Origin of the sequence: Gemelliphila asaccharolytica (genome assembly GCF_001553005.1) — a bacterium.
Classification (GTDB): Bacteria; Bacillota; Bacilli; order Staphylococcales; family Gemellaceae; genus Gemelliphila; species Gemelliphila asaccharolytica.
This window is the reverse complement of record NZ_KQ959856.1, coordinates 1-53514: the sequence shown is the minus strand read 5'-3', so window position 1 is coordinate 53514 and position 53514 is coordinate 1. Positions and strand designations below refer to the sequence as shown.

The window sequence follows — 53514 nt, the reverse complement described above, 5'->3', positions numbered from 1 at the left end:
GAGCTAGTTTAGTTCTAACTCTGGTATTAGATCCAACTTTATGGGGTCACCTTAAAAAGTTAATTTAACTCTTTTTAGATGCTTTTTCATAAAGCTCGTTTTTTATTTCATTTGCTATTTGAGAAATTTTTCTAAACCTGTGATTTAATCCTGATTTAGAAATTTTATCATCTCCCATTTTTTCTGCCAAATCTTTTAATGGTAATTCTTGATACTTTAATCTTAATTCTGCAACTATTCTAAGTTTTTCACTTAAATTCTCCAATCCTATACTCTTTTGGATTATATTTATTTCCTCTACCTGCTTTGTAGAGGCATTAACTGTTTTGTTCATGTTTGCTAAATCGCAATTTTGCATACGATTGACAGAATTATTTATGTCTCTTACTATTCTTTCGTCTTCAAATTGAAATAACGCTTGAAAAGCTCCTACAATATTTATAAAATTAGATATTTTTTCTGATTCTTTTATATATACTATAAAACCTTTTTTCCTTTCTAAAACTCTAGCATTAAGATCATATGAATTTATCAAATCTTTAAGTTCAATAGCGTGATTTATATCATTTGTAATTATTTCTAAATGATAACTTGAAGTTTTAGGATTATTAACACTTCCTCCTGCCAAAAACGCTCCTCTTATATAACTTCTTTTTTTCTCATCAGTATCTATTAAATTTTTATCTATTTTTTCCTTTAATGTATAATCCTCATTAATTATAAATAAGCTACCTAAAATGTCTTTGACATTATCAGTTAATCTACATATGTATACATTATTTTTTTTTAATTTCATTTTTTTTCTAACTGATATGTGTATATTTTCATCATAAAAAAATTTTATTAATGAGAATATTCTTCTTGCTATAGAAGCATTTTCTGTCTGCATACTTATACTAAGTCGCCCATTATTTATGGTTAATATTCCAGTCATTTTCACAAGAGCCGATAGTTCTGATAAAAACTTTTCTTCATTAGTTATGTTTATCATTGTTAATTCTTTTTTCATCTCTGATGCAAATGTCAAACTATCCCCTCCTTTTTAACTTATACATTGTATCATTTTTTTAAGAAATTAACAATTAATTACATATTCTAAATTGCTTCTATAACTATTCCTACCGCTTTTTCTCCAGCATGAGTAGATATTGCAGGAGTAGTTATAATTATATCTTCTTCTTTTATATTATAATCAAACTCTCTTAGTATTTCATCTTTTATCATGTTGACATATTCATAAGACAATACATTTGCCAAACTTATTTTTTTTATTTTTCTGTTTTCTAAATCGCATTTTATTGTTTTTATAAGTGATGCTACTAACTTTCTTTTTCCTCTAGCTTTTTCTACTAGTTTTAATTCTCCATTTTCTAATTTTGTCAAAATTTTTAAATTGAATAGGTTTCCTATAAGTCCAGCAGTCTTTCTAAGCCTTCCTCCCTTTACTAAATTATCTAGCGTATCAATGGTTACATAAGTAAATATATCTTGCCTTTTTTCTAAAACCCTACCATAAATATCTGAAATATCTATCCCCTTATTTATCATATCGTAACAATATTTGATTAAATATTTAATTCCTACAGAAGCAGTCATTGAGTCAATTACATAAACTCCTTCAAACTCCTTAGAAGCCGATAAAGCTGTTTTACATGTCCCACTTAAAGAGTCAGATATATGAATTGAAATAATCTCGTATCCTAGAGAAGTCCATTTTTCATATTTTTCTAAAAAAAGTCCTAATGAAGGCTGACTTGTAAAAAAATTTTTCGCTTCTCTCATTTTATAAATATATTCCTCATTAGATATATCTTTATACTCTACTCCATCAACTGTTACAGTAATTGGTAAAACTTCTATATTAAATTTTTCTATTTCTTCTTTATTTAAATCACTTGCTGAATCAGTTATTATCTTAATTTTTTTCATTTTTCCTCTGCTTATTAATGTTTTTTTTAGTTATTTTTTATAATAATATATTTATAAAAATAACATATACTATTTTATAACATTATATATTTAAATTCAATAGTTTAATAGAAATATTATTTTTAAAATTTATTTTAATAAATACCAATAAGAAAATATTAATTTATTCACCTTGTTGTTACAATAAATTATATAAAGAATTTTGATTTAAAGTATTTTTTGACTTATAATATAGTCAAATTTATAAAATTTGTTAAGGAGTAATATGTCTGAAAAATTTATCACAATAAAAGAAAATATAAAAATAGAAAATACAATTAAAAAATCTAAATTCATCTCTATTTTGAAAAAAATAAATTCTGAAGAAGAAGCAAAAAATTTTATCAATGAATATAAAAAAAAATACTATGATGCAACTCACGTTTGTTCTGCCTTTGTTTTTGGAGAAAAAAATCAAATTCTTAGATCAAATGATGATGGAGAACCCTCTGGTACGGCAGGAAAACCAATGTTAGAAATACTAATAAAAAATAATATAAAAAATGTCTGTGCTATAGTTATAAGATATTTTGGAGGTATTAAACTCGGTACAGGAGGTTTGGTAAGAGCATATAGCGGCGGAATTATCGAAGCTTTAAAACTTTCAACTTTAGTAGAAAGAAAAAAAGCATTTATTTATAATTTTGAAATACCTTATTCACTAAATGGAAAAATAGAATATGAATTAAAAAAAACTAATTTTATTTTAAAAGATACTATATTTACTGATAAAATAAATTATGTTATTTATGTCATAGCAGAAGAGGAAAAAATCTTTTTAAATTGGTTAATAGAAAAAACAAATAATAATTTTCAAATTATATCTTGCAAGGAAAAAGAATTAGAATTTGATATAAAATAAAAAAAGGATTATTTTTTAAAAATCCTTTTTTTATTTTATACTATTTACTATATTAACAAAAGAAATTATTATTCCTGAAAAAATAGTTAATTTAGCAGTATACACCATATAAGGTGCCATTTTTTCTTTTGTGTCATTTTTTAAAAAACCTTTTATTATCTTTATAGATAAAGGAAGAGTTATAAATATTAGAAGATTATATAAAGAACCATATTTTGTGAAAATTAATAATATATTAAATAAATATATTAATATAAAGGATATACCTAAAACAATTACTGATATTTTTTTTCCAAACAAAATAGTAAAAGTTTTTCTCCCTGATATTTTATCATTTATATTATCTCTTATATTATTAGCAAGAAGAATATTACCTACTAAAATAAACATAGGTATAGATATAATCGTACTCATTATATTTATAAAACCTGTCTGTAAATAAAAAGAAACTGATACCATTATACTTCCCATAAATAACCTGCCGTTATCTCTCCAAAAGGTGTATAAGCAATTGGATATTTACCGCCAGTATATATGTAACCAAATACCATTGATAATATGCCAATAGCCAAAAGATATAAAGAAGTTTTTAATGATAATATTATTCCTAGAAATAAAGCTATTATATATAATAACTTAGCAAAATTAAGAACTTCTTTCTCTGATAACTTTTTTCTTAATATAGATGCTGATATCCCTTGAGAATCAATTTTATCAAGTCCTCTTTTATAATCGTAATATTCATTAAATAAATTAGTTGCAGATTGTATTAACAAGCAGATTACCAAAAATAAAATAAAATTATCTATTTTAAAATTAATTTTATAAAATAATGAAAAACTTGTACCTACAAATATAGGTGCAAAAGTAGCTGGAAAACTATGTGGTCTTGCACACATAAAAAGTTCCTTAAATTTATTCAAATCACTTACCTCTTTTAATTCATTTTTCCTTTATTATACTTTTTTAGAAAATAAAATAAAAATAAACTGACTTATTTTAATAAAAAATTTTAAAAGTCAGTAAAAAATTCATATATTTTATAATATATTTAATTTATGAAAAAGAGTATCCTACTCCCCTAATTGTTTTTAAGTAATTTTCGCATCCTACTTTTTTAAGTTCTTTCCTCAAGCCCGATATGTAAACTTCTATAGCATTCATTGTAGTTTCGCTATCTACGCCCCAAACTCTTTCAAATATTTCTTCTTTTTTTAGAACAATATTATTATTTAATACAAAAAAGTAAAGCAAGTCAAAATACTTTCCTTTTATTGTTGAAATCTCTTTGTCAATAAAATGAACTTTTTTATTATTTATTTCTATTGATAAATTTTTATAACTAATAATATTGGTATTTTTTTGATTTGTATATCTTTTAACAAGATTATCAATTATATTTAAAAAATTCTCTTTTGTATTATGCTTCACAAAGTACTCTGCAAATGAATAATCTGCAATTTCTATTCGTTCTTCTATAGTTGTAGTAAATGTTAAAATAACCGTGGGTATTTGAATGCCACATTCTTTTAATTCTTTTAAAAATTTATTTATATTTTTTTTTGGCAATATACTATCTACAACTATTAAATCATAATTTCCATTTTTTATCTTTTCTAATCCCTCCGCACTATCATAATAAATACAAGTTTCATATTTTTGCGAAAGAAAACTAGAAAGTCTAGCCGCTAATAATTTATCATCCTCAATTATGATTGCTTCCATTTTTCCCTCCTTAATTTTTTCTTTTTATTTTACAATTTTTATATTAAAAATACAACTAAAACGTTTCATTTTAATAATATTTTAAAATTATGTTTAAAATTTTAACATATTTCTTAATACTTTCAAAATAATAAATTTCACTCTTTCTATTGAAAAAACAAATTAAAACATCTTTTATAATACTACTTTAACTTAAATAAGATAATTATGAAGCCGATCATTTATAACATAAAATTATAAAAATAAGTAAACGAAAAAATAAAATAATTTTTTGCTATTTTTATGTTAATATGTCTTAAATAAAGAGAAAAAATATTCAAAAAATTTAATAACTTCCCATCTTTTAAAAAATGAATTTTGTTTTTTTAATATTTTTTTAAGCATTAAAACTAAAATAAAAATACATTTTATTATATATTTTTTATATTATCTTCATTCTTGTCTTTTTTTAATTCAACTACTCCATAATTAAACTCAGCACCACTTTTTCTAATTCTTTTAAAATTAAATTTTTGAAAAATATTATCCAATATGTGAGCTTTTATTATTATTTTTTTTCTTGCAACTCTCTTTGCTTCAGTTAAAAATTCTTCTGTCATTCCACTTTTTTTTACTATTTTTTCTAAAGAATTTAGATTATCAGAATTTTTTATTTTTTTACAAAACATAAAATCTGCATAAATTATGTCATATTCATTATCCGGGCTTTGTCTTAAATATTCTAAATTATCTATATTAATTAATTTTATTTTCTTAATAGCATTTATAATTTTTTCATCTTCAATTTCTAAATTTTTCATGCCATCTTTTACTATTTCGAAAACTATTTTATTTTTTTCTAATGCTGTTAATTCATGACCAAAATAACTAAGTACTATACTATCTCGGCAAAGTCCCATAGTAGCATCTAATATACTTTGCTTTTTTTCTCCTATAATGTCTAGGATAGGTTCTTTTTTATTTTTAATCCTTAACATAGCAGTATCTAAATGAAAAAAGAATTTATTATTTTCACTTAAAAATATTAATTTATTTTTATAAACTAAAAATAAATTCTTATAAAATTTTAAAAACCTACTTATTGTGTTTTTTTCTCTAACTATATATTTAACTCCAAATTTTTTAGCAAAATTCTTTGCTTTATTTTCTAGTTCTTTGTCTTTTTTTACACTCGTTGTAATTATAAAATTATCTTTTTTACTCTTTATTATTCTGTTATCTGTGACAATAAAATCTACATTTCTATCATTTAAAGTTGAATACAAATCTTCACTTAACATCTCTTCATAACAAAGACCTATTGAATTTTTATATTCTCCTTTGGTTAAATATTTATCATAGTACCCTTTTCCATATCCTATCCTATATCCTTTTAAATCATAAGATAACCCGGGAACTATAACAACATCTACAGATCCACAGTAGTAATTATTTCCTTTTGGTTCTAAAAGTGAAAAATTACCTTTCTCTAATTCATCTAAAGAAAATATTTCTATTAACTTCATTTTGTCATTTACTATTTTTGGAACAAATATTCTTTTATTAAAAAGATATTTTTTTATTAGTATTTTAGTATTAACTTCACTTTTAAAATTAACATAAATAAATACCTTTTTCGCTTCATTAAATATATCTAATTTTTCTAAATTTTTTATTAATTTTTCATCTGATAATTTTCTTTTACCTACTAAAATATTATCTCTTTTTTTTATTAATTTTTCTCTTATTTCTTTTTTCATAATCAGCACAAAAATAATAGGAAATGATTTCACTTCCTATTATAAATCTTATAAATTTATTTTATCCCAGATATAAAAAGATTTTTCAATCTACTTATAACTGAATTTAATATTAAATTATTTATAGAATCATCATTTTTAAAACTATATATTTTAATAGATAAATTAGACAAGTCTAAATCATTATTTTTTAAATTATATTTTAATTCTTTTAATGATGATACACAATTAATATTTTTTTTACCACATTTCTCAATGTTGTAAACTATACATAGACCACATTCTTTAGAATCTAGATGATTCTTTAAATCAGAAGTATCAGTAGTTTTCAATTTCATACCTAAACCTTCTAATTCAGATTCAAAATTATCTTTATTAAATTCTAATAATATATTTTCTAGATTAGAGAATGCAGTTCTTAATTCATCAATACACATAATTACTCCTTATATATTGAATTGAAAAATAATCAATTGTTGATAATTTATTATATTACAAATCTGAAAATTATTCAAGAATATAATTTTTTTTATTATTAATATTTATAACGCTTATTAATTTAACTTCTAAAAATAACAAAAACTGTTTCATTGTAATATAACAATATATATGGTATCATAAAATTTTGTGTGTTATAACCTAAGTTGAAATTTTATTTTATTAAATAAACTTATCATTATTTGTGATAAGGTTCATTTTTATTTATTTTAAAAGTTCTATAAATTTGTTCCAATAAAACTACTCTCATTAACTGATGAGGAAATGTCATTTCACTAAATGACAAACTAAAATTACTTCTATTTCTTACCTCTTTATTTATCCCATAACTTCCGCCTATTAAAAAAACTATATTACTTACTCCTTCTATAGATAATTTATTTATCTTATTAGCCAAGTTTTCACTAGACATTTTTTCTCCTTTTATTTCCAAAGTAATTAGATAGTCATTATCTTTTATTTTAGCTAATAGTCTTTCTCCTTCTTTTTTCATAGCTATTTCTTTATTACTATCATTTTCATATTTTATTTTTTCATCACTAACTTCTATTATTTCTATCTTACAATATCCAGAAAGTCTTTTTTTATATTCTAGCAATGCCTCATTAAAAAATTTTTCTTTAATTTTTCCTACACATAAAATTTTTATTTTCATCTTTTTCTCCAGTTTCTTTTATTAACTTAATTATAACCCATATTACAATAATTTTAATACTTTTTATTTTTTCATTTATACAGATTAAATTTTTATATTGATACAGCTTAATTAAAATTTTTATAAACTTTGCCTTTTCTAGTTTCTTAAAGCTTTGAAGTTTAAAGATGAAAGCATATTAATTGCGAAACAGCTTATAAAATGATATATTTTTCATTAGGAGGATTATTATGATTATTAAAGTTAAAAATATTTCCAAATATTTTTCTGATTCAAATTTTAAAATAGAAAATTTATCATTTAATGTCAATGATAACGAAGTATTAGGAATAATAGGTCCTAACGGGTGCGGAAAAAGTACAATATTAAAAATTATAAATGCTTTAATTAAATTTGATGCCGGAGAGATTATTTATAATGATAAAGAAGTTTCTAAAATGAATAAATTTGAAAAAAGAATTATGAAAAAAGATGTTTCATATATTTTTCAAAATTCAAATTTATTAGAAACAAAAACTGTTTTCTACCACCTATCTCTTATTTACAAATTAAACAAAGAGCCTATAAACAAAGAAAAAATAGATAATATTTTAAAATTTATGAATATCTACGATTTCAAAAATACTACTTGTAAAAATTTAAGTGGCGGACAAAAACAACGTGTAGCTATAGCAATGAGTATTTTGCAAAATCCAAAAGTTATTTTATGTGATGAAATAAGTTCATCCCTTGATACAGACAGTGAAAAAGAAGTTTTTGACCTTCTTATGAAATTAAAAAAAACATTAAATATTTCCATAATAATAGTTTCACACAATTTAGCTATTTTAAAAAATTTTTGTGATAGAGTAATTTTAATGGATAAATCTAAAATAAGAGATATTATAATTCCTGTAAAACCAAAGGAAAATGATTATAATAAAGACTATTTTAACTATCTAAAGGAGTTTTTACTAAATGATTAATCTTATACAAAAATACCAAAATGAAATACTAATATCGTTTATGGAAACAAATTTCATGCTTTTTATATCAATGACAGTTTGTTTAGTATTATCTATCCCTTTAGGAATACTTTTATTTTCATTGAATAAAGAATATTTACTTAAAAATTCTCTTATTTATGAACTTTTGAGCATTATTTTAAATATGTTAAGAAGTGTTCCATTTTTAATATTTATTTTTATTTTAATACCTTTAAATAGATTTTTATTTGGAACAGCTTTTGGAAATTTAGCAGCGACACTTCCTTTAGCCCTTGTATCTATTAGTATTTACACAAGATTTGTAGAACAAGCTTTACTAAATGTTTCACATAACATAGTAGACAGAGCTATAAGTATGGGAGCTAATAAATTTCAAATAATCAGATATTTTTTACTTCCTTCCATAAAAATAGACCTTATTCTTTCCTTCACTTCGGTAGCAATAAGCACCCTTTCTTATTCAACAGTTATGGGAGTAATCGGTGCCGGAGGACTAGGAGAATTTGCCTATAGATTTGGTTATCAAGATTATAACTATCCTCTAATGTATTTACTTGTAATTATTTTTATTATCTATGTTTATATTATTCAACTAATTGGATATTACATAGCAAATAAAGTAGTAAAAAAATAGAATTTTAAGGAGTTTACAATGAAAAAAACATTAAAAATATTAATTAGTTTTCTAGCTTTAGTGTTAGTATTGGTGGGATGTTCTACAAAAGAAAATAGCAATAAAGATAAAAAAGTTTTAAAAGTAGGAGCAGCTAATATTCAAGTTGTTACAGATATACTAGAAGCTACTAAAGAAGATTTAGCTAAAGATGGATATACTTTAGAAATAGTAAATTTTTCTGATTACAAACAACCAAACGAAGCATTAAAAAATAAAGAAGTAGATGCTAACTTCTTCCAACACAAACCTTTCATGGAAGCATATAATAAAGGAACAAACTCAAATCTAGTTCAAATTCAAAAAATATATGATTTTACTGGAGCTTTTTATGGCAAAGATATAAAAGATATTAAAGATATAAAAGAAGGAGCAGAAGTAGCTGTTCCATCTGATCCTACTAATATGAGTAGAGCTTTAAGACTTTTAGCTAAAAATGGCGTTATAAAATTAAATGATAACAATAGTTTCACTTCTACTGAAAATGATATAGTAGAAAATCCTAAAAATATCAAATTGGTCAAAGTTTCATTATTAAATCTAAATGAAGCTTATAATGAAAAAGATTTAGCATTTAACTATCCAGATAAAATTTCTAAACTAGGACTTAATCCAAAAGATAATGCAGTTATAAAAGAAGAAAAAGAAGATCAAAACTACTATGCACTTTCATTAGTTAGTCGTGATGATAACAAAATGGATAAAGGCATAGAAGCTTTGAAAAAAGCCTTAACAACTGAAAAAGTTAAAAAAATGATTGAAGAAAAATACAAAGGAATTTATAGTCCTGCATTTTAACGATTTTTAAATTATAATAAAAAAAATGTAAGTTTTACCTTACATTTTTTTATTTTATCTATGATATAGAAAAATGATTAAAATATATTATCAAAAATTGACAGTTGTGCTTTTTCTGGCAATCCCTTTAAGCTTCCTATATCTCTTAAATATTCTATTATTGTACTTGATACTCCTCCTCTAGAAGCAAAATCTTCGACTGATAAAAACTTATTTTCTTCTCTTGCTTTAACTATTCTTACTGCTACATTTTCTCCTAATGACGGAACTATTGAAAATGGTGGAATTAAGCTTTTACCCTCTATTAAGTAGTCAAAACTTTGTGATTTTTCTATGTCTACCTTTTCTATAGTGTATCCTCTTTCTAGCATTTCATAAATTATTTCATAACTAATTAAAGAATCTTGCATTTTTACTGTCAATTCTTTTTTGTCAATCTCTTTTATTTGCTTAATTCTTTTAGCTAAAAATTCTTTACCTTTTACAACATTTTTTAAATCATAGTCTTTTGCCCGAATAGAAAAATAGGCACAATAGTAAATTATAGGTTGATGTACTTTAAACCACGCTATCCTTAATGCCATAAGAACATAGGCTGCTGCGTGTGCTTTTGGGAACATATATTTTATTTTTTTACAAGAATCTATATACCATTGTGGCACATTTTTTTCTTTCATTATTTTTTCCCATTCTTCAGTAAGACCTTTTCCTTTTCTTACACTTTCCATTATTTTAAATGCTAAACTTTCTTCTAATCCTGCATATATTAGGTATATCATTATATCATCTCTACAACCTATAACTTCTTTTAAAGTACATATTTTATTTTTAATCAAATCTTTTGCGTTTCCAAGCCATACGTCAGTACCATGAGAAAGTCCAGAAATTTGGACAAGTTCTGAGTAGGTAGTAGGTTTTGTGTCTTCTAGCATTTGTATTACAAAATTTGTTCCAAATTCAGGTATTCCAAGTGTCCCTGTCTTACATCCCATAGAATCACTTGTTATCCCCAAAACATCTGGTGAAGAAAAAATTTTCATAACATCTTCATCTGAAACATCAATTTCTCGTGGATCAATACCTGAAAGGTCTTGAAGTTTTCTAATCATTGTTGGATCATCATGACCTAAAATATCAAATTTTAAAATATTATCATGTATAGAGTGAAAATCAAAATGCGTTGTTCTCCATGGACTGTTTTCATCATCTGCAGGATACTGATAAGGTGTAAAGTCAAAAATTTCCATATCACTAGGAACTACTAATATTCCTCCAGGGTGCTGTCCTGTAGTTCTCTTTGCACCTTCGCAACCACTAGCAATTCTTTCTAAATCTATTTTTCTTTTTTCTATACCATTTTTTTCATAATAATCTCTCGTAAACGCATAAGCTGTCTTACTTGCAACTGTTCCTATTGTTCCAGCTCTATAGACATGATCAGTTCCAAAAATTTCTTTTGTGAAATTATGTGCTATAGGCTGGTAATCTCCTGAAAAGTTTAAATCAATATCCGGAACTTTATCTCCTTTAAATCCTAGAAACGTTTCAAAAGGTATATCTTGTCCATCTTTTTTCATTTTTATATTGCAATTAGGGCAATTTTTATTAGGAAGATCAAACCCTGAAGCATATTCATTATTTGTAAAAAATTCACTATATTTGCATTTTTTACATATATAGTGTGGAACAAGAGGATTAACTTCGGTTATATCCATAAGTGTAGCAACAAATGATGATCCTACAGAACCCCTAGATCCTACTAAATAACCATCACTTAAAGATTTTTTTACTAATTTACTTGATATTAAATAAATTACACTAAATCCATTTCCTATTATTGAACTTAGTTCTTTTTTTATCCTTTTCTCTACTATATCCGGAATATTTTCTCCATAAATTTCTTTTGCTTTACTGTAACTTAAATTTTTTACTTCTTCCTCTGCTCCTTCTATTTTAGGAGTATAAAGTTTTTCTTTTAATGGTTGTACTTCTTCTATTAAAGCATTTATTTTATGGGTATTATTTATTACTATATTTTCTATTAATTTCTTATCTTTTAGATAACTAAATTCTTCTAACATCTCTGTTGTAGTCAAAAAATTACATAAAGGTTGAATTTCTTTTGCTCTAGGATTATTTTTTACAGATAACCTTAATATTTGTCTATAAACGTGTTGATATTCATCAAGATAATACACATCTCCTGTTGCTACAACTAGTTTTTCTTTTTGCCGTGCTAAAGATATCAATTTTTTTATCTGTTCTATTAACTCTTCTTTATCTGATACCCTCTCATTTGTTATTAATTTTTCGTAATGGTGAAGTGGTTGAATTTCTATGTAGTCATAATAATTTATAATTTCACTTACTTTTTCTTCTCTAGAATTTAATAATTCTTCAAAAACTTCATTTTTGTAATTAGAAGTTCCTATTAATAAATTATCTCTATATTTTTCTAATATTTTTTTTGGTATGGTTGGTTTTTGTGAAGATAAGAATTCTGTTGAACTATATGAAACTAGCTTAAATAGGTCTTTTAATCCTTTATTATTTTTCACTAAAATCGAACATGGAAACGGCATTTGTCTTCTATGTGCTAATCTTGTATCTATATTATCATCAATTTGATTATGGTTAATTATATTTTTTTCTTTTAGCTGTTCTAACATTTTTATAAATATTTCTGAAGTTGCTCTGGTATCATATATTGCTCTATGATGCTGAGTTAATTTTACTTTATAAAATTTTGTCAATGTGCTCAAACCATGTCTTTTTAAATTTTTATTAATAGCTCTAGATAAAAATAAAGTATCTATACTAGAGTATTTCAATTTTTTCATTATTCCTAATCTTTCAAAAGATTTTCCTATCATTCCAAGGTCAAATTTTGCATTATGTGCAACCAAAATATCCTCGTCATCTAACCAAGAGTGAAAATTTTTCATTACTTCTTCTTCATAAGGAGCTTTACTTACATCTTCATTTGTTATACTTGTCAAATTTGTTATATAACTTGATATTTTTCTTTTGGGGTTAATATAACTTTCAAAAGTATCTATTTCTCTACCATTTTTTATTTTTATAGCTGCTATTTCTATAAGTCTATCTCTTTCTGCAGAAAGTCCTGTTGTTTCAACGTCTAAGACTACATATGTTGCATTGTCTAATAAAATATCTCTTTTATTTGTAGTAGCAGATGTACTATCATCACATAAAAATGCGTTTAATCCATATATAGGTTTTATTTTTTTATCTCTTGTATTAATGCTTATTTCTGGATACGCCTGAACCCCATAAAGATCTGTGAATGCCAATGCTTCATGCCCATAATGTATTGCTCTTTCTATGTATTCTTTTTCACTACTTACACCATCAAGAGGCGACATCTTTGTATGAATACTTAATTCGATTCTTTTTTTTCCACTATAATTATCTTCTTTTATTTTCTTTGATACTTTTTCAATAGCAAAAGGTTCTATTATAGTATCTCTAAGAAAGTCATCGTAAATTGTTCTTCCATTTATTTTTATATAGTCACCTTTTTTTAGAGTTTTAATTTCTTCTATTACTTTTAATTTTTTTGGACTAATTTTAAATTTGGAATTTTTATTTTCTAGAAATACTCTCATTATTATTGATTCGGTATAGTCAGTAAGTTTTACTAAATATTGTCCTCCTCCATTTGAAAATTCTCTTTTTTCTATCTCAAAAATTTGCCCTACTATATTTGTAATGCCAGACATTCCTATAATTTCTTTGATATCACATATTTCTGTATCTAATATTTTTTTAGGTTGAAAATTTATATTATTTTCAAATGTAATAGGAATTTTTTCTTCTTTTTTTTCGGATAATTTTTCTTCTGCTTTTTTTATTTTATTATCTATATATTCTTCTTTTTTAGATATTATTTTTTTTATATTGAAACTTGGTTTTATATTATCAATATTAATACCTAATTTATGATATTCATTAATTATAAATTTTTTATTATTTTCTATATATTTTTCCCAAATAGTTGGAGTCGAAACTTCTACTATAATTTCTTTATTTTCTATTTTTATTTCATTATTAATTATAAACTCTACTGCTTTTTCATTAGATAAAACATTTGAAATTACAAAGCTAAAATACTCTAATATAGTTTCATTTTTACAACTAGTTATATTAAAATTATAATCTAACTCAAAATCAGATAAAAATCTTCTTTTTAATTTTTTTATAAATAAAAATAAATCATCAGCTGAAGGTAGAAATTCCGCTTCAAAATTAAATGTCCATTTTTTATTTTTATTGTCTTTTTCTATTTCTCTTAGTATTATAGAAGAAAAATTTTCTTTCTCAAGTAAGTTTTCTAATTCTAATGCTTTTATCAATAATAAAAAATATTTACTAGTCATATATTCTCCTTTTTATTTACTTACTTTAGTATAACATATTTTTTTAAAAACTTTTTTTTACAAGTTGAAATAAATAGAAAAAAATCATCTTTACTTTTTATGTTAAAGATGATTTTTTTTTATTATTTTCTTGAAAATTTTTATTTATAGAATTTTTTTATTAAGTCTGCTATTTCTTCTGTTTTAATTTCTATTTTTTCGCCAGTTCCTCTATATTTTAATTCTACTATATTTTCTTTTGCTTTTTTCCCTACTATTATTTGAAGAGGGATACCAATAAGGTCTGCATCGTTAAATTTAACTCCAGCTCTTTCATTTCTATTATCATATAATATTTCTACTTTTTCTGATTTTAATTCTTGGTATATTTTTTCAGATAATATTTCTTGTTCTTCTTTTTTCATATCTACACAAATTAGATGAACTTGATAAGGTGCTACTTCTTTTGGCCATTTTATTCCATATTCATCATTGTGTTGTTCTATTATTGCTGAAAGTAATCTTGATACTCCTATTCCATAACATCCCATATAAAATGGTTGGCTTTTCCCATTTGCATCTAGATAAGTTATATTCATTGATTTAGAATATCCTTGCCCTAACTCAAATACTTGCCCTATTTCTATTCCTTTAGCAAATTTAACTTTTCCTGATAAATCTTCTGCTAAATCTCCTTCGTTTATCATTCTAAGATCATAATATGAGTCTACTTTATAATCGCCTTTATTTACATTTATAAAGTGGAAGCCTTTTTTGTTTGCTCCACAGCTGTAATTATACATATATTTTACTGCGTTATCAGCAATGACTTTACACCCTTTAACATCAAATGGTCCTATATATCCTGGGCATGATCCTATGCTTAATATGTCTTCTTGTGATGCCATTTCATAAGTGCTTGTTCCAGTAGCTTTTTTGAATTTAACTTCACTTAGCTGATCATTTCCACACATAAGTACCATATAAAGTTCTCCGTCTGCTTTTATCATCAATGCTTTTAAAGCTCTATCTGGAGTAACACCGCAGTAAGCAGCTATATCGTCTATAGATTCTTGTGCTGGTGTTTCTATTATATCTCTTTCTTTTTTAGTAAATTTAGGTAATTTATAATTTTCTTCTACTACTTTTGCAATTTCTAAATTTGCTGCGTAGTCAGATTCTTCAGTATATACTATTACATCTTCTCCTACGTCTGCTAAAGCTTGAAATTCGTGAGTATAATTACCTCCGATATTTCCAGAATCAGCTTGTACTATTCTATATTTTAGATCCATTCTATCATATATTTTTTTATATGCATTATAATGTTCCATATATACTTCACGAAGTGATTCAGGTGAATCATGGAAAGAGTATGAATCTTTCATTATAAATTCTTTACATCTTAAAAGCCCTAAACGTGGTCTAACTTCATCTCTAAATTTTGTTTGAATTTGATATAAAGATATAGGAAGTTGTTTATATGATGTCAACATATTTTCGACTGTTTGGCACATTATTTCCTCTGATGTAGGTTGAAGAGCGTACCATGCATCTTTTCTATCTTTAACTCTCATAAGTTCTGGCCCCATTTTGTTCCATCTACCACTCTTTTGCCAATATTCAGCAGATTGTAATATAGGCATTAAGACTTCTGATGCATCTATTGCTTCATGTTCTTCTCTTATTATTCTTTTTATTTTTTCTATTACATTATTAGCTAAGGGTAGATATGTGTATACTCCAGCTGACACTTGCTTAACCATACCTGCCTTAATTAACAATTTATGACTTATCGCTTCTGCATTAGCTGGTACTTCCCTAGTTGTAGGTATAAAAGTTTTTGTTTGCTTCATAATAAATACCGCCTTTTTCTTAATATTTTTCTATTATATCATACTTAATAAAAAAATTTAATTATTTTACTCATTTTTTTTATCTTTTTTCAATTTGTTATATATCAATTTCGCTTAAACTTATTTTTTAAAACTTATATCTAATGACAAAATATCTATATTTTTAATTATTATTCATAAATAGTAATAAAGTTATTTATAAATGTTTTATAATAGATTTCTTATAATTAATACAACTTTTCCACTCTAAAATTATTTTATATTAATATTATTAAAAATCATAATATAAAATAAGAGTTTGTTTTTTAATATTAATATAAAACAAATATAAAAAACAAGCTCTTACAGTTAAATGTGATTATTATTTTTTAAAATTCTTCTTTTTCATCTTCTACAGAAAATTTAGATACTATATTATCAGTGTCATAGCAAAATAATTCGTCTTGCTCTACATCGTCTTCTTCATCTTCTTTTTCTTCATCTATATTTTTATCTTGAATATCTTCGTCTTCTTCTTCATCTTTTTCTTCATCTTCATCATCTTCTTCTATAGAATATGTATTGATACTAGGTTCCACATATTTTTCTATTTCTGTTACACTCAATTTATCTTTTAGCATCCATTTACCATCTTCTACACAAACAAATCTTCCATCAAGGTTTAAATCAGTATAGAAATAAGATATTTGATTGTAGAAAGTATCTTCATCTAAATTTTCTGTTGATTTTATATAATCTATAAAGTCATATATATTTAATTTATCTACGTTATTTTCTACCATATATTGATAACATTTTTCTGTTATTGATAAAGTATTTTCTTTTAAGTTTGTCATTTTTATCTCCTATTACATTTTTTCTGGGGCATCTACTGCTATTAAGTTTAGTGCGTTTTTTATTGTTATTTTTACTGCTGTTATTAATGCTAAATATGCTTTTGTTTGCTCTTCATTATCTGTTATTACTTTATTATTACCATAAAATTTATGAAATGCTGTAGCTAAATTTTGCATATAGTTACATAATCTGTGGGGTTGTCTTTTTTTTGATACTTGTTTCAATACTTCTTTGAAATAAGCTATATGTTTTAATAGTTCTACTGAATATTCATCTGTTAATAATTCTTTGTTGTAAGAAAGTACGTCTATGTCTTTTACTTGTGATAGTATTGAACATATTCTTGCATGAGCATACTGTACATAATAAAGAGGATTTTCACTGCTTTTTTCTTTTGCTAGTGTAAAATCAAAATCCAAGTGAGTATCATAACTTCTCATTACTAGAAAATATCTACTAGCATCTACTCCTACTTCATTAATCAAATCTCTTATAGTTATTGATTTCCCAGTTCTTTTACTCATTTTTACTTCTGTTCCATTTTCTAATAATCTTACTAATTGCATAATTAAGATTTCTAAATTATCTGGATTATATCCTACTGCCTCCATAGAAGCTTTTATTCGTGCTACATACCCATGATGATCTGCTCCAAATAAATTTATTAATTTATCATATCCTCTATCAAATTTATCTTTGTGATAAGCTATATCTGGAGTAAAATATGTATAATTTCCATCTGCTTTTATTAATACCCTGTCTTTATCATCTCCTGTCGATAAAGCAGTCGTTTTTAGCCATGTTGCATTGTCTTTTTTATATATATATCCTGATTTTTCTAATGTTTCTAAAGTTAAATCAATTTTTTTACTTTCATAAAGTGAAGTTTCACTATAAAAATTATCAAATTCTACTCTAAAATCTTTTAGGTCTTTTTTTATTTTTTCTAATTGATATTTTACTGAATACTCTCTTAAAAATTTCATATATTCAGATTTATCTTTTTCTAAAAGACTTTTCCCATATTCTTTTTTTAAAATTTCTCCTAAAAGAACTATGTCTTTTCCATTATATCCATCTTCTGGCATATTTACTTTTATTCCTAATGCTTGTTTATATCTAGCATCTGCTGATAAGGTTAAATTATTTATTTGATTTCCTGCATCATTTACATAAAATTCTCTTGTTACATTATATCCGGATCTTTTCATTATTCTAACCAATGAATCAGCAACTGCCGCATTTCTTGCATGCCCTACATGTAAATCTCCTGTAGGATTAGCAGAAACATATTCAAGTAGAATTTTTTCTCCATTCCCTATATTATTTTCTCCGTAATTTTCTTTTTTAGAGAAAACTTCTTCTAGTACATCTGCCAATGACGATTTTTTTACAAAGAAATTTATAAATCCTGGTCCTGCAATCTCTATTTTTTCAAAAATATTGCTTTTTTCTAAATTATCTATTATTTCTTTAGCAATTAGCTTAGGATTTTTTCTTAATATTTTAGTTAGTTGCATAGCTATATTAGTAGAAAAATCTCCATTTTTTGAATTTTTAGGTGTTTCTATATAGATGTTTACATCTGAAATTCCCATTGATTTTATAGATTTTTCTAATAAATTTATTATCTTTGCTTTCATAATTTCTCCTTATCTATGCTAAATATTTCTACTGTTTTCAAAAATACATTATATCATAATTTGCTATTTAATAGTATATTTATGATGATTTTTTATGCAAATTTAAATAATATTAAAAATTATTTTATATTTTTTTTAAAAAAACAAAAAATCTTATCTTTATATATAGATAAGATTATAAATTTTTTATAAGTTCTGTTGTTAGTTTTGAAGAGTTAATAGCTGCAATTTCTAAAAATTTATCAAATGTTATTCTTGTTCCTTCTTCTGCTTTGTCACTAACACTTCTACAAATTATAAATTTTGTTTCAAAGTTATAGCATACCTGAGCTATTGCTGCTGCTTCCATCTCTACTACTAACATATTAGGAAATTTTTTTAATATGTCTTTTTTTAGTTTTGGATTTGATATGAAAGAATCAGAAGTTCCTATAAGTCCTGAATAAATTTTGTTATTGTCTAGTTTAATTTGACGAGCTTTTTTTACAAGCATTTTGTCACTTACATATTTTTCTGGACATGTTGGAACTTGACCAAATTCATAGCCGAATTCTGTTGCATCTACATCAAAGTATCTTACTTCTTCGCCTATTATCATATCTCCTATTTCTAATTTGTCATTTAATGAACCACAACTTCCTATATTTATCACATAATCAATTTTATAATTATTTAATAATATAGCTGTTGCCATACTTGCATTAACTTTCCCTGGTCTAGAGAGCATTAATACTATATTTTTCCCTTCATATTCTCCTAAATAAAATTCTACCTTAGCTTTTTTTTCTATTTTAAGGTTTCTTATTTTAGATTTTATTATTTTTACTTCTTCTGGCATTGCTCCTATTAATGCTATCATTTTATTCTACCTTAAGTATTTTTATATCCATATAATCTTCTGCACCTGTTGGTAATGAAACTCTTACTATGTCTCCTACTTCTTTTCCTAATAATGCTTGAGCTACTGAAGATTCATTTGATATTTTATATTCAAATGGATTGGCTTCTGCACTACCTACTATTTTATATCTTTCTTTTGTTCCTTCAGGTAATTCTAGATATGTAACTGTGTGTCCCAAACGTATTGCTTTTGAACTGTCATCTATTTCTACAATTTTAGCATAACGAATTTGTTGTTCCATTTCATGAATTTTTTGTTCTATAAATCCTTGTTCTTCTTTTGCTGAACTGTATTCAGAGTTTTCTGATAAATCTCCAAAACTTCTTGCAATTTTTATTTTTTCTATTACGTCAGGACGTTTGACTTTTTTATAATGTTCTAGTTCTTCAACTAATTTGTCATATCCTTCTTGGGTCATTTGATATTCAATATTTTCTTCTATAGCCATTTTTTTCTCCTTAACTAATTTCTTTTTATTATAAACTTTTTAAATTTATTTTTCTAGTATTGATTTTATTTTTGTTATTAATATGTCTACTGCTATATCGTTATATCCTCCATCAGGAATTATTATATCAGCATATTGTTTAGTTGGTTGAATATATTGTTCGTGCATAGGTCTAACTGAGGATAGATACTGATTTATTACTGATTCTACACTTCTTCCTCTTTCGTTTAAATCTCTTAAAAGTCTTCTAAGTATCCTTATATCACTAGGAGTATCTACAAATATTTTTATGTCAAGAAAATCTCTTATTTTCTTTGAATAAAGTAGGAATAGTCCTTCAAATAAAATTACATCTTTCGGTTCTTGCAAAATTTTTTCCTTACTTCTTGTATGATTGACGTAATCATAACGAGGAATTTTTACTTTATTTCCTTTTATTAATTGTTCTAAATCTTGGCATAACAAATCGTTATCAAAAGCATCTGGATGGTCATAGTTTGTTTTTATTCTTTCTTCCATTGTTAGATGATCTTGATTTTTATAATAATAATCTTGTTCTATCAAAGCTACTTTTTCTTTTTTTAATTCGTCTATTATTCTTTTTGTTACAGTTGTTTTTCCGCTTCCACTTCCTCCAACTATACCTATAACTAATGGCTTTTTCATCTCCTTGCTCCTACTTCTTTTCTCATCATATTATTTTTATAAACTTTTTTTGATATTTTTGTTTTTATTATTTGCAAAGGATGCCTTGCTGCATCTATTATATCCCCATCTTCATCATATATTTCTTCTATTTTTTGTGTGAAATTTTTTATTTCAGGCCCAAAAAATTCTACTATTTCTCCAGTTTTAAAAAAGTTTCTTTGTTGTATTGTAGCCATAGATGTTTTTTCATCATAAGCTAATACCCTTCCGACAAAATCAAAAGTTGTTTTTCTATTTCCTTCTTTTCCAAACATTTGTTCTTTATATGTTGGTATTTTATAGAAAAATGATGTGGCTGTATCTCTATTTGCACATTTGAATAATTCTTTTTTATATTCATCTGTTAAAATAAAATTGTCTGGATCTTTACAGTAATCGTCAATAAATTTTCTATACACACTTGCTACTGTAGCTATGTAGTGTATTGATTTCATTCTTCCTTCTACTTTTAACGAATCTATTCCTATTTCTATTATTTTTGGTAAACTTTCTATTAGTGTTAAGTCTTTAGGACTCATTGCATATGGGACATCTTCTTTTGTAAATAATGGTATATCATTTTCCTTCTCTTCATATAAATCATAATCCCATCTACAAGATTGACAACATCCTCCTCTATTGCTATCTCTTGCTGTCATATAGTTACTTAACGTGCACCGTCCAGAATAAGCTATACACATTGCTCCGTGGACGAACATTTCTATTTCTACATTTGTTTTTTCTTTTATTTCTTTTATTTCTTCGTACCCTGTTTCTCTAGCAAGAACTACTCTATCTACTTGCTCCTCTTCCCAGAATTTTATTTCTTTATAATTTGTTATTGATTGCTGTGTACTTATATGAATTTCTAAATTAGGTGCTACTTTTTTACAGGTGTCTATTACATAAGGATCAGCTACTATTATTCCTCTTACTCCTGCTTCTTGCAATTTTGATAAGAATTTTTCAAGTCCTTGGAAATTTTCATTATGAGCTATTATATTAGCTGTAACATAAATATCTGCACCATATTCTTTAGCAAATTCACATCCTTCTTTTATTTCTTCTATTGTAAAATTATCAGCATTACTTCTAAGTCCAAATTCTTGTCCTCCTAGAAATACTGCATCAGCTCCGTAGTGAATTGCTACTTTTAATTTTTCTAAATTACCTGCTGGCATTAATAATTCTGGTTTTTTTATTATTCTTCTTTTACCATCTATAATCTTTGAAACATTTGGTATCGCCATAAATTAACGATTTTCCTCCTTATAATTTTTATAGTTGTATTATGATATATTATTATTTTAAGTTTCCTATTAATAAATAGTTTTTTTATTGAAAAATCCTAAATCAATATCTCTGTATTTTGGTTTTATTAGCTCTATATCATTATAAAAATCATTTTTTTCTTCTTGATAATCTTCAAAATTTTCATAATATAAATCTATAGCATCTCTATATATTGTAGTTACTTCTGTTATATATTTTTCTGATTTTAATATTCCATCTATTTTTAACGCAGCTACTCCAGATTTTATCAATCTATCTAAATATTCTATAGCACATATATCTTTTGCACTCATTATATGCGTACCGTTACTGTCTTCAAATATTGGATATCTTTCATCTCTATCTTTACTATATAAGAACAATTTTCTATTATTTTTATATTTTTCTACATAGTCTTCTTTTTTATTATATAAAAAATAATTATCTATTAATTTTCTTGTTGATTGAAACATACAAAGCATTCCTTGTACTTGTACTTCTATTTCATAACTACTTTTTTTTGCTATATTTTCTATTTCTTCTATTGTCAATTCTTTTGAAAGACAGGTTCTATATGCTCCTCGTTTTCCAAAAAAGTTGCAAGAATATGAATTTGTTGCTAATGTATGTGGATCCCATTGTAATTTCAAGTTTAAATTTTCTTCTCTTACTACTGTTATTATTGTTGGTTCTCCAAATATAATGGCATCTGGCTTTAATTTTTCTACATATTTTAAATATTCTACTAAACTTGCTAAATCTTTATTGTGATATATCTTGTTTACACTAACATATGCTTTTTTCCCTGCTTGATGTATAATATCTATCGCCCTTTTTAATTCTTCTTTTTTAAATTCACAAGCTAATCTGAGAGCAAACTTTTCTTCTCCTATAACAAAACTGTCTGCTCCTACATTTATCAACTCATATATATGTTCTATACTTTTTGGTGTTACTACTAACTCTACCTGCATATGTTCCTTTCTATTTTTTTCTTATAGTTATTGCTATTCCATCAGAAAATGGTAATATTATAGTTTCATAATTTTTATTGTTCATTAACCATTCATTATAATTGTTTATTTTTCTTGATAATTGTTTTAAATCTCTGCTATGTTTTATTATGGATGGATCTGCAACCATTCCTTTAAATAAAACATTATCTGTCACTATTATTACATCTTCTGCAAAAAATGGTTCATAAAGTTCAAAAAATTTCTTATTTTGGGCTTTTGCCCCATCTAAAAATACAGCATCATAGGGAGCATTTTCCTTTACTTCTTCTGTTAAAAATAAAGCATCTTGTTTTAATAAAGTAATTTTTTCTTCTAAATTTCTTTTTTTTACATTTTGTTTTGCTATATTATACATTTTTTCATCACGTTCTAAGGATGTTATTTTACAACCAACTTTTTCACAAATATTAATTGTGCTATAGGCTATGGCTGTGCCTATTTCTAATACATTTTTTGCTTTTTTTATTTTTAAAAGTTTCAAAAGAAAATCTAGACTTATCTTGTCCATTATCGGTACTTTGTTTTCTATTGCGTATTTTTCTAATTCACAAAAAAATTCTTCTCCTCTCGGAAGTAATTTTTCCACATATTTGCTATCTTTTGTTTTTTTTGCAACCATTTTTTCACTTTCTAATATTATTTATTTTTTTCTATTATTTTTTTCATTTTTTTATTGAATTCTCGTCTTGTCATCATTATAATATTATTACATTTTAAACATTTTATCTTAATATCTGCACCAAGACGAACTATCTCCCAAGAATTTGTACCACAAGGGTGAGGTTTTTTTCATTTCTACAATATCTTTTAAATTATATTCCATGCTACTCCTTCACACTTTTTAATCTATCTTTAAATGCTTTAAAAAATTCTCTAATAATTATATTTTCTACTTTTTCTTTAGCTGAAGATACTTTTACTGATATTATTACACCCAGAGTTTTCTCTTCAATTTTTGTTATTTTTGTTAAATTAAGCTTATGATGCTTATAAAAATATTTTTTTATATTGTTATTATTATTTAATTTTTCTAATAATTCTATTATATTATTTTCTAAAGTTTCTATATCTTCTTCTATTTTTATAGATAATTCTTTTTCTACTACAAAGTAGGATTTAGAATAATTTATCACCTGAGATATAGTACTATTTGGTATAAAATAGATTTCTCCTGTATTTGCTTTTAATTTTGTATATCTTAACCCTAAGGACATTACCTGTCCTGTTGCTGAGTTGATTTGAACTTTATCTCCTACATCAAATTGTCCTTCTAATATTATAAAAAAACCCGTTATTACATCTTTTACTAGAGTTTGTGCTCCAAATCCTATTGCTACAGATATTATTCCTGCACTTGCTAAAAGACCTGTTGTATTTATTCCAAATATTGATAATATCTGAATTACTGCTATAAAATAGATTGTATATTTTACTAAACTTGCTATTAATCTCAATATAGTTTCTTTTCTTTTTGAGTTATAATTAAAGGCAAATTTTTTGTTTATTCTAGTATTTGAATTCATCAAATAATTTATTATTCTAACTAAGATTTTTATAGATATAGAAGATATTATTAATACTAATAATATATATATTATATTTTTTAAAATATTAGCATATATATTATTACCTAATATTAAATCTATATACTTATTCATATCCTACTCCTTGAAAAGTTTTACTATTCTTTCAAACTCATCATTATTTTTAAATTCTATTTCAATTTTTCCTTTTTTGTTACGGTTTTGTTTAATTTTTACAGTTGTTCCCAATAAGTTTTTAAGTTTTTTTTCTTGACTTTCTATATAAATATCTTTTTTAGGAATTTTCTTTTCTACTGGATTTAATATTTTATTTATATAGTCTTCTAACGCTCTCACTGACATATTTTCTCTAATAGCTTTTTTTGTAACAGTTAAGATATGCATTTCATTTTTTAATGATAAGAGTGCTTTTGCGTGTCCCGGAGAAATTTTTCCTGCCATTAGGTATTCTTTTATTTCATATGGTAATTTTAATAATCTTATAGTATTTGCTACATAAGGTCTACTTTTCCCAATTTTTTTTGCTAATTCTTCTTGTGTTATATTCAATGTTTCCATAAGTTTTTTATAACTTGTAGCTTCTTCTAGTGCTGTTAAATCTTCTCTTTGGAGGTTTTCTATTGTAGCTAATACCATCATTTCTTCATCAGTATATTCTTTGATTATAGCTGGGATTGTTTTTTTATTTAGCATTTCAAATGCTTTAAATCTTCTTTCTCCTGCTATTATATAATATCCAGATATAGTTTTTTTTAATATTATTGGTTGTAGTAATCCATTTTTTTTTATTGATTGAGCTAATTCTTTTATTTTTTCTTCATTAAAAATTTTACGAGGTTGATATGGATTTCTTTGTATTTTTTCTAATTCTATTTCTAATATTTCTAAATTGTTATCTTTTATTTTTACATTTTCACTTTTAAATATTGCTCCTAACCCTTTTCCTAGTGCTTTTTGCTTAGTCACGATTTATCACCTCTTTTGCTAATGAAAGGTATTGTTTTGCTCCTTTTGAATTTTTTGCATATTCTAATATTGGTTCTCCAAAACTTGGAGCTTCACTTAATCTTACGGTTCTTGAAATAACTGTTTCAAACGTTTTACCTTTAAAATGATTTTTTACTTCTTCTGCTACTTGATTTGAGATATTTGTTCTTGTATCTGCCATTGTCAAAAGAACACCAAATATTTCTAATTTTGAATTTAAATGTTTTTTTACAATGTTAAATGTATTCATTAGTTGACTTAGCCCTTCAAGTGCGTAATATTCTGTTTGGACTGGGATTATTACTCCATTTGATGCTGTTAGTGAATTTAATGTTATTAATCCTAAAGAAGGAGGACAATCTATTATTATATAGTCATATTTTTCTTTTAGTTCTTTTAATGCATTTTCCATCCTTTTTTCTCTACTTATTACAGATACCAGTTCTACTTCAGCTCCGGCTAATTCTATACTAGATGGTAATATATCTAAATTTTCATAAGACGTTTTTTTTATTGCTAAATTTATATCAAATTCATCTACCAATACATTATAAATAGAATTTTTTACATCATTTTTATCAATACCTATCCCGCTACTTGCATTAGCTTGTGGGTCTGTATCTATTAATAAAACTTTCTTTTTTAAACTTGCTAATGATGCTGCTAAATTAATTGATGTTGTCGTTTTTCCAACTCCACCTTTTTGATTACATATTGATAATATTTTCATATTTTACCTCGATATCTAGGCACTTTTATTTTTAGTACCACACTTTCTATTTCTTCTTCCTCTTGTTGTTTTATACTTACTAGATACTTTTCTTCTATTTTTTTTATTTCTTTTGTTATCTTTGATATTATTTTTTGTGCATCATAATTATGATGTACTTCTACTGATTTTTTTTCATTTTTTATTATTAAATAATTTTCTATTGTTTCTTCAGTTTGGCTAACATTTAAATTTTGTCTTAAAATTTGTTGTAAAATTTTTTCTTGTACGCTATGTTCTAGTTTTACCATAGCTCTCCCATGGCGTTCAGTTATTTTTTTATTTTGTATAGATTTTATTACCTTAGGAGATAATTTTAGCAATCTAATTTTATTGGCTACTGTTGACTGGGTTTTCCCAAGTGATTTTGCTAACTCCTCTTGAGTTATATTATTTATATTAATTAATTTTTGATATGCGTTTGCTTCTTCTATTGGACTTAATTCTTCTCTTTGAATATTTTCTATAAGAGCAAGTGTGGACATTTGTTCATCATTTAATTCTTTTACTATTGCATTGGTTGTTGCTTTGTTTAAATATTTTAATGCTTTTAGTCTTCTTTCTCCTGCTATTAATTCATAATATCCATCATTAAGTCTTCTTACAGTTATGGATTGTAATAATCCGTTTTGTTTTATTGATTCTGCTAATTCTTTTATTTTTGTTTCATCAAACTCTCTTCTAGGTTGAAATTTGTTTGGAACTATTTTTTCTATTTCTATTTCTTTTAAAATATCTTCGTCAGAAATTCCTACTTTTTCAGCTCTATGTGTAAGGTCATAAAGTTTTGAAAAAGGTTTTAATGTATCTTCCAAATAAATCACTCCAATCTTTTTTTGTCGCTTGTATTTTATCATAATACTTTTTTAATGTCAAAAAATATTTCCTGAAAAATAATTCTGCAAGTTCTTTATTTAGAAAGGAATAATAATAATTATTTCCCGGTTTTTATTGACTTAATTTGTTTTTTTAAAATTCTATTTTCAAAATAAAAAGCATGAAATATCATGCTTTTATTTTTTTTCTAATTCTTTTTTTAATTCTTCATATCCTTCTTTTCCTAACAAGGCGAACATATTTTTCTTATAAGCTTCTACTCCTGGTTGATCAAAAGGATTTAATCCTTGCAGATATCCTGAAACTGCTACAGATTTTTCAAAAAAGTACACTAAATAACCAAAACTAAATGCATTTGTATTTGGTATTTCTATAACTAAATTACTAACATTTCCATCACTATGTGCAATGATAGTAGCTTCCATTGCTTTTTTATTTACATAATCCAAAGTTTTACCTGCTAAGTAATTTAATTTATCTAAATTATCTTCATCTTTTTTTATGATTATATCATGGCGTGGTTTTTCTACTTTTATGACCGTTTCATGAATAATTCTTTTTCCATCTTGTATATATTGCCCCATAGAATGTAAATCTGTTGAAAAGCATACACTAGCTGGAAATAATCCTTTATTGTCCTTTCCTTCTGATTCTCCGAAAAGCTGTTTCCACCATTCAGAAAAATATACCATAGATGGTTCATATGTAACTAAAAGTTCAACTTCATTCCCTTTTGCTTGTAATATATTTCTTATTACTGCATATTGATATGAAATATTTTTTTCTAAACTTTCTTCAGATAATTCTTTTTCTGCTAGTTTTGCTCCTTTCATTATTTCATCAATAGAAATTCCACTTACCGCTATTGGTAAAAGTCCAACTGCAGTAAGAACTGAAAATCTACCTCCTATATCATCTGGTACAACAAATGTTTCATATCCTTCTTTTTCTGCTAAAGTTTTTAACGCTCCCTTGCTTTTGTCAGTTGTAGCATAAATTCTTTTTTTTGATTCCTCTTTACCATATTTTTTTTCCATAAATTCTTTGAAAATTCTGAATGCTACTGCTGGTTCTGTGGTTGTCCCTGATTTTGAAATAACATTTATCGAAAAATCTTTATTTGTTTTTTGTATATAATTTATTAAATCTTGTGTATAGGTTGAAGATAGTGTGTTTCCTACAAAAAATATTTGAGGATTTTTGCTATCCTCATAATAATTATAAAAATTATCATTTATCATTTCTATAGCTGCTCTCGCTCCTAGATATGATCCTCCTATACCTATTACAACTAAAATATCTGAGTCTTTTCTTATTTTTTCGCTAACTTTTTTTATTTTCTCAAACTCTTTTTTATCATAATTTGTGGGATGATTAAGCCATCCTAAATATTCTTTGCCTATTGCTTTTTTTCCATGAAGATTTCTATGTGCAACAGTTACATAGTCTTTTAAATTTTTTATTTCTGCATTTTTTATAAATTTTAATGCATTAGAATAATCAAATTTTATATACATTTTTTTCTCCTATTTATATTATTCTTTCAAACGGGTCTAGACTTATTCCTTTTTTTAAAATTTCTTTTGCATATATTTTTGCTCCAAATAGAGAATGATCTCTAAAATGACCACATTGTTTTATTGTCGTTGCTGGAGCTTTATCTGATTTAGTTATTATTTCCAGCGATTTTACCAAAGCATCTCTTACTTTTTCTACACTTGTTTTCCCCCATAAAATAAGATAGAAACCTGTTCTACAACCCATTGGTGATATATCTATCACTCCTTCTAAATAATCTCTAATATGAGTAGCTAATAAATGTTCAATGGTATGCATTGCTGCAGTAGAAAATGCTTCTTTATTAGGTTGAAGTAATCTAAGGTCATATTTTGTTATACAAACTCCCCTTTGATGTTCTTGTCTTCCTGCAATTCTTACATAAGGTGCTTTTACTTTTGTATGATCAAGGTCAAAACTTTCTACTTTAGCCATATTATCTCCTTAATTTTCTTCTATTTCTCTGACTTTTTCTTTTAAATATTTTATCAACTCTTCTTTTAAATCACTTTTCAGTGCAAAATCTATAGTAGTTTTTACAAAACCGTCTGTTTCTCCTACATCATATCTTTTACCTGAAAAATCATACGCATATACTTTTTCTTCTTCATTTAGCATTTGTATAGCATCTGTTAGTTGGATTTCTCCACCTGCTCCTATTTGTTTTTTTTCTAGATATTTAAATATTTTAGGAGTTAAGAGATATCTTCCTAATATTGCTAAGTTTGATGGAGCTGTTCCTTGTTTAGGTTTTTCTACAAATTTTTTAACTTCATATAATTTTCCTTCTTTATTTAAAGGATCTATTATTCCGTATCTATGTGTTTTTTCTTTTGCTACGGTTTGCACTCCTACTATAGAACTTTTTGTTTTTTCATATTGTTCTATCAATTGTTTTGTAGCTGTTTTTCCTTCATTAACTACTATATCATCTCCTAATAGTACGGCAAAAGGCTCATCTCCTATAAAACTTTTTGCAGTTAATATAGCATCTCCTAACCCTAGCATTTCTTTTTGTCTAACATAGTAAATATTTGCCAAATTAGAGGGTTGTTTAACTTTTTCTAGTAAATCTAACTTGCCTTTTCTTTCTAATTCTGCTTCCAGTTCATAGTTTTTATCAAAATGATCTTCTATTGCTCTTTTTTGTTTTCCTGTAATTATTATTATATCTTCTATTCCTGAAGCAGCAGCTTCTTCTACTATATACTGAATAGTTGGTTTATCTATTATTGGCAACATCTCTTTTGGTAATGCTTTAGTTGCTGGTAAAAATCTTGTTCCATATCCAGCTGCTGGTATAATTGCTTTTCTTACTTTCTTCATATAAAAATCCTTTTTGTTTATTTTTTATTAATATCTATTTAAAAATTATAACTTTTATAAAAATTTTTGTAAATATATTTGTGATTTTTTTTAATTTTTCATAAATAATATTTCAAAAATTAATGATTTTTTTATTGTCCTAGTGTTTTTAATGTAAGGGATACAGTATTTTCTTTTCCATCTCTAAAATAAGTTATATTTATAGTTTCTCCTATTTTTGTTTTTTCAAATAAATATTTTCTAAGTTCTGCTACATTGTTTATTTTTTTATCATTTATTTTTGTAATAATATCATATTCTTTTAATCCAGCTTCACTTGAAGCACTATTTGGTTCTATACTTGTTATTACTACTCCTTTATTGTTAATGTCGTATTTTAATTTACTTTGTACAAAATCACTATTTAGCGATGCTACCGACATTATCTGAACTCCTAAGGCTGGACGTATCACTTTCCCACTTTTTTCTAATTGTTCTACTATTATTTTTACTTCATTTGCAGGAATGACAAATCCTATTCCTTCTGCACTTACACCTTTAGAAGCATTTGATATTTTTAATTCATTTATTCCTATTAGTTCTCCAGAACTATTAATAAGTGCTCCTCCACTATTTCCTGGATTTATAGCTGCGTCTGTTTGTATAACAGTTTGATACCAATCATAAGTTCCATTTTTATCAATATCCATAGGTATTTGTCTTTCTTTTGCAGATACAATTCCTTTAGTTACAGAATTTGAAAATGATACTCCTAAAGGAGATCCTATTGCATATGCACTTTGTCCTACTGCTACTTCATCACTATTAGAAAAGTCCATTACTGTAGTTACTTTTTCTGAATTTATTTTTAAAACAGCTAAATCTGTCCATAGGTCACTTCCTACTATTTCTGCTTTTACACTTGTACCATCACTAAGAATTATGTCAACTTTTTCTGCTCCATTTATAACATGTAAGTTCGTAACTACATAAGCTGTATTACCTTCTTTTTTGTATATCACTCCACTTCCACTAGATGTGACTTTCAATTCACCTTTTTGCTGTTTTCCTCTAAGTATACTTTCTAAATCATCATTTCCATTTTTACTTGAATAACTTACTACTGATACTACAGCATCTTTTGCTTTAGATATTGCTTGAATTGTTGTTTGTTCATTTGTTTCTTCTTGAGCTATTTTTGCTACTTTTGTTGTATTAATATTTTTATTCATATAAGAATTAGATATATAAAAAATATTAAACGCTAGTAAAACAATAACTAATATCGCCAAAATAAAATTTTTACTAAAAAATGGATTTTTATTTATACATTTTTTTTCTTTTTCATCTTCTAAACTTCCTAATTTTTCTTCTTTTTCTTTAGTATCTTTATCTATAGTTTCTTTAAGATAAGATATTTCTTCATTAACATCTTTATTATCTTCATTTGAATATTTATCATTTTCCATAAATTTACCTCCATACTTTAGTATTATAACATATAAATATGAAAATAATGTGAAATATATTTTATTGTTTTACTAGCATTATATGATATAATGTCACTATATTTTAAATTTTTATTAATAATTGTTTTAAAAATTTTTTAAATTTTGATAAAAGGAGAAATTATGAAAATTAGAAACTATTTCATTTTTACATATATGGTTTTTATAATATTTGCATTTTTTTACACTTTAACCGATAACCTACATTTAAATAGTAGAATAAATATTATAAATATGTTAATTCTTTTTATTATTTTTATTTTTTGGTTATTTTCTTGGTATTTAGCTTTTATAAAAGATATTTTTAAAAGTAATGAAAGAGAAAGAAAGGGAATTTCACTGGTTTTAATGCTATCTGGAATATTATTTTTTTTCTATAATCCTTTTTATAAACCAGATGGTTACTATGTTGAAATTTATAGACCTACTTATTTTTTAATTACATTAATATTTTTTATTTCATTTTGTATATTGGCTAAAGGAAAAGACTTTTTTATTAGTGGAATTCTCGCTCTTATTCCTATAACTATTCAAAGCTTTTCTTTGAATATTTTAAAATATGATAAATTCTTCTTAGATTTTCCATATTTTACATCTTTATTGATAATTTTTCTTATAGTTATTTATCATTGGTTTAGAGTTTTTAAAAAATAAAAAAAATAATCTTACTTTAAATAAAAACTAATTTTATTTAAAAAAGTAAGATTATTTTTTTATATTTCTTTATCTTTGTCCTTTATCATAAGGTATTCCAAGTGCATCTGGTGCTGCTGATTTTTTAGAAAATACTATTAATGCTACTATTGTAGCTATAAATGGAAACATATTCCAAAATGATATTGGAACTGGAAGTGACGGTGCCAATATAGAAACTTTTTCTGCAAAGACTTTTGTCCCTCCAAAAAATAGTGCTGCAAATGTTACAGTTATTGGATTATATTTACCAAAAATTAAGGCCGCTAGTGATAAATATCCAAATCCATAAACTGTTATAGCTGCATTAAATCCTTGAGAAAATGTTGTAGCTATTATCCCTCCAGATAATCCTGCTAATGCTCCTGATATTAAAACTCCTATATATCTATATTTATAAACACTTAATCCTAGTGAGTCTGCTGCTTGTGGGTTTTCACCTATAGAGCGTAATCGTAGTCCAAAGGGACGTTTATAGATAACATAATAAGTCAATATAACTAAGAGTATTGCTATTATAATAGTAGGATATACTGTTAATTTCCCTATTACTGAATAACGTGGAAAGCCTGTTTTTAATAATAATTCATAAGTTCCATTATAGTGATTAACTAAAAATAATGCTACTGCTGGAGTTATTAAGTTTATGGCTGTCCCTGAAATAACTTGATCTGCTTTTAAATTAATACTTACATAAGCATGTACTAATGACATTAAAGAACCAGATATAGCTGCTATTAAAATACAAATTACTAAAGCTGGTATTGAGGGTTCTCCTACATATATTGTTGTTGCAAAAAATGATGCTATAAATGCACCGAATATGACAAAACCATCAAGTGCTATGTTAACAACTCCACTTTTTTCAGAGTAGAAACCTCCTATAGCTGCTATAAGTATTGGAACTGTATATTGTAACATAGAGTCTAATAGTGAAAGTATTGTATCCATCTATTTTTCTCCTTTCAGTTTTTTGTTTCTAAATAGTTTAGTTATAAATTTAGACTCGAAGATTGCTTTTGCTGCAACAAATAATACAATAAGTCCTATCAAAATATTTGCAATATCTTTTGGTATCCCAACAAAAGCTAAAAGTGGTGTTATTACATATAAAAATCCAAAAAGTAATGAGCCTAATAAAACTCCTAAAGCTGTATTTGCTCCAATTAACGCAACTGCTATTCCCATATATCCATATCCTTGGAAAGTTGTTCCAACTACTACTTGTCCTACAGGTCCCATATTATACAAGGCTCCTCCTATTCCTGCAAAGGCTCCTGATATAAACATTGATAATACAGTATTTCTATTTACTTTTATTCCTACAAATTTAGAAGCATATTTATTATATCCTACTGCTCTAAGTTCATAACCAAAAACTGTTTTTTCCATTATTATATAAAATATAAATAATGCTAATATTGATATTATCAAATCTGTTCCTAATCTTGTGTTTCCAAATATTGAATAAATAAAGTCATTTTGTAAATATCCTTTTCCATCAGTATGAACTATTGTTTTTGAAATTATATCATTTGTTCCCCTAATGTATTTAGGTACAAAAAATTGAACAAAATATAAAGCAACATAATTTAACATTATAGTTACAACAACTTCACTTATATTTAGTTTAGCTTTTAAATATCCTGCTATCGCTCCCCATAGACCTCCTGATATTATTGCTGTTATCATCGTGCATATAAGGACTAAATAAAAGTTCATACCTTGCATTACAATTCCTACAAAACCTGCAAACAATCCTCCCATTATGAATTGTCCTTCTGAACCTATATTAAACATTCCGGTTCTAAATGCAAAAGCAACTGAAAGACCTGTACATATAAATGGTATTGTTGACACAAGAACTTCTGCTATACTCGAATTATCACTAAATACACTTCCTATTACACTTGTTACTGCTCCTAAATCTGCTCCTACAGCTGTTACTATTAATGCTCCTACTATAAAAGAAACAAGAATAGGTAATACTGCATTTACTAAAACCTTTTTAATCATTTTTCCCCTCCTATTTCTTTACTCCAGCCATTAATAATCCTAACTGTTCTTTTGTTACATTTTCATCATTGTCAACTACATCTATTATGTTACCATTGTGCATTACTGCTATTCTATCAGATAAAGTTAAAATTTCATCTAAATCATATGATATTAAAATTACTGAATTACCTTTATCTCTATATGAGATTAACATTTTATGTATACTATTAATAGCTCCTACATCAAGTCCTCTAGTAGGTTGGGTTGTAACCAATAATTTTGGATTGAGTTCTAAAGCTCTACCTATTATTAGTTTTTGCTGGTTACCACCACTCATACTTCTAGCTAATATTTTTTCATCTCCTGCTTTACGAACATCATACTTTTCACAAAGTTCTTTTGCAAATTTAGATATAGGTGCTTTTTTAAGAAAACCATTTTTAGAATATTTTTTTGTATAGTAATTTTCTAATACTGAATTTTCCTCTATAGTAAAGTCTAAAACTAATCCATCTTTATGTCTATCTTCAGCAATAATTTCAAGACCTAATTCTTTTCTTTTTGCTGTTTTTTCTTTTGATATTTCTCTACCATTGAAGATTATGTTTCCTTTAGTTGTTTTTAAAAGAGCATTTAATACTTCGACAAATTGTTGCTGACCATTTCCATCTACACCTGCTATACCTAAAATTTCTCTTTCATGTACATTTAAATTTAAATCATAGAGAGCATCTTTTTTTTCTTTTGTGTCGGCATAAAGATTTTTTATGTCAAGAATTATTTTTTTGCTATCTCTTGAACGTTCATAATTAATAATTTCTAAATCTTTTCCTATCATCAAGCTTGCAAGTTTTTCTTTAGTAGCATCTTTAATATCTACCGTTCCAAAATATTCTCCTCGTCTTATGATACTACATCTATCTGCTACTGCCATAATTTCATTAAGCTTGTGAGTTATTAAGAGAATTGTTTTTCCTTCAGATTTTAAATTTTTCAAGATTATCAAAAATTCTTCAATTTCTTTAGGAGTTAAAACTGCTGTAGGTTCGTCAAAAATTAAAATATCTGCATTTCTATACAACATTTTCAGTATTTCTACCCTTTGTTGCATACCTACAGTTATTTCACTTACAAGAGCATCGGGATCTACTTTTAAACCATATTTTAATGATAAGTCCAATATTTTTTTAGCAGCAGTTTTGGTATCTATTTTACCATTTTTAATTTCTTCCATACCTAGAATTATATTTTCTGTTACTGTAAAATTTTTTATAAGTTTGAAATGCTGATGAACCATTCCTATTCCAAGTTCATTAGCATGTTTTGGATCTTTTACCTCTACTTCTTTGCCATTTAATTTAATAACACCTTCTTCTTGATGATACATTCCAAAAAGAACAGACATAAGTGTAGATTTCCCTGCTCCATTTTCCCCTAATAGTGCATGAATTTCATTTCTTTTTATCTGTATTGTTATATCTTTGTTTGCGTAGAAGTCACCAAACTTTTTAGTTATGTTTAGCATTTCTATTGCATACATTTTTTTACCTCTCTATTTTTTATTTGCTTATTTAGTATAATATATTTTATTTTAAATGTATATGTTTTAATACTAATTTATTTAAAATAAATATAATTTTTATTTCAAATCCGTTCGTTAAACAGGATATTTTTATTAATAGTTAATGTTTTACAATTTTTAACATATTTTTTTCTATAAATTTTATAAATAATATTTAAATTTGATTAAAATAAAAAAGCAAAGAACAATTAGCTTTAATCTAATTATTCTTTGCTAAAGATTAATATTAAACTTCTCCGTTTACTTTGTTAAGGTCAGTTAATTCAGATCCTTCTTTTGCTACTGTTACTGATCCTGATTTTAATTCATCAATTGCTTTTTGAATTTTAGCCATTATATCTTCTGTTAAGTTAGGATTTTTTTCTGGTAGACCAACTCCATCATCTTTTATAGATAATGATTTAGCATTGTCTTTTCCACCTTTGAAATTACCTGCTTTGATGTCGTCTAATTCTTTAGTTACTGCAACATCAATACGTTTAATTGCTGAAGTTAAAATAACTGATTTTGATACTTCTTTTCCATCTTTATCTTTAGCTTTAAAGACTCCTTCATCATATTGGTCTTTATCAACACCTACAACAAAATGAGCTACTTCTCCAGTTTCTTTAACATCATTTAATGCACGTTCTTGTGCTTCTTTTATAGCACCACTTCCTGTTCCCCCTGCAGCTGCAAATATTATATCTGCTCCTTGATCATACATAGTTGATGCTAGTGTTTTTCCTTTATTTGTGTCATTAAATGAACCACTATATTGATAGAAAATTTCTATATCTTTATTTGCTTTTTTAGCTCCTTGAACAAATCCTACACCAAATTTTACAACTGGTGGTATTTTTGCTCCTCCTATAAATCCAACTTTCCCTGTTTTTGATTTTAATGCTGCTGCATATCCTGCAAGATATCCAGCTTCATTTTCATTAAAAGTAATAGAAACAACATTAGGTTGGTCAACCACGGCATCTAAAAGAATATATTTTTTATCAGGGAATTTTTGTGCTACTGTTGGTAATGTTTTTTCAAAATAAAACCCTGCAATAGAAATAATATCTCCTACTTTTGAAGCTGTTTCAAGATTAGGAACTATTTTATCTTGACTTTTAGTTTCTATAGGTTGTTTAGCTTCTCCACCATTAGCTTTAGCCCATTTTTCAACTGACTCTACGTTGCTTTGATTAAAACTTTTATCTTTCGCTCCTCCTTCATCAGTAACAACTGCTATCTTCATACCTGACTTAGAACTGTTATCTGATGATTTAGACGAACATCCAGTTAAAACTAAAACAACTGATAATGCTACCAATAAAAATGAAAATAATTTTTTCATGTGAAACTTCTCCTTTGAGTAATTTTATAACTAAATAATATCATAAAACGCTTATATTTTCAATTAAATTGCAAGCGATTTTAAAAAAATTTTTTACTTGCTTATTTTTCGATAAATTTACTTATAATACAATCCAACAAAATATTTTTTAATTTATTTTTTAAAATTTTTCTGTTATAATTTCCTTAATAAGATGAAAAAAGGAGGTACTATGACTTACTACAACAAAATAATTGAAGCTACATCCTTTATTGAAAATTTTGTAAAAGAGAATATTGATTATGCTATTGTCTTGGGTAGTGGAATAAAATTAGAATTAGAAAATCAAAAAGAACTTAGTTACTTTGATATTCCTAACTTCCCTATAAGAAAAAATTATTCTACTGTAAAAGGACATTCAAACAAAATTACTTTTGGTCGTATAAAAAATAAAAATATAATGATTTTTAATGGGCGACTTCACTATTATGAAGGATATAGTATGAAAGATGTTACCTTTTTTGTTTACATTTGTAAATTTTTAAAAGTTAAAGGTCTTTTTATAACTAATGCGTGTGGAGCTATTAACGAAAACTTTAGCGAAGGAGATATAATTTATCTTGATGATTTTATTTCTCTTGTTTCAAATAATCCTTTAATAGGAGAAAATGATTTGCGACTTGGTGAAAGATTTGTTGATATGACTACTCCTTTTAGTGAAAAAATAAATTCTACACTTTTAAAATCAGCTAAAGATTTAAACATTTCCTTAAAAAAAGGAGTTTATGGATTTTTTATGGGGCCTTATTTTGAAACACGTGCTGAAATAAGAGCATTTAAAACCTTAGGTTGCGGCTTAGTAGGAATGTCAACAGTTCCCGAAGTTATAGCTGCAAATCATGCAAAACTCGAAGTGAGTGTCTTATCTTGTGTTACTAATATGGCAACTGGAATTCAAAATAAAAAACACAACCATGAGCACGTATTAAATGTGGCTAACTCTATTAGTCATAATTTAAAAAATTTATTGTTAAAAACATTAGAAAATTTATAATAAATATAATAGGAGTTTATAATTATGGAAAAAACTATTTTTGAAAAAGTATTAGATAAAGAAATCCCTAGCTACAAAATTTATGAAGATGATAATGTATATGCGTTTTTAGATGTATTTCCTATAGCTAAAGGACATACTTTGATTATACCAAAAAAACATTGTAGAAATATTTTTGATTGTGATGAAGAAACAGCAGCTAATTTAGGTAAATCACTTCCTAAAATAGCAAATGCTGTTAAAAAAGCATTTAATGCTGATGGTATAAATATTTTTCAAAATAATGAAGAATATGCAGGACAAAGTGTTTTCCACTTACACTTCCATGTAGTACCTAGATACAAAGATACTAGTGCTAATTTTGATAATTTAGAAGTTAAATGGCCACCACAAAAACTTAGTGAAAAAGATTTTCTAGAAATTCAAGAAAATATAACAAAAAACTTATAAGATATATTAATATAATTTTAAAATCAGCATTTATAAAAATTAAAAACCAGTTAGATTGTTTTAACTGGTTTTTTATAATTTTTTTATTCTTTTTTATCACGATACTATTAAACTTAATAAAAAATTAGAAAAATGTAAGAAGTTTTTCAACATCTTGTTGTTTTGTATACCATGAAGTTACTAATCTTATTACTGAATGTTCTTTATCATATTTTTCCCAATATGTATATTTTACATATTTAGAAATTTCTTTTAGTTTTTCATCTTTAACTATTGGAAATAGTTGATTTGTTGGTGATTGAAAAGCAAAATTATACCCTTTAGATATTAAGCCTTCTCTTAAAATTTTAGCCATTTCGATAGCTTGGGTACTAATTTTCATATATAAATCATCTGTAAATAAAGTGTCAAAACTTATTCCAAGAAGTCTACTTTTTGCAAGTAATGCTCCATGTCCTTTTATAAACTGTCTAAAGTATTTTTCTTCTTTTTTAGTAAATACTACAGCTTCCCCAAATAAAGCCCCCACTTTAGCTCCACCAATATAAAAACAACTGCAATATTTAGCTATATCTTCTAAAGATAAATCATTTTCTTCACAAGCAAGTGCATAGCCTAATCTTGCTCCATCCAAAAAAATTGGTATATCATAATTTGAACAAATATCATAAATTTCTTTAATTTCTTCTTTTGTGTATAATGTTCCATATTCTGTAGGATGAGTTAAATACACAGTACCCGGTTTTACATAATGATAATTACTTTTGTCATTATAAAAGTCTAGTAGATATTTTCTCAAATCATTAGGAACTAATTTTCCTTCTTTATTTTTTATTGTTATTACCTTATGCCCTGTATATTCAATTGCTCCTGCTTCGTGAGTAGCAATATGTCCACAATCTGTAGATATTACACCTTCATAAGTTTTTAATAAATAATCTATTGATACTGCATTTGTTTGTGTCCCTGCAGAAATAAGATATACATCACCATTTTTAATATTACATTTTTTTAAAATCTTTTCTTTTGCTGACATTGTATATTTATCAAAGCCATATGAATCAAGATATTCATCATTTGTTTTCACTATTGCTTCTAAAACTTCTTTACATGCCCCTTTAGCATAATCACTTTCAAAATGTAACATCATACCACTCCTTAAAAAAAATATATAATCACTTAATTATATCAATTTTTTTATTAAAAATCTACATTATTTTTTGTATTATAGCTGACTTATAGAGATATTCTTATAATTTTTTTATTAAATTTATATAAAATTATTTTTTAATTTTAATATATTTTTTAGTGATTGTACTTTTAAATATTTTTCTTTGTATTTTTTAGATATTTTTTTCTGCTTCTTTTTTAAATTATTTAATTTGATTTTTAGACCTAAAAAAAGAGATATTTATAAAAATATCTCTTTTTATAATTCATCTAATTTTTCGTTTATTTTTCTCTTTGCTTTTTTGAAAAACCCTTCTTCGCTAGAACATTTTTCTCCTCTTATTTTCGCTAGTTCAGAATATAGTTCTTTTTCTTTAGATGTTAAATTTTTAGGTATTTTTATGGATACTATTATGTAATGATCTCCCATTCCATAACCCATAACGTTTTTTACACCTTTTCCTGATAGTTTGAATTTTCTTCCATGTTGTGTTCCAGCTGGTATGTTTAGTTCTATTTCTCCAGTTAAGGTTCTTACATCTACTTTTGCACCTAATACTGCTTGTGCTGGTGAAATTTCTAATTTTGTATAAATGTCATCTCCTTCTCTGTGGAAATAACTATCAGCTTCTACATGAACTTCTACAAACAAGTCCCCTGCTGGTCCACCATTTAAACCAAAGCCACCTTTACCTTGTAGTCTTACTCGTTGTCCTGATTTGATTCCTGCTGGGATGTCTATTTCATATTCTACTCTCTTATTATTATATCCTTTTCCAAAACAGTGAGAGCATTTATTTTTTATAGATTTACCACGACCATTACATACCGAACAAGTTCTTTGGCTTTGTACTTGTCCAAAAACACTTTGTTGAACAAATGTTTCTACTCCACTACCATGACAATTTCTACATGTTTCTACGTCTGAAGAGCTTTTTGCACCAGTTCCTGAACATTTATCACATTTTACATCTTTTTGAATTTTTATAGTTTTTTTAGCTCCAAATACAGATTCTTTAAAACTTATATTGATTTTATGTAATAAATCTTCTCCTTGTCGAGGACCATTTTGATTTCTTCTTCGATTTCCTCCTCCAAAAAAGCTAGAGAATATATCTCCTAAATCATCAAAATCTGCTCCACTAAAGCCACCACTAAAGCCACTGAAGCCTCCACCGAAACCTCCTTGCCCTCCTTCAAATGCACTGTGACCAAATTGGTCATATTGGGCTTTTTTATTTTCATCACTTAATACTTCATAGGCTTCTGTTATTTCTTTGAATTTTTTATCAGCTCCAGGTTCTTTGTTGATGTCGGGGTGATATTTTTTTGATAATTTTCTATATGCTTTTTTTATTTCTTGAGGCGTTGCGTTTTTATTTATTCCTAATACCTCATAATAATCTTTTTTTGCCATATCTACCTCGTTATTATTTTAAGGGAGTATGTTATATACTCCCTTATATTTTATTTTTCTTTTTTATTTTCTTATTTTTTTTCTGTGAAATCTGCGTCTACTACATCATCATTATTATTATTTTTATCTGATGGTTTTTCTTCGTTAGCTGGTTTTGCTTTAGCTTGTGCTTGTTCATATAATTTCATTGTCATTTCTTGAACTGCTTTTTGTAATTCTTCTTTTGCTGATTTCATTTTTTCTATATCATTATTTTTTATTGCTTCTTTTAATTTATCATTTTTTTCTTTTATAGAATCTAATAAGCTTTGGTCTACTTTGTCTTTTCCATCTTCTAATGCTTTATCTGCTTGGAATGAAAGTTGATCTGCTTCATTTCTTATATCTGCTTCTTCTTTTCGTTTTGAATCGGCTTCTGCATTTTGTTCTGCTTCTTTTACCATTCTATCAATGTCTTCTTCTGAAAGTGATGAACTTGATTCTATTGTTATTTTTTGTTGTTTTTGTGTTCCTAAATCTTTAGCTGTTACATTTACGATACCATTTTTATCTATGTCAAATGTTACTTCGATTTGTGGAACTCCTCTTGGTGCTGGTGGTATATCAGTTAATTGGAATCTTCCAAGAGTTTTGTTATCACTTGCCATTGGTCTTTCACCTTGAAGTACGTGAATGTCTACTGCTGGTTGATTGTCTGCTGCTGTAGAGAATACTTGTGATTTAGATGTTGGTATAGTTGTGTTTCTTGGTATCAACACTGTCATTACTGATCCCATTGTTTCAATACCTAGTGATAATGGTGTTACATCTAGTAATACTACATCTTTTACATCACCTGTTATAACTCCACCTTGAATTGCAGCTCCCATTGCTACTACTTCATCAGGGTTAACTCCTTTATGAGGTTCTTTACCCATTTCTTTTTTAATTGCTTCTTGAACAGCTGGAATACGTGTTGAACCACCAACTAAAATTACTTGGTCTATTTCACTTGGATTTAATCCTGCATCTTTTAGTGCTTGTCTTGTTGGAGTTAATGTTCTTTCTACTAATGAACGTGTAAGTTCATCAAATTTAGCTCTTGTTAATGTGTTTTCAAGGTGTACAGGTCCATTTGCTCCTGCTGAAATGAATGGTAATGATATTTGTGTTGATGTTACACCAGATAAATCTTTTTTAGCTTTTTCTGCTGCATCTTTTAATCTTTGCATTGCCATTTTATCTTTAGATAAATCAATTCCTTGTTCTTTTTTGAATTCTGCTACTAAATAATCTATAATAGCTTTGTCAAAGTCATCTCCACCTAATAAGTTATCTCCTGATGTAGCTAATACTTCAAATACTCCATCACCTAGTTCTAGTATTGATACATCAAATGTTCCTCCACCAAGGTCAAATACTAATATTTTTTGATCTACATCTGTTTTTTCTAAACCATAAGCTAATGCTGCTGCTGTAGGTTCATTTATAATTCTTTCTACTTCTAAACCTGCAATTTTACCTGCATCTTTTGTTGCTTGACGTTGTGAATCATTAAAGTACGCTGGTACTGTTATAACTGCTTTAGTTACTTTTTCTCCTAAATAACTTTCTGCTGTTGCTTTTAAGTTTTGTAATATCATTGCTGATATTTCTTGTGGTGAATATTCTTTTCCATTTACTTTTTCTTTATAATCTGTACCCATGTGACGTTTAATTGAAATAACTGTGTTTGGATTAGTTATTGCTTGACGTTTTGCTACTTCTCCTACTTGAATTTCTTCACCTTTAAATGCTACTACTGATGGAGTTGTTCTATTTCCTTCTGGATTTGGAATTACTTTTGCTTCTCCACCTTCTAAAACTGCTACACATGAATTAGTTGTTCCTAAATCAATTCCTATTATTTTTGACATCTATTTTTCCTCCGTTACGTTTACTTTTACCATCGCTGGTCTAATTACTCTATCTTTTAGCTTATAGCCTTTTTGGAAAGTTTCTAATATAGTATTAGATTCTTTTTCTTTATTTTCTTCTTTTAATACTGCCTGATGGTAGTTAGGATCAAATTCTTGACCTGTAGGATTTATTACCTCAACACCTTCTTCTGATAGTGCGTGCATAACTCCTTCACATACCATTTTGACTCCTTTTATTATTTGAGAATTTTCATCATTTTCTTTAACACTAGAAATTGCTCTTTCTAAATTATCTATACTTGGAATAAGTTTAGATATTATATCTTGACTTTTATATTTGTTATTAGTTGCAATTTCTTGGTTCTTTCTTTTTTTGAAATTTTCAAATTCTGCATAAAGTCTTAAATATTTGTCTTCAGACATTTTTAAGTCTTCTTCAAGTTTTAAAACTTTTGCTTCTAATATTTGTTCAATAGTTTGTTCTTCTTTTTTATCTTCTTCTGATTTTTCTAAACCTTTTTTATTTTCTTTTTTTTCTTCTTCTGAGTTTAGTTTTTCAGATTTTTCTTTGTTTTCTATATCACCATGATTTTCTTTTATATTATTTTTTTCAACAGGCATTTTTACCTCCTATTATTCTTTTAAATTATTATTCAAGTTATCTTTTACGCAATTTATAAGTGTCATAACCTTTTTATAATTCATTCTTTTAGGTCCAAAGACTGCAATGACTCCTTCTCCTTTATCACTAAAAAATTTACTAGTTACCAAGGATAAATCATTCATTTTTTTATTATCAAGTTCTTTTCCTATTTTGACTTTAGTTCCTGATAGTTTAGAGTTATCGTCTATTAAATCAATGATATTATCTTCTTCAAAAAGTGTCATTACTTCTTTTAGCTTATCTAAATTGTTTATATCTGGTTTTTTTAATAAATTATACTTACCTCCAAGTGCTATCGTTTTTTTTATTTTATTATTTAACAACCGTGTTAGGGCAATCAGTATCATATCATAATTATCTATTCTTTCTTTAAGGTATTTCTCTATTTCCTTATGTAAAAGAACATGTGCTGTTGCCATATCTACATCATAGAAATAAGTTTTTAAAAGTTTGTTAACTTCTTCTATTTCTTCTTGAGTAAAATCTGCTTGCATCTTATAGTTTTGTTGATGAACTTCTCCTGTGTTTGTTATCAAAATAACAAGGATACTTCTACTACTTAATAATATAACCTCTATTTTATTTATTCTTTTATCTGTTTTAGTCGGTGCTAATATAACTGCTGTACAATCAGTTAGATTAGATAAAACAATAGCATTTTTTTCTAAAAATTTCTTTTCAGAATAAACTTTTTCTTTTAAAATAGATTTTAATACTTTTTCATCTTCTGCAGATATATCATAACTTGTATTGATATAATCTACATAATATCTATAACCACATTCAGATGGTATTCTTCCCGATGATGTATGAGTTTTTGTTATAAGACCTTCCTTTTCTAGTTTTGCCATATCATTTCTTATTGTAGCCGAACTATAATCAAGAGTCTTTGCTATCTCTTTAGAGCCTATCGGTTGATTAGTATTAATAAAATTTTCTACTATCATTTGAAGTATAAGTACTTGCCTTTTTAATAACATGTAATCACCTTCTCATTTATGATTAGCACTTTAACACCTTGAGTGCTAACTCACATTTATTATATTAACATCATAGTCAAATTATGTCAATACTTTTTTAAAGAAAATTTTGACTTTTTTTGACATTTCTTTCTACCTCACTATAAAGGGCTTATAGCCATATTTATTTTAAAAAATATTAAATACTTTTTTCTCATGTTATACAAATATTTAATATTAAATTAAAATAAGTCTAATGTAAATTTATAATTAATATATAAATTTACAAATAAAATTAATTGATTTTTAACAAAATATATCTTAATATATATAAGATATGATGTATATGAAAATAAAAAATTTTAATTAATTATAAGGGAGAAAAAAATTGATAACAACAAAAAATATAATATTAGACCCACACAAAACACTAAGAACTCGTTCTAAAGAAGTAGAAGCACCTATTTCAGATAAAGACAAAAAAATATTAAGAAGCCTTATGGAATATGTCAAAGCTTCTCAAGACGAAGAACTTTGTAAAAAATATGATTTAAAACCAGGAATAGGTTTGGCTGCTCCTCAAATAAATGTAGGAAAAAGAATGATAGCAGTTCACATACCTGATAGTGAAAATCCTAAAAACACCGTATCTTATGCACTATATAATCCAAAAATAATTTCTCACTCTGCAACAAAATCATATTTAGCAACTGGAGAAGGTTGCTTATCTGTTGCTAAAGAAATTAAAGGATATGTTCCAAGATATTCAAGAATAAAAGTAGTAGGATATGACGAAAATAATGAAAAAATAACACTTAGACTTGACGGATTACCTGCAATATGTTTCCAACATGAAATAGATCATATAAATGGAGTTTTATTCTATGATCACATAAATAAAGAAAATCCTTTTGATGTTCCAGATGACTATGAAAAACTTTAAAATAAATCTTGACAAATATTTAAAACAAAGTTAAAATATTAAAAAATTAAATATTTATTTGATATAGACATATTTTAAAAAATAAAATTTTAGAGAGAGTATATTTGGTGAAATTACTTATTTTATTTTTAAAATTCTACTATTTTTTCTATAAATTAATAGAAATCAAATACATTAACTTTTGTGTAAAAAAGTAAAGAGCTTATGCTAAAATTTGGGTGGAACCACGAATTATTATCGTCCCTTACGTTAATCGTAAGGGGCTTTTTTTTATTATTTAAGGAGGATATAATCATGCTAAACATAAAATTAATAAGACTTCAACCGGATATGGTAAAAGAAAAAATCTCTAAACGTGGAGATGATACAACAGTAGTTGATACTATTTTAGAATTAGATAAAAAAAGAAGAGCAATCTTAGTAAAAGTAGAAGATTTAAAAGCATTAAGAAACAAAAAAAGTGAAGAAATAGGAATATTAAAACGTAAAAAAGCTGATGCTACAGAGAGAATAAAAGAAATGAAAAAAGTTTCTGATGAAATAACTACACTAGACCTAGAAGTAAAAAAAATTGACGAAAAACTTCATGATATAGTATGTAGAATTCCTAACTTAGTTTCTGATGAAACTCCTAGTGGAGAAGATGAAAGTGAAAATATAGAAGTAAGACGAATAGGAAAAATAAAAGAAACTAGCTTCAAGAAAAAACCACACTGGGATTTAGTTGAAGAATTAGATATTGTAGACTTTGAGAGAGCTGCAAAAGTAACAGGTAGTAGATTTTTATTCTATAAAAACGCTGGAGCATTACTTGAAAGAGCATTAATTAATTTTATGATAGATACTCATGTTTTAGAACATGGATACCAAGAAATGATGGTTCCTCAAGTTGTCAATAGAAATTCTCTTTATGGAACTGGACAATTCCCTAAATTTTTAGAAGATGTATATACAGTAGAACAAGAAGGATTTACCTTAATTCCTACAGCAGAAGTTCCTCTTACAAACTACCATGCAAATGAAATTTTAGATGAAGATGAATTGCCAAAAGGACTTACTGCATTTAGTGTATGCTTCCGCTCAGAAGCAGGAAGTGCAGGACGTGATACTAGAGGGCTTATAAGATTACATCAATTTGACAAAGTAGAAATGGTTAGATTTTCTAAACCAGAAGATTCTTACGAACAACTTGAGCTAATGACCTCTCATGCTGAAAATATTCTTAAAAAACTAAAATTACCATATAGAGTAATTACCTTATGTACAGGAGATACTGGTTTCTCTAGTGCTAAAACATATGACCTTGAAGTTTGGTTACCTAGCTACAATGCATATAAAGAAATAAGTTCTTGTTCTAACTGCACTGATTTCCAAGCTAGAAGAGCAAATATAAAATTCAGAAGAAAAGATACTGGAAAAATAGAATATGTACATACATTAAATGGATCTGGACTAGCTATAGGAAGAACAGTAGCTGCAATAATAGAAAATTATCAAAACGAAGATGGATCTATTGAAATTCCTGAAGTTTTACGTCCATATATGAGAAATATGAAAAAAATAGAAAAAATATAATTAATAAATGTAAATTTTATGAGAATATAATGAAAAAGAAGAAAAAAATTGTCTATTTTTCTTCTTTTTTTCTTTTGTAAGAAAATACCTTACTAAATATGTCGGATTTTTTCCATTAATTTTCAAAAATATATACAAGCGTTTTAATTTGTTATACAATGCAGTTAATAAAGATAAAGGAGGAAATAAAATGTTTTCATTTTTAAAAGCATCTGCTCCTAAACCAAGAATGGCAGCAGAAAAAGTAGATGCTTACTATAAAAGATTAAGATGGCAAGTCTTTAGTGGTGTATTTATAGGATATGCGGCATACTATCTAATTAGAAAAAACTTTTCATTAGCAATGCCACACTTAATTCAAGAATATGGATTTACAAAAGCACAACTAGGTACAGTTTCATTAGCACTTTCACTTGCTTATGGAATTAGTAAATTTGTAATGGGAAATGTTTCTGATAGAAGTAATCCTAAATACTTTATAACAATTGGGCTTGTGTCATCAGCAATTGTCAGCTTAATATTTGGTCTTGTACCTGGTGTTTTAGCGTCAATTCCAACAATGATAGTTCTATCAGCACTTAATGGATGGTTTCAAGGTATGGGATACCCACCTGGAGCTAAAACTATGACTAACTGGTTCTCTACATCAGAACGTGGTGTTTGGTGGAGTTTTTGGAACGTTTCACATAACCTAGGAGGAGGGTTAATAGGACCACTTGCCCTTGTAGGTATAGCAATATTTGGAACTTGGAGATCATTATTTTATTTACCAGCAATTATAGCAATTATTCTTGCAGTTATAATGTTCTTCTTAATGAGAGATACTCCAGAATCTGAAGGATTACCACCTGTTGATGAATATAAAGGAGAAAAAGTTGTGCAAAAGGTCGAATCAGCACATACACTTTCTTCTAAAGATATTTTCTTAAAATACATAATCAATAATAAATTCCTTTGGTCTATTGCAATAGCTAACATTTTCGTTTACTTTATACGTTATGGAATTATAGACTGGGCACCAACATATCTAAAAGAAGTAAAACACTTCACTGTTGATAAACAAAGCTGGGCTTACTTCTTATATGAATATGCAGGAATTTTTGGAATGTTAGCAAGTGGTTTCTTAAGTGATAAAGTATTTAAAGGACACCGTGCTCCGCCAATGTTATTATTCTTATGTGGAGTTTTAATTGCAATATTTGTTTACTGGAAAAACCCTCCAGGTAATCCAATTGTTGATAATCTTTGCCTTGTAGCTATAGGATTCTTAATTTACGGTCCTGTTATGATGATTGGACTTCAAGCTGCAGACTTAGTACCTAGAGTTGCTACTGGTACTGCAACAGGTCTTACAGGATTATTTGGTTATCTACTAGGTTCTGCAAGTGCAGGAACTGTTATGGGATTCTTAGTTGATAACTTTGGATGGAATGGTGGATTTATGGCTCTTATAGGATCATGTATTTTAGCATTCATATTCATTGGATTTACACTATTCAAAAAAACATCTAAACAATTAGAAGAAAAATAATAAAAACAAAATATAAATGATTTTAATATAAAAAAAAGAGAAACTTAATTAAATTTCTCTTTTTTTTTATTTTTTTCTATTAATCTATCATTCTCATTCTTAAATAACTTTGTTTTACTTTTTTTATTGATAAATATCCCCAAAGGGCTAATATGAATATTATAGTTATTGATAAAAATACCATCAATTCTTTTATTATTGACCCTCCAATTGAAATACTTGTTCTTAATCCTCTAATTCCATAACTCATAGGTAAATATGGATAAATTGTTTGGAAAAATTTATTTGAAAGAACTAATGGATATGTTCCACCACTTCCTGATAATTGTAAAATCAAGAAAATTAACATTAAGAATGCTCCAATTTTTGCTAATACAATGTTAAAGAATGTTACCATTGACATATAGGCTATTGCCTCTGCTAAAATTAACAAATAAGTTCTTGTAGGATTTACTGGAGCAAGTCCCAGACAATTTGTTAAAATTAGATAAAGAATTGTCGCTTCTAAAAATCCTATAGCAAAAACTACTGATAATTTACTTATTACCCATGATATAGATGTTTTAGGTTTTCTTGCTGGTGTAAATGCATCGTACATTACATTAGTTGAAATAGCTCCTATAAACAATGCTACAGAAATCATATAAGGTGCCATGGCTGTTCCGTTATTATCTACTAAATCATTATCACTATGATTTAATTCTACTGGATTTGATATATGTTTAGAATTATCTTCATTAGTATTTACTTTTGATATTTTTTCAGCTCCATCTGTTAATTTATCACTTAATGTTTGTAATCCATTTTTTTCTTCATGTAGACCATTAACTATTTTTTCTTCTCCATCTGACAATTTAAATGCACCTGTAGATATTTTATTTGCCCCTTCTGATAATTTACTAGAAGAATCAAGAAGTAAGCCACCATTTTCTACTAATTTATCACTTCCATTTTTCAAAGTGTCTATTCCTTTTAAAAAGTCAGGAAGTTTTTCTTTTACTTCTGTTATTCCAGATGATAATTTATCCGTTCCATTTATTAAATTTTGTGAATTATCATTTAGAGTAGAACTTCCTAATGATAGTTTATTCATTACTTTTGTGAAAGTAGGAATTTTATTATTTAATTTTTCTAATCCAATATATAAATCATTTGCACCATTATTCAATTTTGTTGAATTTTGTGATAATAATTTTGCCCCCTCTGACAATTTATTTATTCCAAACTCTAATTTAGGTAATTTACTTCTTAATGTAGTTATACCTTGAACTAATGATTGGGAACCTGTATTTAATTTATCAGAATAATTGGATAACTCTTTTGTTCCTATAAATAATTTTTCTATTCCTTTTGAGAAAGAAGAAGTTTTATCTTTTAATTTTAAAATGCCTTCTTCTAAGCCTTTTGCTCCACTGATAAGAGTATTATTTTTAGAAATTAATTCCTTACTTCCATTTGTTAATTCTTTTGAACCCTCAGTTATTTTATCTATTCCATTACATAATTCTGGAATTTTATTTGATAATTCGCTGCAGCCTGTTGCAAGTTCATTAACTGCCGGTTTACAGAATGTAGAAATATTATATATTCCTTCTACAGTTTTTGTAAGTGCTGGTGTTGCGTTTGATTTTGCATATGATAAATTTTTAGTTTGCTGTGATAATTTTGGTAATGAATTAAAAATTGGTTTTATACTTTCTAAATCGCTGTTTATACTTTGTAAATTAGTGTTCATATTTGATAAAATTTCTAAATATTTAGATTTATCATCATTTTTTGCTTCTTTATTTAGAGATTCTAATAATTTTGCTTTTTCTTCTTTGGATAGAGATACACCACTATTTTCTATTGCTTCTTCATATTTATTTTTTTTAGGTGTATCTGTTTTAATAGCTGTATTTAAATCGTTTATATCTTTAGATAATTGTTCTAGAGATTTGTTTAAGTCTGATAATTTATTTTCATCTACTTTACTAATGTTAGTAGAAACGAAATTTAAATATAAATCTATATTGTTTATATAACTTTCTAGTTGTGTTTTTTCATCTGCATTCATTTCTATTTTAGATAATTCTCTAGAAATAGCATTTGCTCCATCATCTAATTGTTTTATTTTATTAGGAAGCGTATTTGTTTGATTTTTTAATAAATTTAAATTATTTTCTAATTTTTTATTTCCTAAATAAATTTTTTCACTTCCTTGGGTATATTTTTCAATACCTTGATCCAGCATTATGCTTCCTTCGGATAAGTTGGCTACCCCCGTTTCTAAAAGTGGCATTTTACTATTAAAGGTTTCTAGTCCATTTTTTATTTTTCCTACATTAGCAGTATAATCGTTTATACCATAATTTAGTTGTTTTGAACCATCAAGTAACGAATCGACTCCTCCAGATAGTTTTGGTAAACTTTCTTTTAAATTATTTATACCTGAATATACATTTGAAACACCTTCAGTATATGTGTTTAGCCCTTTTGATAATTTTTTAGAACCTTCTTTTAATTCTTTTGTTCCTTTTTCTAATTCTGGTAAATTTTCATTAATTTTTTTTATACCAAAATCTAATTTTCCTACGCCGTTTGTATAGTCAACTATTCCGTTTTTTAAATCTATTCCTCCCATATCTAATCTAGAGATGCCTTCGTATAGATTGTTAGCTCCTCCAGATAATTTCCCAATTCCGGTGTTTATCTCGTAAGTTCCATAAATATATTTAGATAGTCCTTGACTAAATTTTTCAGTGCCATTAACAAAAGTTAATGAGCTTGTTGCTAATTTATCTAAATTTTCTTTTATTTCTTCGCTTCCATTATATAGCTTATCTGTTCCTGTTAATAATTTATCAGAACCGTCACTAGCTGTTTTCATTCCGTCATGTATTTCACCAAATTTTTCCAGTAATACTTTGGTATAAATTTCAGTTACATTTTCACTTATTTTACTGCGAATTTCATTAATTGCAGAAGTACTCATTTTAGATGCGATATAATTATGTCCTTTTGAGGTTTCATAATTAATAATCATCTCTTTGGGCTGTTTTTCAGTTAATGTTGTAGCATTTTTTGAAAAATCTTCCGGTATAGTCATTACCATGTAATATTCACCGTTATTTAGTCCTTTTTTTGCTTCTTTTTGTGAAACAAATCTAAAATCAAGATTTTTTCCGTCTTTTAATTGCTCTACTAAATCGTCTCCTACATTAAATTCTTTGTCTTCATATAAAACTGGATTATCTAAATTTACTACTGCTACTGGTAATTTTTCTAATTTTCCATAAGGATCCCACATAGAACTTAGAAAAATAGAAACATATAACGTTGGTATAATTACTAACGCTACAAATACTAAGTACATAAACTTATTTTTAAATAATCTTTTCCATTCTTCTCTAAACATTTTATTTCCTTTCTACTTTATCAATTATTCCTAAAAGTCTAGATAGTGGATAACTATCTAATTTTTTTAAGAAGAGTTCCTCTCCTTCTTTTATGACTTTCATTATATCCATTTCACGAGAAACTATTTTCTTTTTATCATTAAACACTCTTTCGGCTAGATTTGATAAATTTAAAAATTCTCCTCTACCCTCAATAGCATTATATACATCAAGCATCGATATTTCTGATAAATCTCTTGCTAATGAAAATCCTCCATCTTTACTAACATCAGAACTTATTAAGTTTTCAACTACTAATTTTCTTAAAATTTTTTTTAAATAAGAATCTGACACTTCTAATCTTTCACTTATTTTTTTACTTTTAATTGGTGTATATTTTTTTTCTAATTCTAGTAATAACAGTACACATACTGCTTGTTCCATACTTTTTTTTAATTTCACTTTTTCCACCTCTAATATTTTTACCTAGATATTATATATCTATAGATATGCGTTGTCAACAGAAAAGATTGTTTCTTTTTATTTCTTTTTTATTTTTTTAATCTGGTTTTTTTCTCTAAATCTTTTATTATCATGTATTGTACAAGACTTTTTTACATAATAAAAATATCAGATTTACATTTTAAACATAAATCTGATATCTAGAATTTTTTTATTAAATTTATTTTTAAATATCACTTATAGGTAGTTTTAATGAGCTACTCCTATCTCCAATTATTGTATCCACTATTTTTTATAATAGAAGGATAGTCTATAAATGATACATTAAGGTCCACTCTTGTAGAAATTCCTCCTACGCTTCCATTAGATGTATATTGATGTATTCCATAGCCACTTCCTTGGTAACTACTTGAATCACCTGTCCAGTGTGCTACCCAGCGTGTGTATTTGTCAAGGTCGCTTGACATACTATCAAACCAGCTTCTAGATGCATAAACTCCTGCAAAATATCCTCTTCTTTGATACTCTTCTACATGTATTTTTATTATTTTTTCTCTTCCTGACCATGTATTAGCCATGTATTGAGAACCTTGATTCTGTTTCCAATAGTCTGCATCTTCCATATCTATAAATATTGGATATTCGGGTTTATAACCACTGATTGCATTTAAAAACATATTCGCTTCATCTATTGCATTTTGTTCATTTAGTGCATATGAATACCAATAAAAACCAAATGGTATGCCTTCTCTTAGAGCATTATCTGCATATTCTCTCCATCTTACATCTTCTCTTACAGTACCAAAACCTACTCTTATTATTACTCCATCTACTTCATTTTTTAATTTAGAAAAATCTATATATCCGTTATGTTCGCTTATATCAGCAAGTTTTTTCCCTGCATGAGAAAATTTTCCTTCTGAATAGTTATTTACCCATGCTCCATCGCTACCTACATAATATCCATCTGGTGTGGTTGTGT

At 26.3% G+C, this 53514-nt stretch carries 48 protein-coding genes and 1 pseudogene; 10 read left to right on the top strand and 39 right to left on the bottom strand.

Annotation, left to right across the window (positions count from 1 at the left end; all coding sequences use genetic code 11):
• Nucleotides 1-64 precede the first annotated feature (64 nt).
• Both whiA and HMPREF1871_RS00755 read right to left on the bottom strand, forming a co-directional pair.
• A complete protein-coding gene (gene whiA / locus HMPREF1871_RS00760; protein ID WP_066128652.1) occupies nt 65-1027 on the bottom strand; it encodes a DNA-binding protein WhiA in 963 nt (320 codons plus the stop codon).
• A 68-nt stretch (nt 1028-1095) separates the two neighbouring features.
• Entirely contained in the window at nt 1096-1929 is an 834-nt protein-coding gene (locus HMPREF1871_RS00755; protein ID WP_066128649.1) for a DegV family protein, read from the bottom strand.
• 265 nt (nt 1930-2194) lie between these two features.
• Between HMPREF1871_RS00755 and HMPREF1871_RS00750 the strand changes: the two genes are divergently transcribed.
• Nucleotides 2195-2830 (top strand): YigZ family protein, encoded by a 636-nt coding sequence (locus tag HMPREF1871_RS00750; RefSeq protein ID WP_066128646.1) that lies wholly within the window; start codon nt 2195-2197, stop codon nt 2828-2830.
• Between the two features lie 30 nt (nt 2831-2860).
• On the opposite strand, the gene HMPREF1871_RS06425 is transcribed toward HMPREF1871_RS00750, so the two are convergent.
• The 6 genes from HMPREF1871_RS06425 to rlmH all read right to left on the bottom strand — a co-directional run bounded on the left by HMPREF1871_RS06425 (nt 2861) and on the right by rlmH (nt 7447).
• On the bottom strand, nt 2861-3301 hold the full coding sequence (locus HMPREF1871_RS06425) for a prenyltransferase (protein WP_269746030.1): 441 nt from the start codon (nt 3299-3301) through the stop codon (nt 2861-2863).
• Nucleotides 3289-3753: a UbiA family prenyltransferase gene (locus HMPREF1871_RS06420; protein WP_269746029.1), complete on the bottom strand. Its 465-nt coding sequence runs from the start codon at nt 3751-3753 to the stop codon at nt 3289-3291. The genes HMPREF1871_RS06425 and HMPREF1871_RS06420 overlap by 13 nt, the downstream gene beginning before the upstream one ends.
• A 133-nt stretch (nt 3754-3886) precedes the next feature.
• On the bottom strand, nt 3887-4555 hold the full coding sequence (locus HMPREF1871_RS00740; RefSeq protein ID WP_066128643.1) for a response regulator transcription factor: 669 nt from the start codon (nt 4553-4555) through the stop codon (nt 3887-3889).
• Between the two features lie 410 nt (nt 4556-4965).
• On the bottom strand, nt 4966-6294 hold the full coding sequence (locus HMPREF1871_RS00735) for a 5-formyltetrahydrofolate cyclo-ligase (RefSeq protein ID WP_066128642.1): 1329 nt from the start codon (nt 6292-6294) through the stop codon (nt 4966-4968).
• Nucleotides 6295-6350: 56 nt separating this feature from the next.
• A complete protein-coding gene (locus tag HMPREF1871_RS00730; protein WP_066128641.1) occupies nt 6351-6731 on the bottom strand; it encodes a hypothetical protein in 381 nt (126 codons plus the stop codon).
• Between the two features lie 239 nt (nt 6732-6970).
• Nucleotides 6971-7447 carry a 23S rRNA (pseudouridine(1915)-N(3))-methyltransferase RlmH gene (gene rlmH / locus HMPREF1871_RS00725; RefSeq protein ID WP_066128639.1) on the bottom strand — a complete coding sequence of 159 codons (477 nt, stop codon included), beginning with the start codon at nt 7445-7447 and terminating at the stop codon, nt 6971-6973.
• Nucleotides 7448-7677: 230 nt separating this feature from the next.
• Between rlmH and HMPREF1871_RS00720 the strand changes: the two genes are divergently transcribed.
• The 3 genes from HMPREF1871_RS00720 to HMPREF1871_RS00710 are packed head-to-tail and all read left to right on the top strand — an operon-like array spanning nt 7678 to nt 9904.
• Entirely contained in the window at nt 7678-8412 is a 735-nt protein-coding gene (locus tag HMPREF1871_RS00720) for an ATP-binding cassette domain-containing protein (protein ID WP_066128636.1), read from the top strand.
• Nucleotides 8405-9067: a methionine ABC transporter permease gene (locus tag HMPREF1871_RS00715; RefSeq protein ID WP_066128633.1), complete on the top strand. Its 663-nt coding sequence runs from the start codon at nt 8405-8407 to the stop codon at nt 9065-9067. The genes HMPREF1871_RS00720 and HMPREF1871_RS00715 overlap by 8 nt, the downstream gene beginning before the upstream one ends.
• Nucleotides 9068-9085: 18 nt before the next feature.
• A complete protein-coding gene (locus HMPREF1871_RS00710; RefSeq protein ID WP_066128630.1) occupies nt 9086-9904 on the top strand; it encodes a MetQ/NlpA family ABC transporter substrate-binding protein in 819 nt (272 codons plus the stop codon).
• A 77-nt stretch (nt 9905-9981) separates the two neighbouring features.
• Here the strand turns inward: HMPREF1871_RS00710 and HMPREF1871_RS00705 are convergent, their stop codons facing one another.
• The 19 genes and pseudogenes from HMPREF1871_RS00705 to HMPREF1871_RS00620 form a co-directional block, all read right to left on the bottom strand.
• Complete coding sequence (locus HMPREF1871_RS00705) at nt 9982-14304, bottom strand: PolC-type DNA polymerase III (protein WP_066128627.1); 4323 nt, start codon at nt 14302-14304, stop codon at nt 9982-9984.
• A gap of 140 nt (nt 14305-14444) precedes the next feature.
• The gene (locus HMPREF1871_RS00700) at nt 14445-16139 is read right to left on the bottom strand and encodes a proline--tRNA ligase (RefSeq protein WP_066128623.1); all 1695 of its coding nucleotides are present in this window, start codon (nt 16137-16139) and stop codon (nt 14445-14447) included.
• A gap of 368 nt (nt 16140-16507) precedes the next feature.
• Nucleotides 16508-16975 carry a DNA-directed RNA polymerase subunit delta gene (rpoE, locus tag HMPREF1871_RS00695; RefSeq protein WP_066128620.1) on the bottom strand — a complete coding sequence of 156 codons (468 nt, stop codon included), beginning with the start codon at nt 16973-16975 and terminating at the stop codon, nt 16508-16510.
• A gap of 12 nt (nt 16976-16987) precedes the next feature.
• Nucleotides 16988-18619, bottom strand: a complete 1632-nt coding sequence (argS, locus tag HMPREF1871_RS00690) for an arginine--tRNA ligase (RefSeq protein ID WP_066128616.1) — start codon at nt 18617-18619, stop codon at nt 16988-16990.
• A gap of 175 nt (nt 18620-18794) precedes the next feature.
• On the bottom strand, nt 18795-19478 hold the full coding sequence (mtnN, locus tag HMPREF1871_RS00685; RefSeq protein WP_066128613.1) for a 5'-methylthioadenosine/S-adenosylhomocysteine nucleosidase: 684 nt from the start codon (nt 19476-19478) through the stop codon (nt 18795-18797).
• A gap of 1 nt (nt 19479) precedes the next feature.
• Nucleotides 19480-19962, bottom strand: coding sequence for a transcription elongation factor GreA (gene greA, locus HMPREF1871_RS00680; protein WP_269746031.1), 483 nt, complete (start codon nt 19960-19962; stop codon nt 19480-19482).
• A 51-nt stretch (nt 19963-20013) separates the two neighbouring features.
• On the bottom strand, nt 20014-20634 hold the full coding sequence (gene udk, locus HMPREF1871_RS00675; protein WP_066128607.1) for a uridine kinase: 621 nt from the start codon (nt 20632-20634) through the stop codon (nt 20014-20016).
• Nucleotides 20631-21905 carry a peptidase U32 family protein gene (locus tag HMPREF1871_RS00670; RefSeq protein ID WP_066128604.1) on the bottom strand — a complete coding sequence of 425 codons (1275 nt, stop codon included), beginning with the start codon at nt 21903-21905 and terminating at the stop codon, nt 20631-20633. Before HMPREF1871_RS00670 ends, udk begins: the two co-directional genes overlap by 4 nt.
• 69 nt (nt 21906-21974) lie before the next feature.
• The gene (locus HMPREF1871_RS00665) at nt 21975-22901 is read right to left on the bottom strand and encodes a peptidase U32 family protein (RefSeq protein WP_066128600.1); all 927 of its coding nucleotides are present in this window, start codon (nt 22899-22901) and stop codon (nt 21975-21977) included.
• 10 nt (nt 22902-22911) lie between these two features.
• Nucleotides 22912-23562, bottom strand: coding sequence for an O-methyltransferase (locus HMPREF1871_RS00660; protein ID WP_066128597.1), 651 nt, complete (start codon nt 23560-23562; stop codon nt 22912-22914).
• Between the two features lie 17 nt (nt 23563-23579).
• Nucleotides 23580-23766: pseudogene (locus tag HMPREF1871_RS06000) on the bottom strand (DUF951 domain-containing protein).
• Nucleotide 23767: 1 nt separating this feature from the next.
• Nucleotides 23768-24601, bottom strand: coding sequence for a mechanosensitive ion channel family protein (locus HMPREF1871_RS00655; RefSeq protein WP_066128593.1), 834 nt, complete (start codon nt 24599-24601; stop codon nt 23768-23770).
• A gap of 3 nt (nt 24602-24604) precedes the next feature.
• On the bottom strand, nt 24605-25453 hold the full coding sequence (locus HMPREF1871_RS00650; protein WP_066128589.1) for a ParB/RepB/Spo0J family partition protein: 849 nt from the start codon (nt 25451-25453) through the stop codon (nt 24605-24607).
• The gene (locus tag HMPREF1871_RS00645; protein ID WP_066128585.1) at nt 25446-26204 is read right to left on the bottom strand and encodes a ParA family protein; all 759 of its coding nucleotides are present in this window, start codon (nt 26202-26204) and stop codon (nt 25446-25448) included. Before HMPREF1871_RS00645 ends, HMPREF1871_RS00650 begins: the two co-directional genes overlap by 8 nt.
• Entirely contained in the window at nt 26201-27058 is an 858-nt protein-coding gene (locus tag HMPREF1871_RS00640) for a ParB/RepB/Spo0J family partition protein (RefSeq protein WP_066128582.1), read from the bottom strand. Before HMPREF1871_RS00640 ends, HMPREF1871_RS00645 begins: the two co-directional genes overlap by 4 nt.
• 198 nt (nt 27059-27256) lie before the next feature.
• A complete protein-coding gene (locus HMPREF1871_RS00635) occupies nt 27257-28597 on the bottom strand; it encodes a glucose-6-phosphate isomerase (RefSeq protein WP_066128580.1) in 1341 nt (446 codons plus the stop codon).
• Nucleotides 28598-28610: 13 nt separating this feature from the next.
• Complete coding sequence (locus tag HMPREF1871_RS00630; protein ID WP_066128577.1) at nt 28611-29072, bottom strand: S-ribosylhomocysteine lyase; 462 nt, start codon at nt 29070-29072, stop codon at nt 28611-28613.
• 9 nt (nt 29073-29081) lie between these two features.
• Nucleotides 29082-29963 carry a UTP--glucose-1-phosphate uridylyltransferase GalU gene (galU, locus tag HMPREF1871_RS00625; RefSeq protein ID WP_066128575.1) on the bottom strand — a complete coding sequence of 294 codons (882 nt, stop codon included), beginning with the start codon at nt 29961-29963 and terminating at the stop codon, nt 29082-29084.
• Nucleotides 29964-30094: 131 nt separating this feature from the next.
• Complete coding sequence (locus HMPREF1871_RS00620; protein WP_066128573.1) at nt 30095-31411, bottom strand: S1C family serine protease; 1317 nt, start codon at nt 31409-31411, stop codon at nt 30095-30097.
• Between the two features lie 162 nt (nt 31412-31573).
• On the opposite strand from HMPREF1871_RS00620, the gene HMPREF1871_RS06350 reads away from it, so the two are divergent.
• The gene (locus HMPREF1871_RS06350; protein WP_066128570.1) at nt 31574-32104 is read left to right on the top strand and encodes a hypothetical protein; all 531 of its coding nucleotides are present in this window, start codon (nt 31574-31576) and stop codon (nt 32102-32104) included.
• Between the two features lie 69 nt (nt 32105-32173).
• Here HMPREF1871_RS06350 and HMPREF1871_RS00610 read toward each other — a convergent pair whose 3' ends face one another.
• From HMPREF1871_RS00610 to HMPREF1871_RS00595, 4 genes are all read right to left on the bottom strand, one after another.
• Complete coding sequence (locus HMPREF1871_RS00610; RefSeq protein ID WP_066128567.1) at nt 32174-33094, bottom strand: ABC transporter permease; 921 nt, start codon at nt 33092-33094, stop codon at nt 32174-32176.
• Nucleotides 33095-34159, bottom strand: coding sequence for an ABC transporter permease (locus HMPREF1871_RS00605; RefSeq protein WP_066128564.1), 1065 nt, complete (start codon nt 34157-34159; stop codon nt 33095-33097). It abuts the gene before it with no gap.
• Between the two features lie 10 nt (nt 34160-34169).
• A complete protein-coding gene (locus HMPREF1871_RS00600) occupies nt 34170-35681 on the bottom strand; it encodes an ABC transporter ATP-binding protein (RefSeq protein WP_066128561.1) in 1512 nt (503 codons plus the stop codon).
• A gap of 268 nt (nt 35682-35949) precedes the next feature.
• Entirely contained in the window at nt 35950-37053 is a 1104-nt protein-coding gene (locus tag HMPREF1871_RS00595) for a BMP family lipoprotein (RefSeq protein ID WP_066128557.1), read from the bottom strand.
• Between the two features lie 211 nt (nt 37054-37264).
• On the opposite strand from HMPREF1871_RS00595, the gene HMPREF1871_RS00590 reads away from it, so the two are divergent.
• Nucleotides 37265-38086 carry a purine-nucleoside phosphorylase gene (locus tag HMPREF1871_RS00590; RefSeq protein ID WP_066128555.1) on the top strand — a complete coding sequence of 274 codons (822 nt, stop codon included), beginning with the start codon at nt 37265-37267 and terminating at the stop codon, nt 38084-38086.
• 24 nt (nt 38087-38110) lie between these two features.
• Entirely contained in the window at nt 38111-38536 is a 426-nt protein-coding gene (locus HMPREF1871_RS00585) for an HIT family protein (protein ID WP_066128552.1), read from the top strand.
• A gap of 124 nt (nt 38537-38660) precedes the next feature.
• Here the strand turns inward: HMPREF1871_RS00585 and HMPREF1871_RS00580 are convergent, their stop codons facing one another.
• The 5 genes from HMPREF1871_RS00580 to hrcA all read right to left on the bottom strand — a co-directional run bounded on the left by HMPREF1871_RS00580 (nt 38661) and on the right by hrcA (nt 44665).
• Nucleotides 38661-39683, bottom strand: a complete 1023-nt coding sequence (locus HMPREF1871_RS00580) for a threonine aldolase family protein (RefSeq protein ID WP_066128550.1) — start codon at nt 39681-39683, stop codon at nt 38661-38663.
• A gap of 282 nt (nt 39684-39965) precedes the next feature.
• A complete protein-coding gene (dnaJ, locus tag HMPREF1871_RS00575) occupies nt 39966-41123 on the bottom strand; it encodes a molecular chaperone DnaJ (RefSeq protein ID WP_066128547.1) in 1158 nt (385 codons plus the stop codon).
• Between the two features lie 71 nt (nt 41124-41194).
• Nucleotides 41195-43018, bottom strand: a complete 1824-nt coding sequence (dnaK, locus tag HMPREF1871_RS00570; RefSeq protein WP_066128544.1) for a molecular chaperone DnaK — start codon at nt 43016-43018, stop codon at nt 41195-41197.
• Nucleotides 43019-43642 (bottom strand): nucleotide exchange factor GrpE, encoded by a 624-nt coding sequence (grpE, locus tag HMPREF1871_RS00565; protein ID WP_066128541.1) that lies wholly within the window; start codon nt 43640-43642, stop codon nt 43019-43021.
• Nucleotides 43643-43654: 12 nt separating this feature from the next.
• Nucleotides 43655-44665 carry a heat-inducible transcriptional repressor HrcA gene (gene hrcA / locus HMPREF1871_RS00560; RefSeq protein WP_066128539.1) on the bottom strand — a complete coding sequence of 337 codons (1011 nt, stop codon included), beginning with the start codon at nt 44663-44665 and terminating at the stop codon, nt 43655-43657.
• 367 nt (nt 44666-45032) lie between these two features.
• Between hrcA and def the strand changes: the two genes are divergently transcribed.
• The 3 genes from def (at nt 45033) to pgtP (ending at nt 48693) form a co-directional block, all read left to right on the top strand.
• Complete coding sequence (def, locus tag HMPREF1871_RS00555; RefSeq protein WP_066128535.1) at nt 45033-45587, top strand: peptide deformylase; 555 nt, start codon at nt 45033-45035, stop codon at nt 45585-45587.
• A 294-nt stretch (nt 45588-45881) separates the two neighbouring features.
• Nucleotides 45882-47162, top strand: coding sequence for a serine--tRNA ligase (gene serS / locus HMPREF1871_RS00550; protein ID WP_066128533.1), 1281 nt, complete (start codon nt 45882-45884; stop codon nt 47160-47162).
• Between the two features lie 190 nt (nt 47163-47352).
• Nucleotides 47353-48693 carry a phosphoglycerate transporter protein PgtP gene (gene pgtP, locus HMPREF1871_RS00545; protein WP_066128530.1) on the top strand — a complete coding sequence of 447 codons (1341 nt, stop codon included), beginning with the start codon at nt 47353-47355 and terminating at the stop codon, nt 48691-48693.
• Between the two features lie 79 nt (nt 48694-48772).
• On the opposite strand, the gene HMPREF1871_RS00540 is transcribed toward pgtP, so the two are convergent.
• The 3 genes from HMPREF1871_RS00540 to HMPREF1871_RS00530 form a co-directional block, all read right to left on the bottom strand.
• On the bottom strand, nt 48773-52090 hold the full coding sequence (locus tag HMPREF1871_RS00540; protein WP_066128527.1) for a YhgE/Pip domain-containing protein: 3318 nt from the start codon (nt 52088-52090) through the stop codon (nt 48773-48775).
• Nucleotide 52091: 1 nt separating this feature from the next.
• Nucleotides 52092-52532 (bottom strand): RrF2 family transcriptional regulator, encoded by a 441-nt coding sequence (locus HMPREF1871_RS00535; RefSeq protein WP_066128523.1) that lies wholly within the window; start codon nt 52530-52532, stop codon nt 52092-52094.
• A gap of 263 nt (nt 52533-52795) precedes the next feature.
• Nucleotides 52796-53514, bottom strand: a 719-nt coding sequence (locus HMPREF1871_RS00530) for a GH25 family lysozyme (RefSeq protein WP_198145738.1), incomplete at its 5' end; no start/stop codon positions are given.

Excerpts from the sequence above, each read along its gene's own strand:
- HMPREF1871_RS00755 (WP_066128649.1), bottom strand. The coding sequence starts at position 1,929 with ATGAAAAAAATTAAGATAATAACTGATTCAGCAAGTGATTTAAATAAA.
- HMPREF1871_RS00750 (WP_066128646.1), top strand. The coding sequence starts at position 2,195 with ATGTCTGAAAAATTTATCACAATAAAAGAAAATATAAAAATAGAAAAT.
- HMPREF1871_RS06425 (WP_269746030.1), bottom strand. The coding sequence starts at position 3,301 with ATGGGAAGTATAATGGTATCAGTTTCTTTTTATTTACAGACAGGTTTT.
- HMPREF1871_RS00740 (WP_066128643.1), bottom strand. The coding sequence starts at position 4,555 with ATGGAAGCAATCATAATTGAGGATGATAAATTATTAGCGGCTAGACTT.
- HMPREF1871_RS00735 (WP_066128642.1), bottom strand. The coding sequence starts at position 6,294 with ATGAAAAAAGAAATAAGAGAAAAATTAATAAAAAAAAGAGATAATATT.
- HMPREF1871_RS00730 (WP_066128641.1), bottom strand. The coding sequence starts at position 6,731 with ATGTGTATTGATGAATTAAGAACTGCATTCTCTAATCTAGAAAATATA.
- rlmH (WP_066128639.1), bottom strand. The coding sequence starts at position 7,447 with ATGAAAATAAAAATTTTATGTGTAGGAAAAATTAAAGAAAAATTTTTT.
- HMPREF1871_RS00720 (WP_066128636.1), top strand. The coding sequence starts at position 7,678 with ATGATTATTAAAGTTAAAAATATTTCCAAATATTTTTCTGATTCAAAT.
- HMPREF1871_RS00715 (WP_066128633.1), top strand. The coding sequence starts at position 8,405 with ATGATTAATCTTATACAAAAATACCAAAATGAAATACTAATATCGTTT.
- HMPREF1871_RS00710 (WP_066128630.1), top strand. The coding sequence starts at position 9,086 with ATGAAAAAAACATTAAAAATATTAATTAGTTTTCTAGCTTTAGTGTTA.
- HMPREF1871_RS00705 (WP_066128627.1), bottom strand. The coding sequence starts at position 14,304 with ATGACTAGTAAATATTTTTTATTATTGATAAAAGCATTAGAATTAGAA.
- HMPREF1871_RS00700 (WP_066128623.1), bottom strand. The coding sequence starts at position 16,139 with ATGAAGCAAACAAAAACTTTTATACCTACAACTAGGGAAGTACCAGCT.
- rpoE (WP_066128620.1), bottom strand. The coding sequence starts at position 16,975 with ATGACAAACTTAAAAGAAAATACTTTATCAATAACAGAAAAATGTTAT.
- argS (WP_066128616.1), bottom strand. The coding sequence starts at position 18,619 with ATGAAAGCAAAGATAATAAATTTATTAGAAAAATCTATAAAATCAATG.
- mtnN (WP_066128613.1), bottom strand. The coding sequence starts at position 19,478 with ATGATAGCATTAATAGGAGCAATGCCAGAAGAAGTAAAAATAATAAAA.
- udk (WP_066128607.1), bottom strand. The coding sequence starts at position 20,634 with ATGAAAAAGCCATTAGTTATAGGTATAGTTGGAGGAAGTGGAAGCGGA.
- HMPREF1871_RS00670 (WP_066128604.1), bottom strand. The coding sequence starts at position 21,905 with ATGGCGATACCAAATGTTTCAAAGATTATAGATGGTAAAAGAAGAATA.
- HMPREF1871_RS00665 (WP_066128600.1), bottom strand. The coding sequence starts at position 22,901 with ATGCAGGTAGAGTTAGTAGTAACACCAAAAAGTATAGAACATATATAT.
- HMPREF1871_RS00660 (WP_066128597.1), bottom strand. The coding sequence starts at position 23,562 with ATGGTTGCAAAAAAAACAAAAGATAGCAAATATGTGGAAAAATTACTT.
- HMPREF1871_RS00655 (WP_066128593.1), bottom strand. The coding sequence starts at position 24,601 with ATGAATAAGTATATAGATTTAATATTAGGTAATAATATATATGCTAAT.
- HMPREF1871_RS00645 (WP_066128585.1), bottom strand. The coding sequence starts at position 26,204 with ATGAAAATATTATCAATATGTAATCAAAAAGGTGGAGTTGGAAAAACG.
- HMPREF1871_RS00635 (WP_066128580.1), bottom strand. The coding sequence starts at position 28,597 with ATGTATATAAAATTTGATTATTCTAATGCATTAAAATTTATAAAAAAT.
- HMPREF1871_RS00630 (WP_066128577.1), bottom strand. The coding sequence starts at position 29,072 with ATGGCTAAAGTAGAAAGTTTTGACCTTGATCATACAAAAGTAAAAGCA.
- galU (WP_066128575.1), bottom strand. The coding sequence starts at position 29,963 with ATGAAGAAAGTAAGAAAAGCAATTATACCAGCAGCTGGATATGGAACA.
- HMPREF1871_RS00620 (WP_066128573.1), bottom strand. The coding sequence starts at position 31,411 with ATGGAAAATGATAAATATTCAAATGAAGATAATAAAGATGTTAATGAA.
- HMPREF1871_RS06350 (WP_066128570.1), top strand. The coding sequence starts at position 31,574 with ATGAAAATTAGAAACTATTTCATTTTTACATATATGGTTTTTATAATA.
- HMPREF1871_RS00610 (WP_066128567.1), bottom strand. The coding sequence starts at position 33,094 with ATGGATACAATACTTTCACTATTAGACTCTATGTTACAATATACAGTT.
- HMPREF1871_RS00605 (WP_066128564.1), bottom strand. The coding sequence starts at position 34,159 with ATGATTAAAAAGGTTTTAGTAAATGCAGTATTACCTATTCTTGTTTCT.
- HMPREF1871_RS00600 (WP_066128561.1), bottom strand. The coding sequence starts at position 35,681 with ATGTATGCAATAGAAATGCTAAACATAACTAAAAAGTTTGGTGACTTC.
- HMPREF1871_RS00595 (WP_066128557.1), bottom strand. The coding sequence starts at position 37,053 with ATGAAAAAATTATTTTCATTTTTATTGGTAGCATTATCAGTTGTTTTA.
- HMPREF1871_RS00590 (WP_066128555.1), top strand. The coding sequence starts at position 37,265 with ATGACTTACTACAACAAAATAATTGAAGCTACATCCTTTATTGAAAAT.
- HMPREF1871_RS00585 (WP_066128552.1), top strand. The coding sequence starts at position 38,111 with ATGGAAAAAACTATTTTTGAAAAAGTATTAGATAAAGAAATCCCTAGC.
- HMPREF1871_RS00580 (WP_066128550.1), bottom strand. The coding sequence starts at position 39,683 with ATGTTACATTTTGAAAGTGATTATGCTAAAGGGGCATGTAAAGAAGTT.
- dnaJ (WP_066128547.1), bottom strand. The coding sequence starts at position 41,123 with ATGGCAAAAAAAGATTATTATGAGGTATTAGGAATAAATAAAAACGCA.
- dnaK (WP_066128544.1), bottom strand. The coding sequence starts at position 43,018 with ATGTCAAAAATAATAGGAATTGATTTAGGAACAACTAATTCATGTGTA.
- grpE (WP_066128541.1), bottom strand. The coding sequence starts at position 43,642 with ATGCCTGTTGAAAAAAATAATATAAAAGAAAATCATGGTGATATAGAA.
- hrcA (WP_066128539.1), bottom strand. The coding sequence starts at position 44,665 with ATGTTATTAAAAAGGCAAGTACTTATACTTCAAATGATAGTAGAAAAT.
- serS (WP_066128533.1), top strand. The coding sequence starts at position 45,882 with ATGCTAAACATAAAATTAATAAGACTTCAACCGGATATGGTAAAAGAA.
- pgtP (WP_066128530.1), top strand. The coding sequence starts at position 47,353 with ATGTTTTCATTTTTAAAAGCATCTGCTCCTAAACCAAGAATGGCAGCA.
- HMPREF1871_RS00540 (WP_066128527.1), bottom strand. The coding sequence starts at position 52,090 with ATGTTTAGAGAAGAATGGAAAAGATTATTTAAAAATAAGTTTATGTAC.